Source organism: Phaeacidiphilus oryzae TH49 (assembly GCF_000744815.1).
GTDB classification, from domain to species: Bacteria; Actinomycetota; Actinomycetes; order Streptomycetales; family Streptomycetaceae; genus Phaeacidiphilus; species Phaeacidiphilus oryzae.
Window position 1 is genome coordinate 5,710,525 of sequence record NZ_JQMQ01000005.1, and the last position, 57,140, is coordinate 5,767,664.

Here is a 57,140-nt window from a genome sequence, read left to right on the forward strand (position 1 = left end):
CCCGGTGTCCGCCGTGGCCGAGGCGGCCACCAGGCGCAGCTCGGGCAGCAGCGCACCGCGCACGTCCAGCAGGAAGGCCAGCGCGGTGTCCGCGTCCAGATGGCGCTCATGGCACTCGTCGAGGACCACCGTGTCCGCCCCGGGATCGGGGTCGCGCTGCAGCCGCTGGAGGAGGACGCCGGTGGTCACCACCTCGACCAGGGTGCGGTCGGAGACCCGGCGCTCGCCGCGCACGGTGTAGCCGACCCGGTCGCCGGCCTTCTCGCCGAGGATCCAGGCCATCCGCCGGGCCGCCGCCCGTGCGGCCAGCCGGCGCGGCTCGGCGACGAGGACGCGCCGGGCGGGCACGGTGCCCGTGGTGCCCGCGGCGCCTGTGATGCCCGCGGTGTCGACGAGGCCGGCCAGGGCCAGCGGGATCCAGGTCGTCTTGCCGGTGCCCGGCGGGGCGGAGAGGACCGCGCAGCCGTGGACGTCCAGCGCCTCCCGCAGGGCGGGGACGGCCTCGGCGGCCGGGAGCCGGCCCGCGCGCTCCCCGGGCTCCCCGCGCTCCCCGGGCTCCCCGGGCTCCCCGAGCTCCCCGCGCTCCCCGGGAGCGCCGTTGCCTCGGGATCGAGGGCTCACGGCAGTTCGGAGACGAAGATCGCGGTGCCCGGGATCAGCCGCCCGCGCAGCGGGGACCAGCCGCCCCACTCCTGCTCCAGGCCGTCCGGCCACTCCGGCTCGACCAGGTCGACCAGCCGGAAGCCGGCCGCGGCGAGCTCCCGGACCCGGTCGCCGAGGGTGCGATGGTGCTCGGCGTAGACGAGGGAGCCGTCGTCCGGGTCCTCCTCCACATAAGGGGTGCGGTCGAAGTAGGAGGAGAGCGCGGTGAGCCCCTCGGGTCCCGGCTCGTCAGGGAAGGACCAGCGGATCGGGTGGGTCACCGAGAACACCCACCGCCCGCCGGGCCGCAGCACCCGCGCCGCCTCGCGCATCACCGCCGCCGAGTCCGCGACGAACGGGATCGCCCCGTACGCCGAGCAGACCAGGTCGAAGGAGTCGGCGGCGAAGGGGAGCGCGGTGGCGTCCGCCTGCACCAGGCGCACCCCCTGCCCGCCGGCGCGCTCGGCCTCCAGGCGTTGCGCGTGCTGGAGCTGGCGCCGGGAGAGGTCGAGCGCGACGGGGCGCGCGCCGCGCGCCGCGAGCCAGCGCGAGCACTGGGCCGCGCCCGCCCCGATCTCCAGTACGTCCCGGCCGGCCAGGTCCGCCGGGTCGCCGAGGAGGCGGGCCTCGGCCTCGTCCAGCCCCTCCGGGCCCCAGACGAAGCGTTCGTCGCCGAGGAACTCGCCGTGCTCCTGCTGGTACTCGTCGGCGTTGCGGTCCCACCAGCCGCGGTTGGCCCGGCTGCTCTCGGCGGCGCCGGCGGAGCGGCGCACCGCGACGGCGGTGTCGTCGGGGCCGTCCGGTCCGGCGGGGCCGGCGGTCGCGGAGGGGGACTCGGGGGGCGGTGGGTAACTCATCGCGAACGTAGCGTACCCTCGTGGTCGTAGCGTTCGAGGGCGGCCTCTCCCCTTATGGGGTGGTCCGTGCTGGTTCCTCCCAGGCTCTGCCTGGTCGTGGCATCCGGCGTTGACCGTGCCTGGCTGTCCCCGTATGCTACAAGTTGCGCTGCGGGCCTGCGCACCTCGGACGGAGCAGGTCGCGCTCGCATCTGTCGAAGACCCCACGGTTCCCCGCGCGGGGTACCGACTTCGGACCTTCGGGTCGGGAGCCTCGGTACACCGCCTCTTGGCTGTCCGGAATTCGGTGGAGCGATAACGGGCCCCCCGCGTGCAGTACCTACGACTTCATGTCCGTTTCGGAGCCCCTTTCCTAATGACGAGCAGCACCGAGGCCCCTCGCACCACCCCGCAGGTGGCGGTCAACGACATCGGTAACGAGGAAGCCTTCCTCGCCGCGATCGACGAGACGATCAAGTACTTCAACGACGGCGACATCGTCGACGGCGTCATCGTGAAGGTCGACCGGGACGAGGTCCTGCTCGACATCGGTTACAAGACCGAAGGCGTCATCCCCTCTCGCGAGCTGTCGATCAAGCACGACGTCGACCCGCACGAGGTCGTCGCCGTCGGCGACAACATCGAGGCCCTGGTCCTCCAGAAGGAGGACAAGGAAGGCCGTCTGATCCTGTCCAAGAAGCGCGCGCAGTACGAGCGCGCCTGGGGCACGATCGAGAAGATCAAGGAAGAGGACGGGATCGTCACCGGTACCGTCATCGAGGTCGTCAAGGGTGGTCTCATCCTCGACATCGGCCTCCGCGGCTTCCTGCCGGCCTCCCTGGTCGAGATGCGTCGCGTCCGCGACCTCCAGCCCTACGTGGGCAAGGAGCTCGAGGCCAAGATCATCGAGCTGGACAAGAACCGCAACAACGTGGTCCTGTCCCGCCGCGCCTGGCTGGAGCAGACCCAGTCCGAGGTCCGCCAGACCTTCCTCACCACCCTCCAGAAGGGTCAGGTGCGGTCCGGCGTCGTCTCCTCGATCGTCAACTTCGGTGCCTTCGTGGACCTGGGTGGCGTCGACGGTCTGGTCCACGTCTCCGAGCTGTCCTGGAAGCACATCGACCACCCCTCCGAGGTCGTCGAGGTCGGCCAGGAGGTCACGGTCGAGGTCCTGGACGTCGACATGGACCGCGAGCGCGTCTCCCTGTCGCTGAAGGCGACCCAGGAAGACCCGTGGCAGCAGTTCGCCCGCACCCACCAGATCGGCCAGGTCGTCCCCGGCAAGGTCACCAAGCTGGTGCCGTTCGGCGCGTTCGTCCGGGTGGACGAGGGCATCGAGGGTCTGGTCCACATCTCCGAGCTGGCCGAGCGCCACGTGGAGATCCCGGAGCAGGTCGTGCAGGTCGGCGACGAGATCTTCGTCAAGGTCATCGACATCGACCTGGAGCGTCGCCGGATCTCGCTCTCGCTGAAGCAGGCGAACGAGGCCTTCGGCGCCGACCCGTCCGCGGTCGAGTTCGACCCGACCCTGTACGGCATGGCCGCGTCCTACGACGACCAGGGCAACTACATCTACCCGGAGGGCTTCGACCCGGAGGCCAACGACTGGCTGCCCGGCTACGAGAAGCAGCGGGAAGAGTGGGAGGGTCAGTACGCCACGGCCCAGGCCCGGTTCGAGCAGCACCAGGCGCAGGTCATCAAGAGCCGCGAGGCCGACGCCGAGGCTGCGGCCCAGGCCGGCAACGAGGCTGCCGCTCCGGCCGCCTCCGCGGGCGGCGGCGGTGGGTCGTACTCCTCCAGCTCGGACGACAACTCCGGTGCGCTGGCCTCCGACGAGGCCCTGGCCGCGCTCCGCGAGAAGCTCGCCGGCAACCAGTGAGCGGATCCGCTTGATCCGCTGATCGGTACCGGTCAGTAGACGGTCGAAGGCCCCCGCCCGGGGAGATCCGGGCGGGGGCCTTCGTCGTTCCGGGAAACCCCGGCGTTACGTGCAAGCACCATCGAACGCAACAACCTCCTTGCAAGATCCTTCGGGTGACGGCGGATTGACGATCCGTCAGCAACCGTGAAGGAGTGCCGCATGGTGCAGGGACAGGCGGGGGCACAGACCGGGGGATGGACGCGGAGGGGTTTCCTCCGCGCTGTCGGGATCTCCGGCGGGGCGGGGACGATGTTCGCCGCGATGGGCGCGATGGGGCTGGCGCCGACCCAGCAGGCCGCGGCCGCGCCCGCCTTCCGCGCCCCGAGCGCGTCCGACTTCCACCTCACCGGGCGTACGGCCGGTTCGGTGAAGGTCGTGGTGCTGGGCGGCGGGGTGGCCGGCCTGGTGTCGGCGTACGAGCTGGGGAAGGCCGGGTACCACGTCACGGTGCTGGAGCCGCGGCCGCGGACCGGGGGGCGGAACTTCACCTCGCGGGCCGGCACCGTGGAGACCGACATGTTCGGCAACCGCCAGGTGAACACCTTCGCCGAGGGCCAGTACATGAACTGCGGGCCGGCCCGGCTGGCGCAGTGGATGGTTACCCTCGACTACTGCCGTGAGCTCGGCGTTCCGATCGAGGTGTTCACCAACGTCAACGCCGACGCGTACCTCTACAACGAGTCGGCGGGGATGACCGCGCCGCAGCGGTACCGCACTGCCAAGTCGGACGTGTACGGCTATGTCGCCGAACTGCTGGCCAAGGCGGGTTCGAGCGGGGCGCTGGACAGTGCGCTGTCGAGCGACGACAAGGACCGGCTGGTCGCCTTCCTGGAGAGCTGGGGCCAGGTGGCCAAGGGCTCCTCCGGGGCGTACGCCTACAGCGGGGGGAGCAACCGAGGGTACTCGGTGTACCCGGGGGCGGCGGGGACGCCGGGGACCGAGCTGGGGCCGGTGCCGGGGCTCTCCGAGGTGTTCGCCTCGGGGGTGGGCCTCTACTTCCCGTTCGAGTTCGAGTTCGACCAGGCGATGCTGATGTTCCAGCCGGTCGGCGGGATGGACCGGATACCGGCCGCGCTGACGGCGGCGATCGGGCCGGAGAAGATCAAGCTGGGGTGCCGGGCGAGCAAGGTGACCCAGGCGCCGGACGGGGTGACCGTCGAGTACACCGACGGGTCGGGGCGGACGAGGTCGATCGCCGCGGACTACTGCGTCGCCGCCATGCCGCCGCATCTGCTGGCGAAGCTGCCGCACAACCTCGGCAGTGACGTGCAGACGGCGCTGACCGCCATCACGCCGGCCTCGGCGAGCAAGATCGGGCTCGAGTACCGGTCGCGGTGGTGGGAGACCGACCACCGGATCTACGGCGGGATCACCGAGACGGACCTGGACCTGACGCACATCTGGCACCCCTCGTACGGGTACCACGGGGAGCGCGGGGTGATGATCGGCTACTACAACTACGACGCGGACGCCGACAGGTACGGGCGGATGACGCCGGCCCAGCGGGAGGCGCGGGCGGTCGCGCTGGGCGAGCGGATCTACGGGTCGAAGTACCGGACCGAGCTGGCCTCCTCCTTCTCTCAGTCCTGGCGCTTCATCCCGGATCTGCAGGGGGCGTGGCACAACCTGCCGGACAACTCGCCGGACGCGGCGGTGCTGAAGCCGCTGAACGCGCCGGCCGGGCGGGTGCTGTACGCCGGGGACTGGCTGTCGTACATGGACGCCTGGCAGCACGGGGCGATCCTCTCCGCGCGGAAGGCGGTGACGGCACTGCACACGGCTGCGCTGAGCGGGTGAGCCTCCCCGCGGCCCCTCGCCCGCCGGAACTCAGCGCAGTGCCAGTGCCGCGCCCAGCAGCATCAGGCCGCAGGAGGTGCGGGGGTCCGCGCCGGTGAGGGCGGCGATCCGGTCCAGGCGGTTGTCCACGGTGTTGGGGTGGACGAAGAGGCGCTGGGCGGCCCGGCGGCGGCTGAAGTCCTCGGCGAAGTAGGCGTTGAGGGTGGTCAGCAGCTCGGGGTGGTCGGCGAGGCGGTCGACCAGGGCGGTCAGCGCCGGGCGGGCCTCGGTGTCCTGGTCGAGGTGGTATTCGAGGAGCAGTTCCCGCATCACCGCGACCTGGCCGGGGGCCGCCGAGGGCAGCCGCAGCAGCCGGCGGGCCTGGGTGGCCGCCGCCGGGACGCCCTCGGGGGACGTGGCATGCGCGTACCCGGCCCGGACCGGGACCTCGGCCGCCGCCTCCAGCGCGGCCAGCGCCGAGCGGGCGGCGGCCAGTTCGCGGTCGGCCCCGCCCGGATCGGAGGGCAGCAGCACCAGCCCCCCGGCCGGGTCCAGAGCGGCCAGCGCCTCCTCGCCGAAGGCGCGGTGGAGCTCCTCGTTCAGCCGCAGGACCTTGCGACGCCCGGCGACCCGGCGACCGACCGCGTCCGGGACCCGCTCGCTCGGATGCTCGCCGGGCTGGAGGGCCAGCACCCCGTAGGCGGACGCGGGTTGGCGTCCTGCCCGGTGCGCCTCCTCCTCCGCGGGGCCGCCCGCGACCAGCGCCTCGACCAGGGCCCGGACGGCCTCCCGCTCCTCGGTGTGGGCGGCCTGGTACTCCCGGCGGTGGGCCTGGACCGCGGAGTGGGCGGCCAGTCGCTGGCAGCGGAGGAGGAGGTCGACCGCCTCCGGGGGTGCGGCGGTGCCCGACTCCTCGGCGACGGCGGCGATGTCCTGCCACAGCACGAGGGTCATGGTGAGGTAGCCGTCCAGCAGGTCCTCCACCGGCAGACCCTCCACCGCGCGGCTCTGCGCCCGGGTGCGGAACGGGCGGGTGGCCTCCTCGCCGCCGGCCTCCGGGTCCCGGCCGCTGCGGGCCGCGTCCAGGAAGAGCCGGGTGAAGGCCCGCACATTGGGGCCCATGTGCCGGTAGAGGTGCTCCGGCGGTTCGCCCTGGTAGCGCGGCGAGCGGCCGACGTACGCGCGGATGGCGCGGTCTCCGATGCCGGCGAGCCGGCGCTCCAACCGGTCCCAGAACTCGGCGGACGCTTGCTGATGTGACATGTCACAGCAGGTTAGTCCGGATCCTGGGCGTTGAGCAGTGGTCTTCCACCAGGGCCGGAGCCAGAGTTGGCATCCGGCACAGCGTGCGGCACCACGCGCGGCACGAGGTGCGAGCGGCATGACGTGGAGGTTGCCTGTGGCGGACGTACTGGACGCGCTCTTCGCGCCGCGCTCGGTCGCGGTGGTCGGGGTCTCGGCCTCGGAGGGGCCCTCGTGGGGGCGGATCACCCTGCGGAGGCTGCTCGACTGCGGCTTCCCCGGCGAGGTGGCCGCGGTGGCCAGGAAGGATCCCGGCATACCGGGGGTGCGCTGCGCCCGTTCGCTGACCGAGCTGGCCGGGCGGGGGTTCCGGCCGGATCTGGTGGTGCTGGCCACCCCGGCCGCCGCCGTACCGGAGCTGGTGCGGGAGGCGCGCGAGACCGGGGCGGGGGCTGCGCTGGTCTTCGCCTCCGGGTTCGCCGAGGACGGCGGGGCCGGACTGCAGCAGGAACTGCTGGCGGCGGCCGGGGAGATGCCGGTACTCGGGCCGAACTGCCTCGGGGTGGTGAACCGTTCGGCCGGTCTTGAGGTCTCCACCACGGCCTTTCTGGACCGGGAGCGGCCGCTCGGGCCCGGGCCGGTGGCGATCGCCGCGCAGAGCGGGGCGCTGGGCTTCGTGCTGGCCGACCTGCTGGAGCGGGCCGGGGTGGGATGGAGCCATTGCGTCAGCACCGGCAACGAGGCCAGGGTCGGGGTGGTGGAGGCCGGGCGCTGGCTGATCGAGCGGCCGGACACGGGGGTGCTGGTCCTGTATCTGGAAGGGGTCCGGGACGCCGCGGGGCTGCGGGCGCTCGGGCGCCGGGCGGCCGAACTCGGCAAGCCGGTGGTTGCGCTGGCCACCGGGCGGAGCGCGGCCGGGCGGCGGGCCGCCCTCTCGCACACCGCGGCCGTCGCCGGGGACCCGCTGCTGCTGGCCGCGCTCTGCCGGCAGGAGGGCATCCGGCTGGTGGACGACGACGAGCAGGTGGTGGACGCGGTGCTGGCGGCGACCAGGCGGGCCGACCAGGGGTCCTCCGGCGGCGCGGCTCCGGCGGGGCTGCCGCGGGCGGCGCGGATGGCCGTGCTCACCATGTCCGGCGGGGCCGGGGCGGTGCTCGCGGACCGGCTGAGCGCGCGCGGGCTGCGGGTGCCGCCGCTGTCGGCGGCCACCCGGGGAAGGCTGGCCGAGATCGGCGGGATCGAGGCCTCCGACGGCAACCCGATCGACCTCGGCGGCAACTTCTTCCGCTCGCTCGACCGGGTCTCGCGACTCCTGCGGACCCTGGACGAGGACCCTGGCATCGACGGGATCGTCCTCTACCTGACCTTCGGCGACCGCTTCCCGGCCCAGTACCGGGAGATCGCCGGGCGGTCGGCCGCGCTGGCCACCCCCGCCTGGTTCGTCTGGGCCTGCGCGCCGCCCGGGGAGCGGGAGCGGCTGGGCCTGCCGGCGACGGTGGTCGGCAGCATGGGCGAACTGGTGCGGCGGGTCGGCGTCCTGGTGCCGGAGGCGGAGGGGGCCGCCCGGCGGCCGGAGGCCGACCACCGGGACGGCGGGGAGCGGCGGGCCGCGCCGGGGGCCCGGGTGCTCACCGAGCGGTTCGCCGGACCGCTCCTCTCCGGGGCCGGGATCGCCCATGCGGGGATCGTGGCCGCGGCGGACCCAGCCGAGCTGGCGGCGGCGGTACGGGCGGCCGGCTGGCCCGGGCCGTACGCGGTCAAGGGTGATGCGGCGGACGTGCCACACCGGGCCTCGGCCGGGCTGGTGGAGCTCGGCGTGCCGGGGGACCGGCTGGCGGCGGTGGCGAAGGAGCTGGCGGAGCGGCTGGCCGAGCGGTCGGCCGATCCGGAGGCCAGGATCACGGCGCAGCCGATGCTGCCGCACGGGGTCGAGCTCGCGCTCGGCGCCGTGCGGGACGAGCGGTACGGGGTCGCGGTGCTGCTCGGCGCGGGCGGAGCGGCGGCCGAGGACCCCGGGGCGCCCCGGCGGGCGCTGCTGCTGCCCGCAGGGGAGCGGCAGATCGCCGAACTCGGGGAGTGGGCCGAGGAGTCGCTCGGCGCCCCCGCGGACGGGGTGGCCCGGGCGGTGGGCGCGCTGGTGCGGCTGCTGGACGGGAGACCGGAGATCACCGAGGTGGACGTCAACCCGCTGTGCGTGGCCGCCGACGGCCGGCTGGTGGCGGTGGACGCGCTGATCACCGCGGCGGAAGAGGAACGGACGCAGGAGGAGGAGCGGGATGAGTGAGCTGCTGGAGTACGCGGACCGGGTCTGGCGGGGGGAGGCCTCCCCCAGCCTCTACCACACCGGTGAGCTGCGCAGGAACGGCCTGCACGAGATCGCCGAGGGGGTGTGGACCTGGCCCGCCTTCGGCAACGTCCACCTCTTCCCCACCGGGGACGGGCTGTTCTGCTACGACACCGGCGACCGGCGGACCGCAGGCGATCTCTTCGCGGCGGTCCGGGCCCGGACGGACGTACCGCTGCACACCGCGGTCTACTCGCACGGGCATGTCGACCACGTCTTCGGCGTCGGCCCGTTCGACGCCGAGGCGGCCGAGAGGGGACTGCCCAGGCCGAGGGTGACGGCGCATCAGGACGTGCTGCCGCGGTTCCGCCGCTACCAGCAGAGCCTCGGCTACAACAGCGTGATCAACCAGCGCCAGTTCCAGGCGCCCGGCTTCCGCTGGCCCGACGACTACCGCTACCCGGACGTCACGTACGCGGACACCGCGCGGCTGCGGATCGGCGGACTGGAGGTCGAACTGTGGCACGGGCGCGGGGAGACCGACGACGCGACCGTGGCCTGGCTGCCCGAGAAGGGCGTGCTGTGCTGCGGGGACTTCTTCATCTGGTCCGCGCCCAACGCCGGCAACCCGCAGAAGGTGCAGCGGTACGCCCTGGACTGGGTGCGGACGCTGCGCTGGATGGCCGGGCTGGGCGCGGAGACGCTGCTGCCGGGGCACGGGCTGCCGATCGTCGGCGCCGCCCGGATCCGCACCGCCCTCGGCGACGCCGCCGACCTGCTGGAGTCGCTGCACGACCAGACGCTGGCCGCGATGAACTCCGGGGCCACCCTGGACGAGGTGCTGCGCACCGTCACCGCTCCCGCCGACCTGCTGAAGAAGCCGTACCTCCGGCCGTCCTACGACGAGCCGGAGTTCGTGGTGCGGAACGTCTGGCGGCTCTACGGCGGCTGGTGGGACGGCGACCCGGCCGGCCTCAAGCCCGCCGGGAAGGCCGAACTCGCCCGTGAACTGGCGCAGTTGACGGGCGGGGCGGAGCGGCTGGCCGAGCGGGCCCGTGAGCTGCTGGCCCGCGGCGACCACCGGCTGGCCGGGCACTTCGCCCAGCTGGCGGTGGACGCGGACCCGGAGAGCCAGGACGCTCACCGGGCGCGCGCGGAGGTCTACCGGGAGCTGGAGAAGGCGGCGACCTCGACCATGGCCAAGGGCGTCTACGCCTGGACGGTGGCCGAGTCGCAGGCGGCGCTGGACGGCGAGGAGCGGGACGAGCATCTGCGGGAGAACTCCACCGGGCGGGTGCGCTGGTCGATCTGACCGCGGGCGGAGCAGGGGAGAGGGGCGGCCCGCCGGGGCCGCCCCTCCTCGCTGTTCGCTGACGGTTCGTCAGCGCCGGGCGTCGCGTTCCGGGTTGACGGTGAGGATCGCGATCACGCCGCCGACCAGCATCAGCAGTCCGCAGACCAGGAAGGAGTGCTGGAATCCGGCCTGCTGGTCGGCCGAGGCGTCGATGATCCGGCCGGTGACCGCGGGGGCGACCACGCCGACCGCCGTGACCAGCGCGGTCCCCGTGCAGAGCACCGCGCTGCGCCGGCCCACCGGCGAGATCTGCGCGCCCAGCAGGTACTGGAGCGGGTAGATGCAGTTGGGCAGCCCGAAGGCGAGCATGCTGAGCGCCACCGCCGGGGCGCCGGAGAGGTACCCCATCACGATGGTGCACAGGCCGGCGAACGCGATGATCGCGCCGCCGAGTACGCCCCGGGACAGCCGTCCGCTGACCCCGCGGGCGAACCAGCGGCCGGAGAGCCACGAGCTGACCAGCATCAGCACGGCGCCGGCCAGGGAGGGCACGGTGACCAGGGTGCCGGCCCGGTCGGCCGAGTAGCCGAGCCCGGACTGGAGGTAGGTGTTGAACCAGGCGACGTTCATGGAGAGCGCCCAGTACGCACCCATGGCGGCGAGCAGCCCGCCGAGCCAGGTGCCGTTGAGGAAGAGCTTGCGGTAGGGAACCGGTGGGGTCTCCTGGGGGCCGGCGGGCTCGTCGGTGGCCGCCGGCGCCGGGGCGGGGCCGGCGTTCGGGAGGGGGGTGTCGCGGACCGGGCCGTCCTGGACCGGACTGTCCTGGACCGGGCCGTCGCGGCCGATGAAGAGCCACAGCACCGTCCACACCAGTCCGGCGACGGCGAGCGCCGCGAAGGCGGAGCGCCAGCCGTGACGGGTGATCAGGAAGGTCAGTGTGGGCGCCGCGACGATCAGTCCGAGGGCGCCGCCCATCTGGGTCAGCGCGGTGGGGATCGCCCGGGAGCGCTCGGGGAACCACTTCTGCACGGCGTGCGCGGTCAGCGGCGAGGTGGGGCCCTCGGCCGCGCCCAGTCCGATCCGGCTGGCCAGCAGCGCGGGGACGCCGGCCACCAGCAGCACCGGCAGCATGAACGCCGACCAGAGCAGCGCGATCACGGCCAGCACCACACTGGTCCTGATCCGGTTGGCGAGGAATCCGACCGCGATCGCGGAGAGGCTGAAGAGGAGGTAGAAGCTGCTGGCCACCGAGCCGTAGGCGGAGGCGGAGAGGTGGAACTCGCGGCGGATCGGCTCGGCGGCGAGGCCGAGCACCTGCTTGTCCGCGAAGTTGACCAGCATCAGCGCGGTGACCATCGCGGTCACCGCCCAGGCGCGGGCCCGGGAGACCCGGGGGCCGGCGGTGGCGTCGGCTCTGGCGGTACCGGCCGCCTCCGGCGCGGCGGTCACCGCTCCTCCCGGGCGGCGAGGTAGACGCTGCGGGAGATGTAGCTGCTGGCCCGCTCGGCGAGGAGGGCGCAGAGCTCGGCCTTCAGCCGCCTGGCCGCGGCGAGTTCGGACTTTCCGCCGCCGCCGCTGCCGCTGCCACCGCTGCCGCCGCTGCTGCTGCCGCCGCTGCCGCTGCCATCGCCTTCGCCGCCGCCGTCCTCGCCGTCTCCCGCGGGCGCGAGCGCGAGGAGGTCGACCGCGTGCAGGGCCTCCTGCAGCCGCCCCGCGTCGCGGAGTTCGCGGACCCGCGCCAGCACGCCCGCCTTGTCGGTGATCGCGCTCGCCACCGCGGTCGCGGCCACCGCCGGGGCGGCCGGATGCAGGGAGGTCGGGTTCCGGTCCTCCCACCAGCCGTTCTCGCTGCGGTAGATGTCCCGGACGATGAACTCCGGGTGGCCGTACACCGGCTTCATCCACCAGGTGCCGAACAGCTCCGCCGGGTAGTCCAGGTCGTTGACGATCTCGGCCGCGGTCATCCCGCGGTTCATCCGTGCCACGGTCTCCCGGCGGAGCCAGCGCAGCGCGGCCGCGCTGCCGGTGAGCATCCGGCGGATCTCCCCGGGGTCCTCCAGCACCCTGCCGAACTCCGGTACCAGCACCGCCGGCCGCAGGTCGGCCAGCCGGTCGAGGGTGTCCGCCCAGCGGACCGGGTCGCGCTGGGTACGCAGCGGCGTGCCGACGTTGGGGACGCTGTGGATCACCGCGGCGCTGCCGTAGAGGAGGCGCTCCTCGGGCAGCCACACGGCCGTGACGTCGTCGGTCTCGGAGGGCGCCGACAGCAGGCGCACCGTGCGGCCGCCCTCGGCGTGGAGGGTGAGCGAGCCCTCGTACTCCTGGTCGGGGAAGGTCAGCGGCAGCCGGTCCGGGGTGCGCAGGGTGCCGCGGAACTGCAGCCGGTTGAGGGTGTTCTGGAGGCCGGTGGTCTCGTGGTAGCGGCGGTAGCGGGCGGCCACGTTGCGGTGGGCGACGACGGTCGGACGCGGTTCGCCGCGGCCTTCGGCGGCGGCCAGCCAGGCCGGGACGCCGTAGTTGTAGCCGAGGTGGCCGTGGCTGTAGACGATCCACCGGACCGGCGCCTCGGTGACCGTGCGCAGCCGCTCGTGCAGCGACTCGGCCATCCTCCGGCTCGACCCCGTGTCGACCAGCACCACCCCGGCGGAGGTCTCGACGGCGAGCGAATGGCCCTGGCCGCCGAGGAGGTGGACGCCGGGGGCGAGGGTGCGGAGGGTGGGGCCCTGGGCGGTGAGCGGGGACTCGGCATCCGGCGGCATGGGCGGCTCCTTCGTGCGTCGGGTGGCTCTGGATCACCCTCGGCGGCGGGCGGAGCTGCGACAAGAGCGGGGATGTACGACCGCGTTGTGCGATGTCACAGCTGCGTGGGAGAGGCATTTGCCTAAAGGGGTTAGGTAGATGCAGAATGGGTTTCGGAAGAGCCGGGGAGTCCGGAGCGGACGGGGACGGAAGGCGGTGCCGCGCGATGGCGAGGGCCGGGCTGACCGCCGAGCGGCTGACGCGGGCGGGTGCCGAACTGGCCGACGAGGTCGGCTTCGAGCAGGTGACGCTGTCGGCGCTGGCCAAGCGGTTCGACGTCAAGGTCGCCAGCCTCTACTCCCATCTGCGCAACTCCCGTGACCTGCGGGTGCGGATCGCGCTGCTCGCGCTGGAGGAGCTCGCCGACCGCGCGGCGGAGGCGCTGGCCGGAAGGTCCGGCCGGGACGCCCTCCGCGCGCTCGGCGACGTCTACCGCGACTACGCCCGCGAGCACCCCGGCCGCTATGCGGCGGCCCGGCTGCCGCTCGACCCGGAGACCGCCGCGGCCAGCGCGGGCGTCCGCCAGGCCCAGATGATGCGCGCGGTGCTGCGCGGCTACCACCTCTCCTCCGAGACCGAGCAGACCCACGCGGTGCGGCTGCTCGGCAGTGTCTTCCACGGATTCGTGAGCCTGGAGCTGGCGGGGGGCTTCAGCCACAGTGCGCCGGACTCGGAGGAGAGCTGGTCGCGGGCGCTGGACGGCCTGGACGCACTGCTACGGGCCTGGCCCTGGCCGGAGCAGCGGCCCGACCGAACCCCTACCGACTGAGACGGGAACGAGAGAGATGGCGACGGAGACCGAGACCCTGCGCGACACCCCCATCAGTGCCGAACTGGTCCGGGGCGCGGCCGAGTTGGAGCGGACCGCGCGCGGCGGCCTGCTGCCGCACCGGCTGCCCGGCTGGGCGCGGGCGCAGTGCGCCGACGGGCAGCTGGCGATGGCCGAGTCGCAGCCCTCGGGCGTACGGCTGGCCTTCCGTACCGCCGCCACCGCGATAGAGCTGGACACCGTGCCGGTGAAGCGGGTCTATGCGGGCGCGCCGCAGCGGCCGGATGGGGTGTACGACCTGGTGGTGGACGGCCGGCTGGCCGGGCAGGGAAGCGTCGCGGGCGGCGACACCGTACTGGTCGACCTGGCGGACGGCAGTGTCGAGCACAAGGCCGGTACGGCCGGCACGCTGCGCTTCGAGGGGCTGCCGTCCGGGGCCAAGGACGTCGAGCTCTGGCTGCCGCACAACGAGACCACCGAACTGGTCGCCCTCCGTACGGACGCGCCGGTCGAGCCGCTGCCCCCGGCGGGTGCGCTGGGCCGCAGGGTGTGGCTGCACCACGGGAGTTCGATCAGCCACGGCTCGGACGCGGCCAGCCCGACCGGCATCTGGCCGGCGCTGGCGGCCGCCCGGGGTGGGGTGGAGCTGGTCAACCTCGGGCTGGGCGGCAGTGCCCTCCTCGACCCGTTCACCGCCCGGACCATCCGGGACGCGGAGGCGGACCTGATCAGCCTGAAGCTGGGGATCAACCTGGTCAACGCCGATCTGATGCGGCGCCGGGCGCTCGGCCCGGCCGTCCACGGATTCCTGGACACCGTCCGGGAGGGGCATCCGGACGTGCCGCTGCTGGTGGTCTCCGCGCTGTACTGCCCGATCCACGAGGACACCCCCGGGCCGGCGGCCTTCGACATGACGGCCTTGGCCGAGGGGCGGGTGAACTTCCGGGCGACGGGCGATCCGGCCGAGGTCCCGGCCGGCCGGCTGACCCTGAACGTGATCCGCGAGGAACTGGCCGCGGTGGTCGCTCAGCGCGCGGACACCGACCCCCACCTCCACTACCTGGACGGGCGGGAGCTCTACGGCGAGGCCGACTTCGCCGAGCTGCCGCTGCCGGACGGGCTGCACCCGGACGCGGCGGCCCACCGGCGGATCGGCGAGCGGTTCGCCGAGGCGGCCTTCGGCGCGGGCGGGGCGTTCGCGGGCTGACGCGGGCTGACGCGGGCTGCCCGGGGGTGGGGCACGGGTTAGGGTGCGGGCATGCTGAGAGTGGGACTCACAGGTGGAATCGGGGCCGGAAAGAGCGAGGTCTCCCGGCTGCTGGCCGGGCACGGGGCGGTGATCGTCGACGCGGACCTGATCGCGCGCGAGGTGGTCGAGCCCGGGACGCCCGGACTCGCCGCCGTGGTCGCCGAGTTCGGCGAGGGGGTGCTGCGCGCGGACGGCACCCTGGACCGGCCGAAGCTGGGCGCGGTCGTCTTCGCCGACAAGGAGAGGCTGGCCGCGCTGAACGCGATCGTCCACCCGCTGGTGCGGGACCGCTCGGCCGAGTTGGAGGCCGCCGCCGGTCCGGACGACGTGCTGGTCAACGACGTCCCGCTGCTCGCGGAGAACGGGCTGCGGGACCTGTACGACCTGGTGGTCGTGGTGGACGCGGCCGACGGCACCCGGCTGCGGCGGCTGGTCGAGCTGCGCGGGATGGCGGAGTCCGAGGCGCGGGCCCGGATGGCCGCCCAGGCGAGCCGCGAGCAGCGGCTGGCCATCGCGGACATCGTGATCGACAACGACGGCCCGCTGGCGCGGCTGGCGCCGCGGGTCGCCGAGGTGTGGGACGAGCTGAAGAGCCGGGCGGCGAAGCGCGGGTGACGGGTCGGCCGGTCGGCCGGTCGGGTCGGCCGGCCGCCGGGTCGGGTCGGCCGGTCAACCGGCCGCCGGGGGACGCCAGTTCACCGTGGACGCGGCGGCCCTCGCCGCCACCGACATCGGGGTGGCGGCGATCGACAGATCCCGGAGGGCGGCGGTGAGGCGCCCGGACACCGCGACCATCCTGGCCACCCGCGCCGAGTTGCGGACGACGGCCGTGGTGCGGGGCAGCCGAGCCGCGGAGTACTCGGCGAGGGTGGACGACCGCGCCAGCACCACCGCGTCCTCGACGGCCTGGCAGGCGCCCTGGCCCTGGAACGGGGTCATGGCGTGGGCGGCGTCGCCGAGCAGGGCGGTGCGCCCGGAGTGGAAGGCCGGCAGCGGGTCGATCAGATGGTGGACGTCGCTGCGGGTGATCGCGGATTCCTCGGCGGCGTCCAGGAGTTGGGGGATCGGGTCGCACCAGTCGCCGAACCGGCGCAGGAGTTCGGCCCGCTCGCCGTCGGGCGCGGCGCCGCCGGCGGGTGCCAGGGCGGCGGCGTAGAGGTAGAACCGGCCGTCGGCGAGGGCGATCACGCCGGTGAGGGCCCCCCGGCCCCAGGTCTCGCCGAAGGGGACATCGGCGGGGGCGGCGGCGCGGGGGAGGACGGTCCGCCAGGTGGTGAAGCCGGAGTAGCGGGGACCCGGGTGGTCGGGGAAGAGAGCGCGGCGGGCCGCGGAGTGGATGCCGTCGGCGGCGACGACCAGGTCCGGGCCTCCGTCCTCGGCGGCCTCCTCGGGGGTGGGGGCGCTGCCCAGCCGGAGGACGCCGCCGGGGAGGCGGTCGGCGAGGAGGTCGAGCAGCTCCGCGCGGTGCAGCACCACGATCGGCTCGCCCAGTGCGGCGGCGAGCCTGCGGCCGTCCATCCGGGCCAGCCAGCGGCCGTCCGGCCGCCGGAGGCCGCCGTCGCCCTGCGGGACCGCGCGGGCGCGGACGTCCTTGCCGAGGGAGGGGTCGATCGCGTCCAGGGCCCGCAGGGCGTTGGGGGCGAGGCTGATGCCCGAGCCGACGGGGCGGAGGGACTCGGCCCGCTCGTGGACGGCGAGGACCCGGGTGCCGCGGGCGGCCAGCGCGAGGGCGGCGGTGAGGCCGCCGATTCCGCCGCCGACGACGGTGGCGGTGCGGGCGGCGGTGCGGGGGACCATGAGGACCCTTTCGACTACAGGTGTAGTGCTTCCGCTCCCGACGTTACTACGCCTGTAGTGTGAACGCCATGAGCGGGAGTGAGAGGGCCGCGCTGATCGCGGACGCGGCGATCGCGCTGCTCGCCGAGCGGGGGCTGCGCGGGCTGACCCACCGCGCGGTGGACGAGGCGGCCGGACTGCCGCCCGGATCCACCTCCAACCACGCCCGGACGCGGGCCGCGCTGCTGGCGGCCGCGCTGGACCGGATCGCCGAGCTGGAGGCGGGGGAGTACGCGCCGCAGCCGGACGGCGGGTCGGCGGACCCGCGGGGGTTCCTGGTCGCGGTCGTGGCGGGCGGTCTGTGCGAGGCGCTGGGGCCGCGCGGCCGGGCGCTGACGCTGGCCCGGCTGGAACTGGCGCTGGAGGCCGGGCGGCGGCCGGAGCTACGGGCCCGGTACGACGCGTTGGGGGCCGGGTTCCGGGGGATGGCGGAGCGGTTGCTGTGCGCGGCGGGGGCGGCGGAGCCGGGGTGGGCGGCGGAGCGGTTGGTCGCCTGGTGCGACGGCGTGCTGTTCCACGCGGTGGCGGGAGCGGGCGCGGAGCGGGGGCGAAGCGAGGCATCCCTGCGGCAGGAGGTCGAGACGATGCTGACCGCGCTACTGGGCGCGTGACCGCCGCCGAGCCCCGCCCCGGAAGGGGCCCCGCGGGGCCGTTTTCGGGTGCTAGGTGGTGTGGATGATCGCCGCGGAGAGTGGCGGCAGGTGGAGGGTCTGACCGCTCGGGGATGGGGACGGGGGCGGGTCGGCGGGGTAGTGGGCCAGGATCTCGGCCGTGCGGACCCTCTCTCCCAGGGGGACGGTTCGCGGTTCTTCGGAGAGGTTCACCGCTGTGCGGTAGGGGCCGCGGTGGAGGACCAGCCAGCGGCCGGCCTCGTCGTAGGCGACGGCCTCGGGCGGGAGGGGGGAGGCCAGCGGCGGGTGGGTGCGGCGGAGGGCGATCAGGGTGCGGTGCCAGGCGAGGAGGCTCGCATGCGGCTCCCGGTCGCGTTCGGCGCGGTCGAGGGTGGAGGCGGCGACGGTCTCCGGCGACTGCGGGTCGGGGATCTCCTCCGCCGCCCAGCCGTGTTCGGCGAACTCGCGGCGGCGCCCGGTGCGTACCGCCTCGGCGAGCTCGGGGTCGGTGTGGTCGGTGAAGTACTGCCAGGGCGTGCCCGCGCCCCACTCCTCGCCCATGAAGAGCATGGGGGTGAAGGGCGAGGTGAGGAGGAGGGCGGCGCCCGCGGCGACCGCGCCCGGCGGCGCGAGCGCCGAGATCCGTTCGCCGAGGGCCCGGTTGCCGATCTGGTCGTGGGTCTGGAGGTAGCCGAGGAGGCGGTGGCGGGGCGTCAGCTCGCCCGGGGGCCGGCCGTGCCGGCGGCCGCGGAAGGTGGACCAGCAGCCGTCGTGGAGCCAGCCGCGGACCAGGACCCGGGCGACGGACTCCAGCGGGCCGCGGGGGAGTTCGGCCACCTCGGGGGAGGGCCCCGAGGGCCGGCCCGCGAAGTCGGCATAGTAGCCGCTCGACTCGCCGGTGAGGGCGGCGTGGAGGGCGTGGTGGTAGTCGTCGCTCCACTGCGCGGCCAGGCCGTAGCCGCCGGACTCGCGCGGGGTGATCAGCCGGGGGTCGTTGAGGTCGGACTCGGGGATCAGGAAGAGTGGGCGCTTGGTCGCCGTGGCGAGGGCGTCCACGGCGGCGGAGAGGTCCTCCAGGAAGTGGACGGCGCGGTCGTCGGCCAGGGCGTGGACGGCGTCCAGGCGGAGGCCGTCGATCCGGTAGTCCCGGAGCCAGGCCAGGGCGGAGCCGATGAGGTAGCCGCGGACCTCGTCGGAGCCGGGCGCGTCCAGGTTCACCGCCGAGCCCCAGGGCGTCTGGTGACGGTCGGTCAGGTACGGGCCGAAGACCGGGAGGTGGTTGCCGGAGGGGCCGAAGTGGTTGTGGACCACGTCCAGCACCACGCCCAGGCCGAGCCGGTGGGCCGCGTCCACGAAGCGCTTCAGCCCGTCGGGGCCGCCGTACGGCTCGTGCACCGCCCAGGGGGCGACCCCGTCGTAGCCCCAGCCGTGCCGGCCGGGGAACGGGCAGATCGGCATCAACTCGACCAGGTCGATGCCGAGTTCGACCAGCTCAGGCAGATGGGCGGCGGCCGCGTCGAAGGTGCCCTCGGGGGTGAAGGTGCCGATGTGGAGCTCGTAGAGGACGCTGCCGGGGAGCGGGCGTGCCGTGGCCCGGGCGTCGGGGGCGGTCCAGCGGAAGGCGGAGTGGTCGACCAGCCGGGAGGGGCCGTCCGGGCCGTACGGCTGCCGGCGGCTGCGGGGGTCCGGGTGCGGCTCGCCGCCGTCCAGCCGGAAGGCGTAGTCGGAGCGGCCGGCCACGGCCGGGACCACCGCCTGCCACCAGCCGTCCCGGCCGGGGACGCGGGACATCGGGTGGCGGGTGCCGTCCACCTCCACCTCGACCCGCTCCTTGGCCAGCGGCGCCCAGACCTCGAACGGGTGGGGGGAGGCGGGGTGGTGGCGGTCAGTCATCGCTGGGGCCCTCCTCCGCGGGGACCGGGGCGAGGAGGGCGACGGGACGGTCGGCGAGGAGATCGGCCAGCGGCGTCTCGCCGGTGTGGAGGGAGGGGCCGGTGGACAGCAGGTCGGTCCAGCGACCGGGCGGGAGGGGCAGGCTGGTCGGCCCCCAGCCGCCGGAGCGGAGGAGGCGGTAGGGGAGCCGGGTGGCGACGGTGATCGTGCGCAGCGCGGGCGGCCGCGGCGCGGGCTCCTCCGGGCTCTCCGCCGCCGGCTCGCGGAGGAATGCGAGGGCGTGCTCGGCCGCCGGCCCCCGGGCGGCCAGCGGGGTGTACGGGCCGGCGAAGACCTCGGGGTGGGCCCGGCGGAGCCGCAGCACCACCGCGGTGAGGTGGAGCTTCTCGGCGGCGAGCGGGTCGGTGCCGGGGCGGCGGCGGCCTCTGCGCCGGCCGCTGCGCCGGCGTCCGCCGCGCGGTCCGCGGCGAGACCTGCGGTGCGTTCGGCGGCGCGGACGGGCCCGTCCCGGTCCACCGCGGCCAGCCGCTCGGCGGCGGCCGCGAGGTCCACCGGTCGGCGGTTGTCCGGGTCGACCAGCGTCCGCAGCGGCTCCTCCGAGCCCTGGTAGAGGTCGGGCACGCCCGGCATGGTCAGGTGGAGGAGGGCCGCCGCCAGGGTGTTGGAGCGGGCGTACGGCTCCAGCGTGCGGACGAAGGCGGCCACCCGTTCGCTCCGCTCCGGGTCGGCCAGGGCGGCCCTGGCGTACGCCTCGACGGCGGCCTCGTACTCCTCGTCCGGCTCGGTCCAGGAGGTGCGGGTCTTGGCCTCGCGGGCGGCCTTGAGCACCGCCGCGACCAGCCGGTCGGCGTCGATCGGCCAGGCGGCGACGGCGGTCTGCCAGAGCTGCTCGGCCAGCTGCGGGTCCGGGGTGTCCTTGGACCACTGGGTGAGCGCCGCGTCCCAGGCGTCCGGCAGCTCGGCGAGGACCGCGAGCCGGGCCCGGGCGTCCGCGCTGCGCTTGGTGTCGTGGGTGGACAGGGCCGTCATGCCGAACGGGTGCTCGTTCTGGGCGCGGGCGCAGAAGGCGTGGAAGCCCGCCGGGGCGAGCGCGGGGCGGGCCGGGTCACCGCCGACCTCGTTGGCGGAGAGCAGCGGGGTCCAGCGGTAGAAGGCGGTGTCCTCGATGCCCTTGGCGGCGACCGCGGCGGAGGTCTGGCCGAAGCGGGCGCAGAAGTCGTCCCTGGCCGGGCCGCGGCCGAGGGCCCCCAGCACCAGGGCGTGGAGGAAGTCCGCGGTCGGCTCGGCGTACGGGGCCGTGGCGGGGTCCTCGCGCAGCGCCTCCCGGGCCGCGTCCACGGCGGTGCGGACCCGCTCGGCGTCGGCGGGCGAGGGCTTCTCGCCCGGGACGACGTACGCCCGGTAGGCCGGGAAGCCGGCCAGGGCGGCGGCGACGGCCTCCCGCACCGCCCAGGGGGCGAGGTCGCGGGCCGCCGGGGACTCCGCGCCGACCTCCTCCGCGGCGCGCAGCGCGACCCGGGTCAGCCGGTCCACCTCGGCGGCGAGTTCACCGTGCGGGGTGAGGAGTTCGCGCTGTGATCCGCTCGCCGTGGCCCGGAAGTCGAGGTCCTCGCCGGCCCAGTCGCTCTCGCCGCCGCGGGCGGCGCTCAGCTCGGCGAGCCGGGCGGCGCCGGCCGGGTCGGTGAGCACCCCGCCGACGGCGCGCAGGGCGTCGTAGCCCGTGGTGCCGGCGCAGGGCCAGTCGGCGGGCAGCGTCTCGTCGCCGGTGAGGATCTTCTCGACGACCACGTAGGCCCCGCCGGTCCGCTCGGCCAGCCGGCGGAGGTAGCCGCGCGGGTCGGCCAGGCCGTCCGGATGGTCGATCCGGAACCCGTCCAGCACCCCCTCCCGGTGCAGCCGCAGCAGGACCTCGTGGGTCGCCGCGAACACCTCCTCCACCTCGACCCGGAGCGCGATCAGGTCGCTGACGGTGAAGAACCGGCGGTAGTTGAGCTCGCTGCGGCCGAGCCGCCACCAGGCCGGGCGGTACCACTGGCGGTCGATCAGCTCGGTGGCCGGGGCGCCCTCCCGCCAGGTGCCGGCGGCCAGCGGGAAGGTGTGGCCGTGCCAGTGGAGCTCGCCGGAGTCCGCGGAGTCGGCGGAGTCCGCCGGCGGAATCGTCCGGAAGGCCGCGTCCACCGCGGGGTCGCCCAGCCGGCCGCCGAGCACCGGCAGCAGGATCCGGCCGCCCTGGGCCTCCCAGTCCACGTCGAACCACTGCGCGAAGGGGGAGGCGGGGCCGTCCCGGAGGACCATCCAGAGCGGATGGTTCAGCCGCTGCGGCACCGGGACCGCCATATGGTTCGGCACGGTGTCCGCGATGATCCCGAGGCCCCGCTCGTGGGCGGCCTCGGCCAGCTCGCGCAGGGCTTCCTCGCCGCCGAGCTGCTCGCTGATCCGGGTGTGGTCGACGGTGTCGTAGCCGTGGGTGGAGCCGGGGCGGCCTCCAGCAGCGGCGAGAGGTGGAGGTGCGAGACGCCGAGCCGGTCCAGGTACGGCAGGGCGGCGGCGGCGTCCCGCAGGGTGAAGTCGGGCTGGAGCTGCAATCGGTAGCTGGCGGTCGGCTGCGAACGGCCGGCGGGGCGGTGGTCGGGGCGGCGGGCGGCACGGCGGGCAGGAGAGCTCACGCTCCCACGTCTACCCGCATCCGGTCGGCCGTACGAGCCGGAGGCGCCCGTACCGGCTAAGCCGGGCGCCCCGGGGGTCACGCGGCTCGCTGAAGGACCATCAGGGAGCGGTCCACCAGCCGCAGCCGGTCGCCCGCCCGCACCTTGGCCCCGGTGCCCGGGCGGATCACCCAGGGCAGCGCGGTGTCCACCACCACCTGCCACTCCTTGCCCTGGTCGACCGGGACGGCGAAGTCCAGCGGCTCGTGGTGGGCGTTGAACATCAGCAGGAAGGAGTCGTCGACGATCCGGCCGCCGCGCCGGTCCGGCTCGCTGATCGCGTAGCCGTTGAGGAAGACGGTGAGCGACTTGGCGTAGGCGGCCCGCCAGTCCTCGTCGGTCATCTCCTCCCCGCCGGGGGTGAACCAGGCGATGTCGGAGAGCTCGTCGTGGGTGCCGGAGACCGGGCGGCCGTGGAAGAAGCGGCGGCGGCGGAAGACCGGGTGGTCCCGGCGGAGCCAGACCATGTGCCGGGTGAACTCCAGCAGCTGGGCGGCCTCGGAGTCCTCGGCCCCGGCGTCGCCCCCGCCTCGCGGGCCGCGGCCGCCTCGGCGGCCAGCGCCTCGGGCTTGGGCCAGCGCACCCAGGAGAGCTCGTTGTCCTGGCAGTAGGCGTTGTTGTTGCCCTGCTGGGTGCGGCCGAACTCGTCGCCGTGGGAGAGCATCGGGGTGCCCTGGCTGAGCATCAGGGTGGCCAGGAAGTTGCGCTGCTGGCGGGCCCGCAGGGCGAGCACCCCCGCGTCCTCGGTCTCGCCCTCGGCGCCGCAGTTCCAGGAGCGGTTGAAGGACTCGCCGTCCCGGTTGCCCTCGCCGTTGGCCTCGTTGTGCTTGTCGTTGTACGAGACCAGGTCGCGCAGGGTGAAGCCGTCGTGGCAGGTGACGAAGTTGATGCTGGCCAGCGGGCGGCGGCCGTCGTCCTGGTAGAGGTCGGACGAGCCGGTGAGCCGGGAGCCGAACTCGGCCAGCGTGGCGTTCTCGCCGCGCCACAGGTCGCGGACGGTGTCCCGGTACTTGCCGTTCCACTCCGTCCACAGCGGGGGGAAGTTGCCCACCTGGTAGCCGCCCTCGCCCAGGTCCCAGGGCTCGGCGATCAGCTTGACCTGGGAGACCACCGGGTCCTGCTGGACCAGGTCGAAGAACGAGGACAGCCGGTCCACCTCGTGGAACTGCCGGGCCAGGGTCGCCGCGAGGTCGAAGCGGAAGCCGTCGACGTGCATCTCGGTGACCCAGTAGCGCAGCGAGTCCATGATCATCTGGAGTACGTGGGGACTGCGCATCAGCAGCGAGTTGCCGGTGCCGGTGGTGTCCTCGTAGTACCGCAGGTCGTTCTGGACCAGGCGGTAGTAGGAGGCGTTGTCGATGCCCCGGAAGGAGAGGGTCGGCCCGAGGTGGTTGCCCTCCGCCGTGTGGTTGTAGACGACGTCCAGGATCACCTCGATCCCGGCCGCGTGCAGCGCCTTCACCATCGACTTGAACTCGGTCACCTGCTGGCCGCGGTCGCCCAGCGAGGAGTAGGCGGCGTGCGGGGCGAAGAAGCCGATGGTGTTGTAGCCCCAGTAGTTGCTCAGCCCCAGTTCCTCCAGGCGGTGGTCCTGGACGAACTGGTGGACCGGCATCAGCTCGATGGCGGTGACGCCGAGTTCGGTGAGGTGCTCGATCAGCGCCGGGTGGGCGATCCCCGCGTAGGTGCCGCGGAGCTCCTCCGGGATCCCCGGGTGCTGCCGGGTCAGGCCCTTCACATGGGCCTCGTAGAGGACGGTGCGGTGGTAGTCGGTGCGCGGGGCGCGGTCGTTCCCCCAGTCGAAGTAGGGGTTCACCACCACCGAGGCCATCGTGTGCGGCGCCGAGTCCAGGTCGTTCCGCCGGTCGGGGGAGCCGAAGTGGTACCCGTAGACCGACTCGTCCCAGTCGATGCGCCCGCTGATCGCCTTGGCGTACGGGTCGAGCAGCAGCTTGGCGCTGTTGCAGCGGTGGCCCGCCCGGGGATCGTACGGGCCGTGGACGCGGAAGCCGTAGCGGCGGCCCGGCTGGACGCCGGGGAGGTAGGCGTGCCGGACGAAGGCGTCGGTCTCCCGCAGCTCGACGCTGGTCTCCGAGCCGTCGTCCTCGAGCAGGCAGAGTTCGATCCGGTCGGCCGCCTCCGAGAAGACGGCGAAATTGGTGCCGGCCCCGTCATAGGTGGCACCGAGGGGATAGGGCTCTCCGGGCCAGACCTGCATGGTCGTCTGCGTTCCCTTCCCTGCGCGGGTCCTCGCGGTCCCTCACGGCTCCTGGCGTTCCCTTGTGTTCCCTCGTGTGCCCTGCGGTTCCGCCGCCACCCCCATCCGGTCCTCCGCGGGGTCTCGCTCGGGCATCCTCGGGTTCGTCGAACGAAAGTCGGTACGGGCGGATCCTCCGGCATACTCGCGCAGTGGAGCGCCGATCTGACGGCCTTTCGCGACATCTTCGCCCGAACGGGTGTGCCGGAGGCGTGGCGGAGGGGCGCGAGGGGCCTACGATCGGCTGCGTCGCTTCGAGGGGGGAAGTAGGCTTGATCACCCGTCGTGGATGGTGATCATCTGACTTACCGTCGGATGCTCTCGTGGTTCGACGCTGCGTCAGGACCTCTGCCGCGCCGTCCGGTTGGCCCAGGGTGGTCGCGCGGTCACCGGACGGGCGGTGCGGGGGCCGGCGCGACGCACAAGTGGACATGGACAGCGGCAGTCGACGTGGAGCATGGGTGGTGAGTTCCGGGATGGTGGTCCCCGCGGACGGGGGTGCCGGCGGCGGCACAGCGCGGGGAGCGGACTCCACCGCCGTCACCAGGGCGGGCGGCAGGGGCCTTCCGCAGCAACCGGGACCGGTCGAGCCCTCGCTCGCCTGGCCGCCGGACGCGTGGGAGGAGGCCCGCCGGCGGGTGCAGCGGGCCGCCCGCGGCTACGTCTGGCTGAATCTGGTCGAACAGCGGCTCCGCTCGGTGGTCGCCGAGGTGCTCCGGCCGGTCTACGAGCCGGTGCACGGCGAGGACTGGGTGATAGCGGCCGCCGGCCCCTCCGGGGAGGAGTGGGTGCAGCGGGCGGGGGCGGTGCGCGAGGTGAGCCGGCGGAAGGGCTACCTCCTCGACCCCGCCGACGACGACCTGGTGGTCTTCCTGACCCTGCCGCAGCTGCGCGAGCTGATGGTGCAGCACTGGCCGTGCTTCGAGCCGTTCCTCGCCGACCGGCGCGAACTGGAGCTCGCGCTGGACGAGTTGGAGGTCGCCCGGCACGTCGTCTCGCGCAACCGGGCGCTCACCGACAACGTCCTGGAGCAGGCCGAGCGGGCGGCGGGACGGCTGCTGGCGCTGCTCGACGGGGGCGGCGGCGCCGGCTCGCCGGGGCTGCGCGCCCCGGCCGACGTGGTCGAGGAGCTGGTCGGCGACCGGTACGGGGACGTCATCGGGGTGCATCCGGACCGGGTCCGGCTGCAACGCCAACTCCCGGTCGAGGACCTGCTGAACGGGGCCCGGCGGCTGGACGCGATCGGCATCGGCCTCAACCTCCTCTGCCAGAACTTCACCGGCCGGCGGCTGGTCCAGCTGGCCGCCTCCGGCTGCCGCACCCGGCTGCTCTTCCTCAACCCGGCCAGCTCGGCGGTGCGCCGCCGGGAGCGCGAACTCGGCCTTGGCCGGGGGGAGTTGGCCCGCGGCGTGGAGAACAACATCATGCACGTCCGGCGGGTCAGGTCGCGGCTGCGGGACACCGGCGGCTTCGAGATCCGGGTCTTCGACGAGGTCCCGCGGTTCACCGCCTACCTGGTGGACGGGGACGGGCCGGACGGGATCGCCGTGGTCCAGCCGTATCTGCGGCGGGCGCGCGGGAGCGAGTCGCCCGCGCTGGTGGTGCGCGCCGGCGGCGTCGGCGGGGCGCGCGGCGTACGCGCCGGGCGCGCGGGGGCCGCGATCGACCCGGAGCGGCTGCGGAGCCAGGAACTCGGCCTCTTCCAGGTCTACCAGGAGGAGTTCGAGGGGATCTGGGGCGACTCCCGCCCGGTCTCCTGAGCCGGCGGCCACCCGGCCGGAAGGACTTCACGGCGTTCTCATGAGCGGCTCATGGAGGACCGATAGCGTGTCAGATGCCGGCCGGGCGCGTCCTCCTGGCGTTCACCGCCATGGGCGTGAACCGGCCGGTCCAGACTTCTCTCGCGCCCGCGAGCCCGCCCCCGACCCCCCGGCGATGTTGTCAGTGGGGGGCGGGATGATGGGGGCGACCGGACAGCGGGCGAGAGGACGGGCTGTCGGATGACTTGGGCTGATGGCGTACTGGTCGGCTTCGACCTGGAGACGACGGGCACGGATCCGGCGACCTCACGGATCGTCACCGCCGCGCTGGTGAAGACCAAGGGCGGCGAACCGGTCGGCACGCCGGGGGCGTGGGTGGTCGATCCCGGGATACCGGTCCCGGCCGAGGCCGCGGCGATCCACGGGTACACCACCGAGCGGGTCCGCGCGGAGGGCCGCCCGCCCGCCGAGGCGGTGGACGAGATCGCCGCCGCCCTCTGCGGCCATCTCGCGGACGGGGTGCCGGTGGTGGTCTTCAACGCCCCCTTCGACCTCTCCCTGCTGGAGGCCGAGCTGGCCCGGTACGGGCTCGCCTCGCTCGCCGAGCGGCTCTCCGCCCGGCGGGGCGCGCTCCCCGGGGGCGCGCCCGCGCTGATCGGCCCGGTGATCGACCCGCTGGTGCTCGACCGCAGGCTGGACAGGTACCGCCGCGGCTCGCGGACGCTGGGCAGCGTCTGCGCCGCCTACGGGGTGGTCTTCGCGGCGGCCGACGCCCACCAGGCGGGCGGGGACGCGCTGGCCGCCGTGCGGGTCGCGGTGGCGCTGGCCCGCCGGCACGCCGGCCAGCTGGACGGCGTCGACGCCGAGCTGCTCCACCGGCACCAGGTGGGCTGGCACGCCGAGTGGGCGGCGGACTTCGAGGGCTGGCTCCGCCGCGGCCGCGAGCCCGGCGCGACGATTCCGCGGGACTGGCCGCTGCGGGCGGGGTAGCCCGCAGGCGGCGGACTCAGGGTGCCGCTCCGCCCTGAGGCGGAGAGGAGTCCACCCGAGGCTCAACCCGTGGGACGAGTCCTCGGCGCCGACGCCGGGAGAGGATATAGCCCGGGGGTACCGCCGGGCCCGGTGAGCGGTGGCGACCTAGGATGGTCATCGCCTGCCACTTACCTGCCGACCGGCTAGTAAGTCATCCCCGAAGCGTCGAGATCTCTGGCCGGCCTGCCTTGGAGGCATCCCAGCAATGTTCCGCCGGATAGGGCGAGTAGTCGTCCGCCATCCCATCTGGACGATCGTGGCGTGGTTGATCGCCGCGGTCGCCATCGTCGCGTCGGCACCCAGCCTGCCGTCGAACAGCGACGAGAGCAGCTTCCTGCCGAAGAGCTATGAGTCCATTCAGGCCATGGACCTCCAGCAGAAGGCCTTTCCGCAGGCCTTCACGCCGTCCGCGATCGTGCTGTTCGACCGTACCGACGGCGGGCGGCTGACCGCGGCGGACAAGGCCGAGGTCGCCAAGGTCACCCAGGAGCTCGGCGCCAAGAAGATCGACCAGGTGCAGCGGGTCGTCCCGGGCATCCCGTCCAAGGACGGCAAGTACGACATGGCGCTGGTCCAGATGGACAAGGCCAACGCCGGCACCCCGAAGCAGGCAGACGCGGCCAAGACGCTCCGGGCCGACGCCAAGGACCTGGTCCGCGGCTCCCCGCTGGAGGCCAAGCTCGGCGGCTCCGCCGCGCAGGCCCTCGACCAGCAGGACGCCTCCAGCAGTGGTCAGGCGATCATCGCCTACGGCGTCTTCCTCATCATCCTCGTCACCCTTCTGATCATCTTCCGGGCGCCGATCATCGCGATCCTGCCGCTGGTGATGATCGGCGTGGTGGCCTCGGTCGCCAACGGGCTGATCGCCGACGCCACCAAGCTCTTCGGCCTGCAGGCGAACAGTTCGGTCTCGTCGATCCTGGTCGTGGTGCTGTTCGGGGTCGGCACCGACTACTTCCTCTTCCTGATGTTCCGGTACCGGGAGCAGCTGCGGGCCGGCGAGGAGCGCCGGGAGGCCATGATCAACGCGGTCGGCCGGGTCGGTGAGGCGATCGCCTCCGCCGCCGGCGCGGTGATCATCGCCTTCCTCGCGCTGACCCTCTCCAGCCTGGGCTTCCTCAAGCAGATGGGCCCGGCGCTGGCGATCGCCGTCGCGGTCACCCTGCTGGCCGGACTCACCCTGATCCCCGCAGTCTGCTCGCTGATCCGCCCGCGGGCGCTGTTCTGGCCGTCCAAGGCCTGGCAGCGGGAGCCCTCCAACGCGCGGTTCGCGGCGCTCGGCCGGACGGTGCAGAAGCGGCCTGCGATCGTGGCCCTGGTCTCCGGCCTGGTGATGGTGGCGCTGGCGTTCGGCGCGACCGGCTTCAAGGCCACCTTCGACCTGGCGTCCGGCTCGATGCCGAAGACCGCCGAGTCGATGGTCGTGCAGAACCAGATGCAGGCCGCCTACTCGGCCGGCGCGGCCGACCCGACGCAGGTCTACCTGACCAGCACCCAGGGGCAGCCCATCGACAAGGCCGCGCTGCCGGCCTTCGAGCAGAAGCTCAAGGGCGTCGGTGGCGTCGCCGCCGTGCAGCCGACCGGCCTGAGCAAGGACGGCGAGACGGCGAGCATCTCCGTCACCCTCAAGTACAAGCCGGAGAGCGACCAGGCGCTGAGCGCGGTGGACCAGGTGCGCTCCGTCGCCCACGCCGACGCGCCGCCCGGGACCAAGGCGCTGGTCGGCGGAACCTCCGCGATCTACAAGGACATCGACAAGGCGGTCAACCACGACTACCGGACGGTGTTCCCGGTCGCGGCCATCCTGATCATGGTGATCCTGGGGCTGCTGCTGCGGTCGCTGGTCGCGCCGTGGTACCTGATGGCCTCGGTGGCGCTGGGCTTCGGCGCGACGCTGGGCGCGACGGTGCTGATCTTCCAGAACATCGGCGGGCAGGACGGCCTGATGTTCATGCTGCCGGTGATCATGTACTTGTTCGTGGTCGCCATCGGCACGGACTACAACATCCTGATGATCGCGCGGCTGAGAGAAGAGGCGCGGGAGGGGCGCTCGCCCCGGGAGGCGGCGGCGCAGGCGCTGCGGCACGCCGGGCCGACGGTGGCGGCGGCCGGGTTCATCCTGGCGGCGACCTTCGCCAGCATGATGCTGGCCGGGCAGTCCTTCCTCACCGAGATGGGCTTCACGGTGGCCTTCGGGATCGTGGTCGCGGCGTTCGTGATGGCGATGTTCTTCACGCCCAGCCTGACCGCTCTGATCGGGCACGCTGCCTGGTGGCCGGGGCACGCGGATCGCAAGGGCGGGTCCGGATCGCTGCCGGAGGGCTCGTCGCCCGAGGACGAGTCCGACGAGGCGCGCCGGGTGGTCGCGGTGCAGCGCCCGCGACGGTAACCGCTTCTGCGGGGTGGGCCCCCGTGCGGCCCGGGTTCCGACCCGGGCGGCGCGGGGGCCCGTTCGCTCTGCCTCTGCCCCTCGCCCCGGAAATCGCGGGCGCGGAGAGCTACAGGCCCGCCGCGTACTCCAGCGCCCCGCGCGGAAGCTCGGCGCAGCCGGTGTAGCGGGTCAGCAGGAGGCGGGCGAGTTCCGGGGCGGGGCCCAGGGGCGCGGCCAGGGTGGCGGCGCCGGGCGCGTCGGTCGTCGCGGCGGCGATGCGGTCCGGGAGGAGGCCGGGGGCCAGGAGGTACGGGGCCACGGCGATGCGGGTCGCGCCCGCCGCACGCAGCGCGGCTATCGCGTCGGGGACCCGCGGCCCGGAGGCCGAGGCGTAGGCCACCTCGACGGCCGCCCAGCCCCGCGTCGCGCGGTACGCGGCCGCCACCCCCCGGGTCGCCGCGTTCGCGGCCGGGTCCGAGGAGCCCGCCGCGGCGAGGACGATCCCGGTGCCCGGGGAGGGGTGGACGCCGGCCTCCGCGAGCCGGCGGTCGAGGGCCGCGAGGAGGAGCGGATGCGGGCCGAGGACGTCGGCGAGCCGGACGTCCAGCCCGGGAAGCCGGGACGTCGCCTCGGCCAGCACCCCGGGGATGTCGTGCTTGGCGTGGAAGGCCCGGTTGAGGAGCAGCGGGACCGCGATCACCGGCCGCTCCGGGTCGTCCGACCAGAGGCGTTCCAGGACCTGGGGGAGCCGGGGCGCGCAGTGGTCGAGGTACCCCGCGGTGACCGCGAGGTCCGGCCGCAGCCCGCGCAGCGCCGTCGTCAGCCCGCTGACGACCGCGGCGTGCCGGGGGTCCCGGCTGCCGTGGGCGACGAGCAGCAGTACCGGCTGACGTGGTGGCGTCATGCGCATCTCCGTGATCACCTCTTGGCGGCGAGCAGTCCGCGGGAACGTAGCACCCGCCGTTCCATCGGGGAGAAGACGACCAGTTCGATCCCGATCCCGACGAGCAGGATCAGGATGATGGTCGCGAGTACCGTCGGCATGTCCTGGATGTCACGGGCGTTTTCCAAAGCCTGACCGAGGCCGATGCCCAGGGCGGGAGAACTCGCGATCAGCTCGGCCGCCATCAGGGACCGCCAGGCGAACGCCCAGCCCTGCTTGAGGCCGGCCATGTAGCCCGGCATCGCGGCCGGCAGCAGGATGTGCCAGATGCCGCGGAGTCCGGTCGCGCCGAGCGTCCGGCCGGCCCGCAGGTAGAGCGGCTGGACCTGGTCGACCCCGGCGACCAGGCCGTTGGCGATGGACGGCACGGCGCCGAGGAGGATGACGCAGTAGATGGTGGCGTCGGAGAGGCCGAACCAGATGATGGACGCCGGCACCCAGGCCACCGAGGGGATGGACTGCAGCCCGGTGAGGATCGGCCCGATGGCCGCCCGCACCACCTTCACCCTGGCCACCACCAGGCCGAGCGGGGTGCCGATCACCGTCGCGACCAGGAAGCCGAGGACCCCGCGGGAGAGCGAGGTCCAGATCGGCTGGAGGAGGGTGCCCTTCAGCCACTCCTGGTGGAGGCTGTTCCAGACGTCGGCGGGACCGGGGAGGAGGTCCGGGCGCTTGATGCCGGACCAGTAGATCAGCTGCCAGATGACGAGGACGAGGACGACCGCGACCACCGGCGGCAGGACCTTGCGGAGGAGCACCGCCCGGAGCGGTTCGCGGGCCGGCTCGCTGCTCTCCAGGGCGTCCAGGCCCGCTTCCAGCCCGGAGAGGCCGGTCGCGGTGGTGTCCGCCGACTCGGTTCGGGTCTCAGTGCTGGCCATGGCGGCGGATCTCCCCACGGAGCTGTTCGGTGATCTCGACGGAGAGTTCGGCCACGCCCGCCGACTCGATGCGGCGGGGCTGCGGCAGGTCGATCGTCCACTCGCGGGCGATCCGGCCGGGGCGGGAGGAGAGGAGCACCACCCGCTGGGCGAGGCGGACCGCCTCCCGGACGTTGTGGGTGACGAAGAGGACGGAGAGGCCGAGCCCGGAGTCGCCGGAGGTGTTGGCGGCCCCCCAGATCCGGGTGAGCTCCTCGTGGAGGACGTCCCGGGTGATGGCGTCCAGGGCGGCGAAGGGCTCGTCCATCAGCAGCACAGGGGACTGCTGGGCGAGGGCGCGGGCCATCGCCACCCGCTGGCGCATCCCGCCGGAGAGCTCGTGCACCCGCTTGCGGTAGGAGCCCTTCAGCCGGACGAGTTCGAGCAGCCGCTCGGCCTCGTCCCTGCGGTCGGCCCGGGGCACCCCGCGCAGCCGCAGGGCGAGTTCGATGTTGCGGCCGGCGGTGAGCCACGGGAAGAGCGCGTGCTCCTGGAACATCAGGGCGGCCCGGCCGCCCTCGACCTCGATCGCCCCCTGGCTCGGCGACTCCAGGCCGGCCACCAGGTTGAGCAGGGTGGACTTGCCGCAGCCCGAGGCGCCGAGGAGGCAGACGAACTCGCCGGGGGCGACGTCCAGGCTGATGTCGTCCAGTACCGGCGCCGATCCTGGGCGGCCGAAGGTCTTGGAGACGTGGTCGATGCGGACGGCCGGGGCCGTGCCGGAGCCGGGCTCCGACGGCGCGGCCGACCGGGGGGGCTGGGTGAGCGCCGGGGCCATGCCGGTCACCTCCTGTGCTTTCTGAGCCGGTGCCCGCCCCGCGTCCCCGTCGGCGTGATCGACGGGCATCGACGGGATCGCCGCAGGGGGCGCGAGGGCGGGCACCGGAGTCGGGGAGGGGTACAGGGGTACGGGACGCGGATCAGTAGGCGACGCTCACTGCGTGCCGAGGCCCGCCGCGCTGACGGCGGGCTTTCCGGCGGCCTTGAGCACCTTGTTCAGCGGGGTCAGGTCGTAGATCCCGCTGAGGTCGGGGGCGGAGAGGAGGCCCGCGGTGACCGCGTGCTGCGCCTCCGTCTTGAGGGTGGAGGCCAGCGGGTCGTCGGTGACCTCGATGTTCTTCCAGGCGTCGTCGAGGACGACGGTCGGCAGGGGCTTGCCGGTGAGCTTGGCGAGCGCCTGGTTGGCGGTCTTCTTCGCCTCGGCCGGGTTGGCGGCGATCCAGTCGTTGGTGTCGACGGAGGCCTTGAGGACGGCCTCGACCACGTCCGGGTGCGCCTTGAGGAACTTCTGCGAGACGATCACGTTGGTGGTGACGAACCTGCCGCCGGGCCACAGGCTCTTCTCGTCGACGAGGGTCTTCCCGCCCGCCGCGACCAGCTTGGAGGCGGTCGGCTCGGGCACCCAGGCACCGTCGATCTGATCGGACTTGAACTCGGTGGGGGTGAGGGAGTTGTCCGTGCGGACCACCGAGACGTCGCCCTTGCCGGACTGCGCGTCCTCCTTGAACCCGTGCTGGGAGAGGAAGTTGAGGAGGGCGACGTCCTGGGTGTTGCCGAGCTGCGGGCTGGCGATCCTCTTGCCCTTGAGGTCCGCGATGGACTTGATCTTCGACGGGTTCACCACCAGCGAGGCGCCGCCGGAGACCGAACCCGAGATGATCCGCAGGCTGGTGCCCTTGGACTTGCTGTAGCCGGAGATCGCCGGGGAGGGGCCGATCCAGCCGATGTCGATCGAGCCGGCGTTGAGCGCCTCGATCTCGGACGGGCCGGCGTTGAAGATCTGGGTCTGCAGCTTGGTGCCGCCCAGGTCCTTCTGGAACCGGCCGTTCTCCACCCCCACCAGCGGGGTGGTGTGGGTGATGTTGCCGAAGTACCCGATCCGCACGGTGGACGCGGAGAGCGCCTTGCCGGACGCCTGGACGGTGGACCCGGTGGTCGCCGCCTGGGAGCCGTACCCGCAGGCGGACAGCAGCGCGGCGAGGGCGAGGACGGAGCCCGAGAGGAGCGCGGGCTTTCTCCAACGCTGGCGCGGGGTGGACAGGACGGGGCGGACGGACATGATGGCGGACCTCGACTCGACAGGAGGAAGGAGCGGGGGAGGGGGCAGGCGCCGGGCGGACGGAATCCGCCCGGGCCGCCGGGCTGCTGCGCGCGGTCAGCGCGGACAGTCCCCGACCCCGCCCTGCCCGGCGCCGAGCGCGCCGCTCCCCACGCGGCCGCCCTCCTTCGCCATCAGCGAGAAGGCCTCACCGGTGGCGGTGCCGGCGGTGCCGGACCCGCGAACCGGAGAGGTCGCCTCAACCCCCGTGCCGTCGGCCATGGTTCAGAACGCCTCTCCGGCCATGCCGGCGGTCAGCGTGGAGCCGTCCGCCTGGTCGACGAGGATGAAGGAGCCGGTGCGGCGGTTGACCGCGTAGGGGTCCAGGGCCAGCGGCTCGGCGGTGCGCAGCACCACGTGACCCAGGTCGTTGAGGCCCAACTCGTCCGGGCGCTCGGCCCGTTCCAGGGTCTCCACGTCCAGGCGGTAGGGGATGTCCTTGACGACGGCCCGCACGGTGCGGGTGGTGTGCCGCAACAGGACCTTGTCGCCGATGCGCAGCGGGCGCTCGTGGAGGTGGCAGACGGTGGCCTCGATGTCCTTGACCGGTTCGGGCGCGGGCGCCCCGGCGATCAGGTCGCCGCGGGAGACGTCCAGGTCGTCGGCCAGACGCACGGTCACCGACTGCGGGGCCCAGGCCAGTTCGGCCTCCCCGCCGTCCATGGTGTCGATCCCGGCGACGGTGCTGGTCTGCCCGGAGGGCAGCACGGTCACCTCGTCCCCGACCCGCAGCACCCCGGAGGCCAGCTGCCCGGCGTAGCCGCGGTAGTCGGCGTGCTCGGCGCTCTGCGGGCGGATGACGTACTGCACGGGGAAGCGCACCGGGTCGCCCGCCGGGTCGGCGGCGACCTGGACCGACTCCAGGTGCTCCAGCAGCGTCGGCCCGCCGTACCAGTCCATCTCGGCGCTGGGCTCGACCACGTTGTCCCCGGCCAGGGCCGAGATCGGGACCGCGGTCACCTCCGGCACGCCCAGCCGCCGCGCGGTGGCGGTGAACTCCTGCGCGATGGCGGCGAAGACCGGCTCGGCGTAGCCGGCCAGGTCCATCTTGTTGACGGCCAGCACCACGTGGGGGACCCGCAGCAGGGCGGCCACCGCCAGGTGCCGGCGGGTCTGCTCGACCACGCCGTTGCGGGCGTCCACCAGCACCACGGCCAGCTCGGCCGTGGAGGCGCCGGTCACCATGTTCCGGGTGTACTGCACGTGCCCGGGGGTGTCGGCCAGGATGAACCGCCGCTTGGCGGTGGCGAAGTAGCGGTAGGCCACGTCGATGGTGATGCCCTGCTCGCGCTCGGCCCGCAGGCCGTCGGTGAGCAGCGCCAGGTCGGGGGCCTGCTGGCCGCGCCGGCGGGAGGCCGACTCGACCGCCTCCAACTGGTCGGCCAGCACCGACTTGGAGTCGTGGAGGAGCCTGCCGACCAGGGTGGACTTGCCGTCGTCCACGGAGCCGGCGGTGGCGAAGCGCAGCAGCGAGGTCTCCTCGGCGACCAGCCGGGCGGCCGCCGACTGCACTGCGGTGTCGGTGAGTTCGGACATCTTTAGAAGTACCCCTCGCGCTTGCGGTCTTCCATGGCGGCCTCGGACAGCTTGTCGTCGGCGCGGGTGGCCCCGCGCTCGGTCAGCCGGGAGGCCGCCACCTCGGCGATCACGGCCTGGACGTCGGCGGCCTCGGAGTCGACGGCCCCGGTGCAGGACATGTCGCCCACCGTGCGGTAGCGCACCCGCCGCTTCTCCACGGTCTCGCCGTCCTTCGGGCCGCCCCACTCGCCCGCGGTCAGCCACATCCCGTTGCGCGCGAACACCTCGCGCTCATGGGCGTAGTAGATCTGCGGCAGCTCGATCCCCTCCCGGGCGATGTACTGCCACACGTCCAGCTCGGTCCAGTTGGAGATCGGGAAGACCCGCACATGCTCGCCCGGCAGGTGCCGGCCGTTGTACAGCTGCCACAGCTCCGGGCGCTGCCGGCGCGGGTCCCAGGCGCCGAACTCGTCGCGGAGGCTGAAGACCCGCTCCTTGGCCCGGGCCTTCTCCTCATCCCGTCGGCCGCCGCCGAAGACCGCGTCGAACCGGCCCCGCTCGATGGCCTCCAGCAGCGGCACGGTCTGCAGCGGGTTGCGGGTGCCGTCCGGCCGCTCCCGCAGCCGCCCGTTGTCGATGAACTCCTGGACGGAGGCCACGTGGAGGCGCAGCCCGTGCTTCTCGACGGTGCGGTCCCGGAACTCGATGACCTCCGGGAAGTTGTGCCCGGTGTCCACATGCAGCAGCCCGAAGGGCACCGGCGCCGGCCGGAACGCCTTCAGTGCCAGATGCAGCATGACGATCGAGTCCTTGCCGCCGGAGAAGAGGATCACCGGACGCTCGAACTCCCCCGCCACCTCGCGGAAGATGTGCACCGCCTCCGCCTCCAACGCGTCCAGATGGGAGAGCGCGTACGGGCGGTTCCCAGCGGTGGTGGCGGCGCTGGAGCCGGGCTTGGTTGCGTCGGTCTCGGTGGCGACGGTCACGCCAGTCCCCTCTCGTTGAGCAGTGCCTCAAGCGCGGCGGCCGACTCCTCGACCGTCTGGTCCTGGGTCTCGATGCGCAGATCCGGCGAGGCCGGCGGCTCGTACGGGTCGTCCACCCCGGTCAGCCCGCTCAGCTCACCCGCCGCCTGCTTGGCGTACAGCCCCTTGACGTCCCGGTCGGAGCAGACCTCCACCGGCGTGGCCACATGCACCTCCAGGTACGCGGTGCCCCGGTCGGCGTGCCGCTTGGCGACGGCCTCCCGGGACTCGGCATAGGGGGCGATCACCGGTGCGAGGACCACCACCCCGTGCGAGGCGAGGAGTTCGGCGACGAAGCCGATCCGGGTGACGTTGGTGTGCCGGTCCTCGCGGGTGAAGCCGAGCCCGCGGGACAGGTACTCGCGGATCTCGTCGCCGTCCAGCACCTCGACCCGCCGTCCACCGGCACGCAGGCGGTCGGCGAGGGCGCGGGCGATCGTCGTCTTGCCGGCGCTGGGCAGGCCGGTCAGCCATACGGTCGCGCCGCTTGCGGTGCCTCCCGCTGAGGCGGGGGCGTCGGGCGGGGCGGTGCTCATCGGACGGGGCTCCAAGGTCTCGACGGTAAGAAACAGGCGTGGACGGAAGGGAACGGTAAGAGGGCCGGGGGTACTCTCTCAGGCCTTGCTGAGAGGTTCATGAAGGCCGCACTCGGTCTTGGAGAGCCCAGCCCAGCGCCCGTCCCGGGCGCTCTCGCCGGGCAGCAGCCGCCGCGTGCAGGGCGCGCAGCCGATGGACCCGTAGCCGTCCATCAGCAGCGGGTTGGTAAGAACGCCGTGAGAGGCAACGTAGGCGTCCACGTCCTCCTGGGTCCAGCGGGCGATGGGGGAGACCTTGACCCGGCCGTTCTTCTCGTCCCAGCCCACGACGGGCGTGTCGGCCCGGGACGGGGACTCGTCCCGGCGCAGGCCGGTGGCCCAGGCCTGATAGCCCGCCAGACCGCGACGGAGCGGCTCCACCTTCCGCAGGGCGCAGCACAGGTCGGGATCCCGGTCGTGCAGCCGCGGTCCGTACTCGGCGTCCTGCTCGGCCACGCTCTGACGGGGGGTCAGTGTGATCAGGTTCACGTCGTAGACGGCCTCGACGGCGTCTCTGGTGCCGATGGTCTCGGCGAAGTGGTAACCGGTGTCGAGGAACACCACGTCGACGCCGGGCTTCACAGTGGAGGCCAGATGGGCCACCACCGCGTCCTCCATCGAGGAGGTCACGCAGAAGCGGTCGCCGAAGGTCTCCACCGCCCAGCGCAGGATGTCCTGCGCGGACGCGTTCTCCAGCTCGTGGCCGGCCGTGGTCGCCAGTGCCCTGAGCTCGTCCGCCGAGCGGTCGGCTGCGGTCATCGGTCCATTCCCTCTGCTGGGTACGGGGAGTCGTGGGGGTCGTCAGTGTGGGCGTGGGCGTGGGCGTGGGTGTCGGCGGATCGCGGGGCGAGGAGGCCGAGGAAGCCCAGCCGGAACGCGCGCCGGCAGGACACGCAGTCCCAGGCGCCGTGTCCGGCCTCGCTCGGCCGGAGGTCCTCGTCCCCGCAGTAGGGGCAGTAGAAGGGGGCGGCCCGCTCGCTCACGGCGTCCTCCTACTTCAGGTCCGACTCGGGGGCGCGGGCCGCCCACTGGGCGAACCGCTCGCCGTCCTGACGGTCCGCCAGGTACCGCCGGAGCACCCGCTCGATGTAGTCCGGCAGCCCGGCCGAGGTCACCTTCAGGCCGCGGACCTTGCGGCCGAAGCCGGGGTCCAGGCCGAGCCCGCCGCCCAGGTGCACCTGGTAGCCCTCGACCTGCTCGCCGTTCTCGTCCAGGATCAGCTGCCCCTTGAGACCGATGTCCGCGGTCTGGATCCGGGCGCAGGCGTTCGGGCAGCCGTTCAGGTTGATGGAGATCGGCTCGTCGAACTCCGGGAGCCGGCGCTCGAGTTCGGCGATCAGGTCGGCCCCGCGGCTCTTGGTCTCGACGATGGCCAGCTTGCAGAACTCGATGCCGGTGCAGGCCATCGTGCCGCGGCGGAAGGCGGACGGCTCGACCTGGAGGTCCAGCGCGGCCAGCCCGGCCTTCAGCGACTCGACCCGGTCCTCGGGCACGTCCAGCACCACCATCTTCTGGTGGGCGGTGGTGCTGAGGCGGCCGGAGCCGTGCTCCTCGGCCAGGTCGGCGACCTTGGCCAGCAGCCCGCCGTCCACCCGGCCGACCCGCGGCGCGAAGCCGATGAAGTAGCGGCCGTCCTTCTGCCGGTGGACGCCGATGTGGTCGCGCCAGCGGTCCACCGGCTCGGCCGGGGCGGGCCCGTCGACCAGCTTGCGGTGGAGGTACTCGTCCTCCAGCACCTGCCGGAACCTCTCCACCCCCCAGTCCGCCAGCAGGTACTTGAGCCGGGCGCGGTTGCGCAGCCGGCGGTAGCCGTAGTCGCGGAAGATGCCGGTGACCCCCGCCCAGACCTCGGGGACCTCGTCCAGCGGCACCCAGGCGCCGAGCCGCTCGGCGAGCCGCGGGTTGGTGGAGAGGCCGCCGCCGACCCAGAGGTCGAAGCCGGGGCCGTGCTCGGGGTGCTCGACGCCGACGAAGGAGATGTCGTTGATCTCGTGCACCACGTCCAGGGTCGGCGAGCCGGAGATCGCCGTCTTGAACTTCCGCGGCAGGTTGGAGAACTCGGGGCTGCCGATGTACTTCTCGCTGATCTCCTCGATGGCCCGGGTGCCGTCCAGGATCTCGTCGGCGGCGATCCCGGCGACCGGCGAGCCGAGGATGACGCGGGGGACGTCGCCGCAGGCCTCGGTGGTGGAGAGGCCGACGGCCTCCAGCCGCTGCCAGATGTCCGGCACGTCCTCGATCCGGACCCAGTGCAGCTGGATGTTCTGGCGGTCCGTCAGGTCGGCGGTGCCGCGGGCGTACGCCTGGGAGACCTCGGCGATGGTGCGCAGCTGCTCGGTGGTGAGCCGGCCGCCGTCGATCCGGACCCGCAGCATGAAGTAGCGGTCGTCCAGCTCCTCCGGCTCCAGGATCGCCGTCTTGCCGCCGTCGATCCCGGGCGCCCGCTGGGTGTACAGCCCCCACCAGCGGAAGCGGCCGCGGAGGTCGCTGGGATCGATGGAGTCGAAGCCGGCCTTGGCGTAGATCGTCTCAATGCGTGTCCGCACATTGAGACCGTCGTCGTCCTTCTTCGTCTGCTCGTTGCCGTTGAGCGGGGTGAAGTGTCCGGCCGCCCACTGGCCCTCGCCGCGGTGGCGGCCCGCCTTGCGCGCGGCGGGGCGCGGGGCCCGGTCGGTGGAAGGGGAGGAAGCCATGTGGTGGGTCCTTCGGCAGGTTCGGCCTCGCGGGGGCCTTCGGCTTCCGGGACGCACCGGCTTTCCCGGCCGGTGGACCGGGGTGTTCCGTGTGCTGGCTGGTCGTGGGGGTCCCGACCTGTCCCGGGGCCGCCGGCTCCGCTACGGCAGGGGCAGCAGAGTTGGTGTGGCGGTTTCAGCGGGGTGGTGACGAACCGTCACCGGGCACAGGTCGCCGGACAGATGGCGCTGGACATGCGGCCGAGGTCGACGTGCAGTCGACCTACCAGATCCGTACCAGCGTGAGACATGGCTAGAGAGTCGCACGCAGATCTTCCGGACGTCCACTGCTGTCCGCACTGTGAACAAATGACTCTCGAATAATGAGATGAAATATCGGAGCGCCTTCTTGCCGCGCCGGAGCCCGATCCTCCGCTGACAGCCGGGGCCCATGTGCCACTCATGCTTCACTCATATACGGCCCTTACCTTGAGGGCCATGACTCTTATCGACCCCGCCCGCCTGGCCAAGTCGATCCCGCAGGTTCGGCGCTTGATCGACCAGCGGGACCGGCTCCTCCGGCAGCGCGACGACCTGCGGGAACAGGTGGAGGCCATCCGCCTTGAGCGCGACTACCTGCAGCAGCTCGGCGGGGCCGGGCCGTCCGACGGCGAAGCCGAGGCCTCTTACACATACGCCTTCATCCTCACCTACGGCCGGTCCGGGTCGACCCTGCTGCAGAACCTGTTGACCTCCGCGCCCGGGGTGCTGATCCGCGGCGAGAACCAGGGCGTGCCGTACCAGCTGTACCGCTACCACTCGCAGGTGCTCCACCACCGGGACCGGCTGGCCCGGCCCGAGCCGCTGCCGCCCACCCACCCCTGGTTCGGCATCGACGGCTACCCCGAGGCGCACGCGCTGCGCAGCATGCGGCGCCTGATCACGGAGACCCTGCTGCGTCCGCATCCGGACACCAGGGTGGTCGGCTTCAAGGAGATCAACTGGCCCTTCGGCGAGCTGGTCGCCTACGTGGACTTCCTGAGCGGGATCTTCCCCGGGGCCCGCTTCATCGTGAACACCCGGAACCTGGACGACGTGGCCAAGAGCAAGTGGTGGGGGCGCCGGGAGGACGCTCTGGACCACCTCGGCGAGCTGGAGGAGCGGATGCTGGCCGCCGCGGGCCATCTGGGCGACCGCGCCTTCCGCATCCACTACGACGACTACCTGGCCGACCCCGGCCGGCTGGAGCCGCTCTTCGAGTGGCTGGGCGCCGAGTACGACCGTGAGCGGATCGAGAAGGTGATGGGGATCCGCGCGTCGTACTGAGGGGGCCGCGTGGACTGAGGGGCCGTCAGGTCGACGGAGTGTCACGGGTGCTGACGCTCCGAGAAGGCCGCCGGTCCGCGCGCGGAACCGGGCTGACCGGCGGCTACCTTAGAAGCGTGCAGCATGCAGGCGGCGACCCCGGGAGGCAGGACCCGCGGGCGGAACACGGCGAACCCGGGGACACCGGCGGACGACCCGACCCTGCCGGGCCATCCGGGGTGCCCGGAGCGCCCGGAGTGCCCGGGGTGCCCGGGTATCGCGCCCCCTTCCCGGGGAGCACCGCCGCCCCGGCCTCCGTGAACCGGGAACGCGACCGGGAACGCGACCGCGCCCGGGCCCGTGCCCGGCACCGCGGGCGGGCCGGCCGGCGGCGGGCGATCCGCCGCTTCGGCGGCACGCCGTTCTGGTCGGTGCTGTGGGACCTGATCAAGGAGACCACCAACACCTGCATGGAGTACCGGGTCACCGGCCTCGCCGCCGAGGTGGCCTTCTTCACCCTGATGTCGGTGCCGCCGCTGCTGCTCTGCGTCGCCGGCACCCTGGGGTACCTGGACGACCTGCTGGGCGCCGGCACCATCGCCGACCTCCAGCGGGACATCCTCAACGCCTCCGGGACCGTCCTCTCCCAGTCCTCCATCGACCAGATCGTGAAGCCGCTGCTGCGGAGCGTCTTCGACGGCGGCCAGCCGGGGCTGATCTCGATCGGCTTCGCCTTCGCCCTGTGGTCGGGATCGCGGGCGCTCTACGTCTTCGTGGACACCGTGACGATCATGTACGGGCTGGACGGCAAGCGCGGGATCGTCCACACCCGGGTGCTCTCGCTGGGCCTCTATATAGCGGCGCTCATCGTGGGGTCCGTGGTGCTGCCGCTGATCGTCGCCGGACCGGGGATGGTGGTGGCGGTCTTCCCGGCCACCGCCGGGCTGGTCCACGCGCTGTACTGGCCGGCGGCGCTGCTGCTCTCGGTGGTCTTCCTGACCACCCTCTACCACGTGGCCGTCCCGGTGCGGACGCCGTGGCGGGAGGACATCCCCGGGGCGCTGGTCGCGCTGCTGGTGCTGGTGGTCGGCAGCATCATCCTGCGGGTCTACCTGGTCCACTCGGTCGAGGGGCCGACCGTCTACGGCTCGCTGGCCGCGCCGGTCGCGGTGCTGCTGTGGATCGGCGTGACGGCGATGTCCGTGCTGGTGGGTGCAGCGATGAACGCGGCCGTGGACCGCAAGTGGCCGAGCGCGCAGACGCTCAAGGCGCGGGCCGAGATCGCGCGGGCGCGGCGGCGCGCGGACGCGCCGGTCGACCCGGAGGGCAACGCGCCTGCGGAGTTCCCCGAGCGCTGGGCGAACTTCCTCCCCCCGACGGAGCTACGCGCCCGCCTACGCGCGAAGCCGACCCTCCCCGAGGACGAGGAACAGCCCCAGCAGCCCCCGGGCGACACCCCGCAATGACGCCCGTAGGGCGAAGTGGGGCCCGCCGCGACCGGCGGCGCGCTCGGCAAGGGGCACTGGGTTGCAACTGCTTCTCCGCGGCCGGATGCCGCCCGGTCGCGGCGGCCCGCGCAGTTCCCCGCGCCCCTGACTTGCGCCTGCGGCGCTGCGCGGGTCCCGCAGCGTCCGGGCGCCGCCCCGCAATGACGCCCGTAGGGCGAAGTCGGGGGCGCGGGGAACTGCGCGGCCCGCCGCGACGGGCGGCGCGTTCGGCGACGGGCGCTGGGTTGCAACTGCTTCTCCGCGGCCGGATGCGGCCCGGTCGCGGCGGCCCGCGCAGTTCCCCGCGCCCCTGACTTGCGCCTGCGGCGCTGCGTTCGGGGCCGGGGGTTTTCCTCGGGGCTCACGGAGTGTCAGCGGGTGTACCAGAGGTGGTGCATGGCGTAGGTGCGCCAGGGGCGCCAGTCCGTGGCGTTGGTGGGGGTGAGGCCGTGGGCCTTCAGGGCGGCTCGGAGGACCACGTCGCCCTCGAGGAGGACGTCCGGGTCGGAGAGGGTGCGCATCCGGATGTAGCCCGCCGTCCAGGGGCCGATGCCGCGCAGCGCGAGGAGGCGCTTCTCGGTGTCCTCGCGGTCGGCGCCCGGGTCGAGGACGACCTCGCCGCCCGCCAGCGCCGCGCACAGGCCACGGATCGTGGCCCGCCGGGACTCCGGCATGCCGAGTTCGCCGAGGCCCGCCTCGGCCAGCGTCTCCGCGGTGGGGAAGAGCAGCGTCAACCCGCCCGAAGGGGACGGCAGCCCGTCCAGCCCCTCGCCGTAGGCGGCGGCCAGCCGGCTGCCGAGCCCGCGGCCCGCGGCCACCGTCACCTGCTGGCCGAGCACCGCCCGCACGGCCAGCTCGTGCGGCTCCGCCGCGCCCGGCGAGCGGAGCCCCGGGCGCTTCCCGGCCAGCGGCCCGAGCACCGGGTCCGCGGCCAGCCGCTCGCCGACGGCGTACGGGTCGGCGTCCAGGTCGAAGAGCCGGCGCGTGCGCTGGCCGGCGGTGGTGAGGTCGCGGAGGTCGGCCAGGTGCAGCCGGCAGTCGAGCCAGCGGGCGTCCGGGCCCGGCTCGTCCACCTCGACCACTCCGGGCCCGTGCGGCAGCCGCAGCGTCCGGCGGTAGGTGCGGGTGCCCCGCACGCCGAGGATCTCCTCGACCCCGGTCAGCGCGCGCAGCTCCAGATAGTCGAAGATCTCGCCGCCGGCGTACGGGCCGCGGAAGGCGAGGCGCAGCGGAAGCCCGCCGCCGGACCCGCCGGACCCCCGGGCGCCCCCGCCCGGGCCCGCCGCGGCGAGGGCGCCGTGCGCAGCTGCGTCGGGGTCGCCGCGTACAGCTCCCGGATGGTGTCGTTGAACTGGCGGACGCTGGCGAAGCCGGCCGCGAAGGCCACCTCGGAGGCGGGCAGTTCGGTGCTCTGCAGCAGGATCCGCGCGGTGTGGGCGCGCTGCGCCCGGGCCAGCGCCACCGGTCCGGCGCCCAGCTCGGCGGTGAGCTGGCGCTGCATCTGCCGGGTGCTGTAGCCGAGCCGGTCGGCCAGCCCGGCCACCCCCTCCCGGTCCACCACGCCGTCCGCGATCAGCCGCATCGCCCGGCCGACCACGTCCGCCCGGATGTTCCACTCCGGCGAGCCGGGGACGGTGTCCGGCCGGCAGCGTCGGCAGGCGCGGTAGCCGGCCGCCAGGGCCGCGGCCGCGCTGCGGTAGAAGGTGACGTTCGCCCGCTTGGGGGTGGTCGCCGGGCAACTCGGCCGGCAGAAGATGCCGGTGGTCCGCACGGCGGTGAAGAACACGCCGTCGAACCGCGCGTCGCGGCTGCACACCGCCTGGTACCTGCTGTCGTCGTCCACCCCTCTACTGTGCGTCCTCGGCGACCCCTCCGCTGGCGGAAATCGGACGCGAAGACCGGGGCGCCCCGGCGGGCTCCTCGCGCAGCCCCGGGGCGAGCGCCAGGGTCACCGCCAGCGAGACCGCGCCGAGCACCGCCATCGCCGTACCGGCCGCCATCCGCTCGGCCAGCAGCCCGCCCGCGGTCGCCCCGACGGCCTGCATGGTGAGCATCCCTGAGCCGTGGAGGCCCAGCGCCTGCCCGTGCAGCCGGCGGGGGGTCAGGGCGATCAGCCGCTCCTGCAGCAGCAGGCTCGCCGCGTACCCGACCGAGGCCAGCGCCACCAGCGGCAGCGCGAACCCGAGCCCCGGGCGGAGCAGCAGAAGCGGGTACGGCGCCGCGAGGAGCAGCCGCAGCGGCGCCGCGAAGCGCCCGTGCAGCCGCTGCGGCAGGAACCTGCCGACCCAGACGTCTCCGGCCAGCATGCCGAGCGCCCCGGCCGCGAACAGCCACCCGGCCCGCGTCGGCGCGTACGGCACGAACAGCGCCTCACAGCCGACCACCAGGCCGTTCGGCACCCACAGCGCGCCGTACACCCAGCGCCGGGCGGGCCGCGACCACAGTTCGGCGTTGATCCGCCAGGTCGCCGCGATCGAGGGGCGGCCGCTCGCCCTGGCCGGCCTGGACCGCAACCCGAGGCGGGCGGCGAGGGCGGCTGCCGCGAAGCCGCCGGCGGCGGCGAGCAGCGTGCCCCGCGAGCCCAGCGCGGCGATCAGCGTGCCGCCGAGGGCGTAGCCGAGGATCTGGCAGAGCCCGACCGAGATGTTCAGCACCGACCGGCCCAGCACATAGCCGTCCTCCGGCAGCACCTCGCTGAGGAGGCCCACCCGGGCGCCGCCGCCGACCGCCCCGGCCAGCCCCTCGGCGAGGACGATCCCGGCGATCGCGAGCGCCGGCAGGCCGGGCAGCGCCAGCAGCGCCGTGGTCAGGGCGAAGAACGCGGGCAGTGCGGTGAGCAGCGCCCGCGGCGGCAGCCGGTCGGCGGCCGACATCAGCAGCGTCGCCCCGATCAGCTGGCCGAAGGAGGGGCCGAACATGCTGAGCGCGGAGAGCAGCGGGGAGTGGCTGGCCGCGTAGACGAGGGTGCCGAGGGCGATCCCGGACGCCGTGAGGGCGGCCGTCTGGAGGGAGGAGAGGGCGAAGAGCGGGGTGAACTCGCGGGACTCCGGCCCGCGGAACAGCTCGCGATACGTGTGCATGGCCGGGAGTCTCCGGTCCGGCCGCGGTCTGCGGCTAACCTTTCGCCGACCCGCGAAAGACGCGGATCCGGTGAGGGCGGTGCTCCGTGGGCGTGTGGCTGGTGGACGCCGAGACGATGGCGCGCGGGCGGTTCGCGTACTCGCCGCTCGCCGAGACCTGCGCGGCGCTGCTCACCCTCGCCGAGGGGACGCCCGGCCACCCCGGGGAGGCGCGCTGGCTGGCCTCCGTACTGCCCCGGTTCCGGGCCAGGCTGGGCGCCGATCCGGTGGACCGGCTGCTGCTGGGCCGGCTGGCCGGGGCCTCCTGGGTGGCCGACTTCTGGATCCCGTCTCATCTGGCGGACGGCGAGCGGACGTTCCGGGAGGAGCTGGCCGAGGTCGCCGCGGTGGCCCCGGAGCAGGTCCGGGAGGATCTGCGGCCCTGCCACCCCGGGGTGCCGCTGCCCGCCGAGCTCCTCGCCGACCCGGACCCGGCCGGGCGGACCGCGGCCCTGCTGGAGTGGGTGTGGCGGGAGGCGGTGGAGCCGGACTGGGAGCGGCGCCGCCGGCTGCTGGAGACCGATGTCCTCTTCCGCACCGTCCGGCTCGGCCGGGGCGGCTGGTCGGCCGCGCTGGAGGGGCTGCGGCCGGGCACCCGCTGGCTCGGCGCGGGCCGTCTGCAGATCAACCGGTACGACCTGCCGCCGCGCGTGGTGTCCGGGGCCGACCTGGTCTTCGTGCCGGTCACGCCCCGGCGGGGCTGGGTGAGCTGGGAGCGGACCGGCGGCAGCCCGGGGCCGGCCGGGCCGGCGGGGCCGGCGGGGTACGAGGTGCGGCCGGGCCGGTTCGGGGTGGTCTACCCGGCGCACGGGGTCGCCGCGGTGGAGCGACAGCCCGGCGGCGCCGGAGCGGACGGCGGCGGTGCCGCAGCGGACGGCGGGGGCGACGCGTTGCCGCGGGGCTCCGGCGGCAGGGCGGGCGGTACCCTCGCCCGGCTGCTCGGGGCCGGCCGGGCGGAGGTGCTGGCGCTGCTCGCGCCGGAGGCGCCGGTCTCCACCACCCAGCTGGTGGCGCTGACCGGGCTGCCGCTCGGTGCGGTGGGGCGGCATCTGCGGATCCTGCGGGAGGCCGGTCTGGCGGACCGGCGGCGGATCGGCCGCTCCGTGCTCTACGCGCGTACGCCCGCCGGCGATGTGGTGGTCCGGGCGGCGGGTTCGGGACGCCCTCCTCCTCAGTGACGGCGCCGGCGGAAGCGGGGCCCCTGGCCCTCGTGCCAGAAGGTGAAGGCCACGGCGGCCACCGCCAGCCCCACGATGACGATGCCGATGATCACGGTGCCGAGCATCTCGACCTCGCTCGGGTGGTCAGGCAAGTCCTCCGAGGACTCAACCAGCTGTTCCCAACGGTCAGTTGGTATCGACGTACTGCCCGGTCGGGAGGCTTCTCACACCAGGCCGTCCGGGGTCGGCCGCGGTCCGCCGCGGCGGGTGTAGCGACTGGTCATCAGGGTGTCCTTGGCCGGCCCGGTCACCGCCCAGACGAGGAGCCAGTGGTCGCGGTCCAGGATCCGGAAGCGGCCGGTGTAGTGGTCCTCGGCGCAGGGGTGCTCGGCCGTCCACTCCCCGGACCGGAGGTCCAGGATGTGGAAGGGGCGGCCGTCCTCGAAGGTGACCGCGGCCGTCCCCGGGGCGTCCCCCGGGTGGATGAGAAGGGTCCGGCTGGTCGGGTAGACGGAACCGTTCCACTTCATCTCGCCCTGCTCGGCGTGGACCAGCACGCCCTCGGCCGGGCCGGTCGGGCGATCGGCGTAGGAGAAGTCGGCCGTGCCGGTGTAGGTGCCGCGGACGCCGCCCAGGCGGTCCGCCAGCTCGCGTTCGCAGTCCCAGCTCCCGTGGAGGTACGCGAAGAGGTCGGGCACGGGGAGGATCGGAGCGATGCCGGTGCCGGCACCGGCGGATGTCGGGGTCTCGGTCACGGTCAGCTCTCCTCGCCGAGTGCGGCGGCCAGCAGCTCCAGGCCCGGAATCGCGCGGACGACCGCCTCCCGGTCGGCCGCCGCGAGGGTGTCCAGCGCTCCGGCCAGCCGCCGTTCGTGGGCCTGCTGCCAGTCGGCGAGCTGCCGCTCTCCGGCGGGGGTGAGGGCGATCCGCGCGGTACGGCGGTCGCCCGGGTCGTTCTGCCGGTCCACGAAGCCGGCCTCGAGCAGCTTGCCGATCAACCCGCTGACGGTGTTCGGCGCGAGCCGCTGGCGGGTCGCCAGCTCGCCCACCCGGAGCGGCCCGGCGGCCAGCGTCTGGAGCAGCTCGACCTGGGCCATGGGCAGCGATTCCCAGGGGTAGTCGGTGCGGATGCTGCTGCGCAGCGCGCGGCGGAGCCGGGTCACCACATCGGTGAGCCGGGCGGCCTGCGACTGCTCGGTCCGCGGTGGCTGCGGGGCGGGGGCGGGCTCGGGCGGCATGCGGATCAGCGTACCCGCGCGGGCGGAAGGCTCGGCCCGGGAACAGGTCGGTGGACGAATATGTCTGGGACCGATATAAACTGCTGCCATGGGGAGTGCACAGGGACTGGATCCGGCGTCCGGCGGGGCCGGACCGATCAGCAGCCATCCGGCGGTGGCCCGGCTCTTCGCCGAGCGCCCGCGGCCGCGCCGGATACGCGACTGGCGGCACGCCCACTGGCTGGCGGTCGCCTCGGTCTGCCTCGGCGCCTTCATGGGCCAGCTCGACGCGAGCATCACCACCCTCACCTTCCCCGCGCTGCAGCGCGGTTTCGGCGTGCCGCTGGCCGCGGTGGAGTGGGTCTCGCTCTCCTATCTGCTGGTGCTGGTCGCCCTGCTGACCCCGGTCGGCCGGCTCTCCGACCTCCTCGGACGCAAGGCCATGTACCTCTGGGGGTTCGTGGTCTTCACCGCCGCCTCGCTGCTCTGCGGCCTGGCCGGCCAGCTGTGGCTGCTGATCGCCTTCCGCGCGCTGCAGGCGGTGGGGGCGGCGCTGATGCAGGCCAACAGCGTGGCGCTGGTCTCCACAGCGATGCCGCGGGACCGGATCCGCTCCGGGCTCGGGGTGCAGGCGGCGGCGCAGGCGATCGGACTCGCGCTGGGCCCCACGCTGGGCGGGCTGCTGGTGGAGGGCGCCGGCTGGCGGTGGGTGTTCTGGGTGAACGTGCCGGTGGGGGCGGTCGCGCTGGTCGCCGGGTACTACCTCCTCCCGCGGACCCGGACCGCGGACGGCCGGATCGGCGGGGTACGGGCGCCGGCCGCCGGCGCCGGGCGGCGGTTCGACCTGGGCGGGCTGGCGCTGCTGGCCGCGGCGACCACCTCCGCGCTGCTCGCGCTCTCCGCCGCCTCCGGGCTCGATCTGCCCGGCTGGGCGGTCGCGCTGCTGCTGGTCCTGGCGGCCGGGTTCGGCGGGGTACTGGTCCGGCGGGAGCGGCGGGTGGAGTCGCCGCTGATCGACCCGCGGATGCTGACCGCGAAGGGGGTCCGGGGCGGGCTGCTGGCCGGGGTCTTCGGCTATCTGCTGCTCTTCTGCCCGCTGGTGCTGGTGCCGGAGCTGCTGGGGGCGAAGGGGGTCGGCGCGTCGGCGTCCGGGCTGCTGCTGACCGCGCTGCCGGCCGCGTTCGCGGTGAGCGCCACCGCCGGCGGCGCCCTGGTGCCGCGCGGCTGGGGGGACCGGGCGCGGGCCGCGGCCGGATCGCTGGTCTCCGCGTGCGGGCTGGGCGGGCTGATCGCGGCGACGGCGCTGGGGGCGCCGGACGCGGCGCTGGTGCCGGGGCTGGCGGCGGTCGGCTGGGGGCTGGGGCTGCTGCTGCCGGCCAACAACGCGCTGGTGATGCGGGCCATCCCGAGCGAGCAGGCCGGGGCGGCCGGCGGGCTGGTCAACATGACGCGGGGGCTGGGCACTTCGCTGGGCGTGGCGCTGCCCGCGCTGGGGGTGCATCTCGCCGGCGTGGCCGGAGGCTCGGTGTGGGTGCTGGGGGTGCTCGCCGCGGCGGCGGTGGGGGTGTGCGCGGGGACGGCCCGCGGGCCCCGTTGAGCAGCCCGAAGGGCTCCTGAGGGGCGCGGGGGACCGGCGCCGGCCACCTGCCGCACCGGGGCAGCGGGGGCCGGGTGGCGACCGGTCGGCCCTGCCGAGTCTTTTCTTTGCCGAGTGCCGGCGGGTGGCCCGCTGGGCGCGCGGTTCCCCGTGTCCCTTCTCGCCCACGGGCTCACCGGGGCTGCGGCGCTACCTTCGGGGGCCGCGGGAGACCCAGCCTCGTTCGTAGGCGTGCCAGCCGAGTTGCATCCGGGTGGTGACGCCTGCGAGGTCCATGAGGTTCTTGACGCGGCGTTGGACCGTGCGGAGGCCCAGGTCCAGCTGCTTGGCGACGCTGGCGTCGGTGAGGCCGAGCAGGAGGAGGGAGAGGATCCGCAGGTCGGTCTCGTCCGGCCGGTCGCCCTCCGGGGACTCCGCGCCCGCCTCGCCCACCCGTACCGGCAGGGCCGCCGCCCAGACCAGCTCGAAGAGCGCGACCAGCGCCTCGACCAGTCCGTCCGCGTAGACCACCAGGGCGGCCGGTTCGGCCTGCGCGGCCTTGCCGGACCAGTCGTGGAGGGGGATCAGCGCCGTCTGTCGGTCGGCGACCAGCAGCCTCGACGGCACCCGGTCGACCACCCGCACCTGCTCCTCGCGGTCCAGCGCGGCGGAGAGCTCGGTCAGCCCGAACGGGCCGTCCAGCACCGAGCGTTCCGCGACCACCCGGAACGAGACCCCGCGCGAGACGGCCAGCGGCTCGGCGTCGTTCTCCATCCCGCTGACCACCGCGGGCGAGGCCGTCACCAGCGCCAGCACCTCGCGCTCCGCGCCGAGTTGGAGCTGCTCGAAGCGGCGGCGGATCGGCTCGGCGCCGGCCACCGGCTCGACCAGCTCGTGCAGCGAGACGTCCGCCGAGCCGAGCCGGTACTCCTCGGCGAGCTGGGCGATGGCGAGTTCGGCCTGGTTGAGCTCGTGCCGGCGCTGGGTGAGCGCGGCGCCCAGCGCGAGGCCGGGCGGCGCGGCGGCGAAGTGTCCGGGGCGGCCGGGGGAGGGCATCGCCAGTCCGCGGCTCTCCAGGTCGGCGAGGAGGACGCGGGCGTCCGGGGCCGCGGGCAGCCTCAACCGGCGGGCGAGTTCGGGAACGGTCGCCGCGCCGAGGGCGACCAGGGCGCGGTAGGCGGCCTCCTGGTGGTCGTCCAGGCCGACGAGGCTGAGCGCTGTCTGCACCCGGTCACCCTCTCGTGTTCGGTGCGGTGATTCCCCCTCATCATCCACGGTCGCGGCGCGACCCCACCGGGCGGGTGGATCCTCCGGAACCGGATGACTCGGGGCACCGTGGTGTGGGGAGAATGCGAGTGATCGGGGCGTCGAGGGGTGGGAAGCGCGCATGGGCGGCCAGGGCGGCGAAGCGGAGTGGTGGAACGACCTCTACGGGGGGAGCCCGGACACGGCGGCGCCGTCGGAAGCGCCGGGATCGCTGGAGGAGTGGTTCAGTTCGGCGAGCGCGGTGGTCCGGGGCCGCGCCCGGCGCACCCCGACCCTCCCGGACCGCCCTTCGCCGGCCGGTGAGCCGCCCGGGTCCGGCCCCCCGGTCTCGGACAAGCAGACCGTCCCGCTGCCCCGCGTGAAGCCGTCCCGGCCCGCGGAGCCGCAGCCGGATCCGGAGTCCGAGTCGGGGTCCGAGCCGGAGCGGGTACGGGTGCCGGAGTCGGCCGAGGCGGAACGAGGGCCGGAGCCGGAGCCGGCCGGTCCGCAGGACGCGCCCCGGCGCGGGGGTCGTGAGCCGCGGGACGCGGGGCGCTCCGGCGTGGGGCCGGTGGCGGCCGGCCCGCGGAGCGGATCGCGGCCGGAGGCCGGCGAGCTGGCCGAGGTGGAGGCCGAGGAGCTGGCCGCGGTGGTGCCCGAGATCGCTCTGGAGGCGGCCGGGTACGGGGAGTTGACGTTCTGCGGGGCGTCGGTGCGCGGGGAGGCGGCCCGGCGGGACGGTCTGCCGCGGCGGGACCATCTGCTGCTGGCCCGGTTCGGGGAGGGGGCCGAGACGCTGCTGGTCGCGATCGTCGGCTCGGCGCCGGACCCGCTGGTGCCCGGCTCGGAGGCCCCGGCCGACGCCTGCCGCCGGCTCGGCGCCGCCATCGGCCACGGCCGCGCCGAACTCCTCGCGGACCTCCGCGAGGGCGCCCAGGAGCGGTTGCGCTTCGGCCTCCAGCGGCTGACCACCGCGGCGGCGAGGCATCTGCCGCCGCCCGCGGACGTGCCGCCCGGCACCGCGCCGGCCGTGCCCGCCGGGCTCCACGCCCTGCTGGTGCCCGGCGATCCGGAGATCCGGCCGCGGGTGGGCTTCGGCGTGGGCCCGGGCGGTTATCTGCTGCTGGACGGCGACGAGTGGTTCGACGCCTACGCGGGCGTGCGGCTCACGGACTCGGCCCGCGCGCCCGAGCCGTCCGGGTTCCGGTTCCGGGTGGCCGCGCCCGAGGCCGGGGACGTGCTGCTGCTCTGCTCGGGCGGATTCGCCGACCCGGTACGGGGGGAGCCGGCCGTGTCCGGCTACCTCGCCGAACGCTGGTCCGGCGCGGGCGGCCGGCGCGGGCGCGGGGTGCGGCCGCCCGGGGTCGAGGAGTTCCTCCGCCATGTGCGGGTGCCGGCCCGCGGCCACGACCGGGACCGGTCCGCGCTCGCGGTCTGGGAGGCCTGAGCCCGCGGGCGAGGCGATCTGCGCCCGCGGGCGAGGCGATCGGCTGAGCCGGCGTCACCCGGAGGAGGGGGAGAGGGTGTCGGCGACGTACGCCGCCGCATGCGCAAGCGCGGCCTTCCGGCTCGCCCCCGGCAGGGCCGTCACCACCCCAACGGCCAGCCCGTCCAGCAGCGCCGCGTACCGCGCCGACCAGCCGTCCGGCTCCGGCAGCGGGGTCGCGCGGAAGCCGCCCTCCGCCGCGCCCCGCCGGACCAGCGCGACCAGGTCGCGGTGCCAGGTGTCGGCGATCTCCTGGGCCCCGGCGCGCAGTTCGGTGCTCGCCGAGGAGCGGTTCCACACCTCCAGCCACAGCACCCATCGCGGGTCGCCCGGCCCGTCGGGCAGGTAGAGGGCGGCGTACTCGGCGAGCAGTGCGGCGGCGGGCGGGCCCGGCGGGCGGCCGACGATCGCGCGGCGGTCCTCGCCGAGCTGGCCCTCGCTCCACTGCAGGGTCTCCAGCAGCAGCCGGTCCTTGCTGCCGAAGTAGTAGAGGAGGTGGCCGCCGCTCATCCCGAGCCGGCGGCCCAGCGCGGCCATGGTCAGCCCGGAGAGGCCGTGCTCGGCGATGGCCGCCATCGACTCGGCGAGCACCTCCTCGCGGGGGCGCGCCGGCCGGCGGCGCGCCGAACCCCGCGCGGTCCCCGGGGACCCGCCTCCCGCCGCGCTCTCCGCCGCCATCCGACCGTCCTTCCCGACCGTGCCCGACCGCCTCCGACTGTGACCGCAGCGCAGTAAACCACGGCGGTGAATCCTGCCCCGGCCCTAGGAAGGTCCTGACAACAGGTGTATATGAGTATCCGGCGCGCTCCGCCATACTGGCGGACTGACCGACCCCGAACAGGAGCCCCCGACGTGACCTCGCTCGCCCAGCGCATCAGCATCGACCGGGCCAGTCCCGTCCCGCTGTACTTCCAGCTGGCGCAGCAGATCGAGGAGCTGATCTCGGGCGGGGAGCTGGCCCCGGGCGACCGGCTGGAGAACGAGGTCCAGCTGGCCGACCGGCTCGGCGTGTCCCGCCCGACGATGCGCCAGGCGATCCAGTACCTGGTCGACAAGGGCCTCCTGGTCCGCAAGCGCGGGGTCGGCACGCAGGTGGTGCACAGCAGGGTCCGCAGACAGGTGGAGCTCACCAGTCTCTACGACGACCTCGCGGACACCCGACGCGCCCCCCGCACCGAGGTGCTCTCCTTCGAGCGGGTCCCCGCGGACGAGGTCGTGGCCGGCGCGCTGCAGGTCGATCCGGGCAGCGAGGTGGTCTCCGTGCGGCGGCTGCGGTTCGCCGAGGACGAGCCGCTGGCCCTGCTCCACAACCACCTGCCGCCGGGCATCAAGGGCCTGACCTCGGACCGGCTCGCCGAGACCGGCCTCTACCGGCTGCTCCGCGAGTCCGGAGTGCAGCTGCGGGTCGCCGACCAGACCATCGGGGCCCGCGGCGCGTCCACCGCCGAGGCGCGGCTGCTGCACGAACGCCGGGGCGCCCCGCTGCTGACCATGACCCGGACGGCGTACGACCACGGCGGCCGGCCGGTCGAGTTCGGCGACCACGTCTACCGGGCGTCGATGTACTCCTTCGAGCTGACTTTGCTGGCCAGGTAGGCGGGACGGCGCGGAACGGACCGCGTCCGGCACCCCGAAGCACCCAACCACCACCCGATGGGACGGAACACGACACGATGACCCCCAACACGCCCAACCGAAGCGAGGGGAAGCCCCCGGGCGATCCCGGTAGAGGCGGCGGACCGGACCGCAGCCGTATGCCGGGCCGCACCCGGGGCACGGGCCTCGGCCGCCTGCTGCACCGGACGGGCCGGCGCACCCGGCGCCGGGCCGGACTGGCCGGGGTGGCCGCGGTCGCGGCCGGGCTGCTGCTCGCGGCCTGCACCGGACCGGAGCCGACCGGCGCGGCCGCCGGCACCGGGACGGGCTCCGGCGGCGGCGCCGTCAGCCAGCCGAGCCACGGCGGACGGCTGCACTTCGCGGTGATCACCCATGCCGCTCCCGGCGACTCCTTCTGGTCGGTCGTCAAGAACGGCGCCGTGGCGGCCGGCAAGCAGCTCGGCGTCGAGGTCGACTACCAGAACGACCCGGACCCGGGGAACCAGGCCCGGCTGATCGACAACGCGGTGGCGCAGCACGTCGACGGCCTGGTGGTGTCGATGGCCAACCCTGCCGCCCTCCACTCGGCGATCAGCGCGGCCGAGGCCCAGCACATCCCGGTGGTCACCATCAACTCGGGTGAGCAGCAGAGCAAGGCGTACGGGGCGATCGGGCACGTCGGGCAGGACGAGTACATCGCCGGCCAGGGCGCGGGCGCGCAGCTGAAGAAGCTCGGCGTGCAGCACGCCCTGTGCGTGATCCACGAGGCCGGCAACGTCGGGCTGAGCCAGCGCTGCCAGGGGGCGGCCAACGGCTTCGGCGGGAAGATGACGAACCTTCAGGTCGACATCAACAACCCGACCCAGATCGTCTCCCGGATCACCGCGGCCCTCCAGGCGGACTCCAGCATCGACGGGATCCTGACGCTGAACGCCCAGGTCGCGGCGAACGCCGTGCAGGGGGCGCAGGCCGCCGGGGCGCTCTCCCGGGTGAAGATCGGCACCTTCGACGTCAACCCGGACGTGCTGAACTCCATCAAGGCCGGCAAGGTCGACTTCGCCGTCGACCAGCAGCAGTACGAGCAGGGCTATCTGCCGATCGTCATGCTCAAGCTGTACATCGAGAACGGGAACACGGTGGGCGGCGGCCAGCCGGTCCTCACCGGCCCGGCCATCGTCGACCGGTCCAACGCGGACCAGGTCGCCAAGTACGCGGCGCGGGGGACACGATGAGCGATCCGAGCAAGCGTCAGGAAGGGCGGCCGGCAGCGGAGTCCGCGTCGGAGACGGCCACCGGGCCGGAGTCGGCCGCGGCATCGGCTGCGGCTCCGGTCGGGGCTCCGGTCGGGGCGACGACCGTGGAGGCCGGCCGTCCCGGATTCCTCCACCGGATGATTCTGCGGCCTGAACTCGGCGCGCTGCTCGGCGCGCTGGTGGTCTTCGTCTTCTTCTCGGCGATCACCGACGAGTTCCTCACCGCGGGCGGGGCGGCCACCTGGCTGGACGACTCGGCGACCCTGGGCATCGTCTCGATCGCCGTCGCCCTGCTGATGATCGGGGGCGAGTTCGACCTCTCCGCCGGTGTGATGACCGCGTCCACCTCGCTGGTCACCGCCCTCCTCGCGGTGAACGCCGGCTGGAACGTGTGGGCCGCCCTCGCCGTCTCGCTCCTCTTCGCGTGGGGGATCGGCGCCCTCAACGGCTGGCTGGTGGTGCGCACCGGGCTGCCCAGCTTCATCGTCACGCTGGGCACCTTCATGTCGCTCCAGGGCCTCAACCTGGGCGTCACCAAGCTGGTCACCGGCTCGGTGCAGGTCTCCGGGATCGGCGCCGCGCACGGCTACGCCTCCTCGGGCTTCGTCTTCGCCTCCACCTTCAAGCTGGGCGGCACCAGCTTCCCGATCTCGATCGTGTGGTGGCTGGGCTGGGCCGTGCTGGCCACGCTGATCCTGCTGCGGACGAAGATCGGCAACTGGATCTTCGCGGTCGGCGGCTCCGCGCCCAGCGCGCGGGCGGTCGGCGTGCCGGTGGCCCGGACGAAGATCCTCCTCTTCATGACCACCGCCACCGCGGCCTGGCTGGTCGGCGCGATCAACATCCTGCGGTTCACCACCGTGCAGGCCAACCAGGGTGTGGGCCTGGAGTTCCAGTACATCATCGCGGCCGTGATCGGCGGCTGCCTGATGACCGGCGGCTACGGCTCGGCGATCGGCGCCGCGATCGGCGCGCTGATCTTCGGCATGGCGCAGCAGGGCATCGTCTTCGCCCGCTGGAACAGCGACTGGTTCATGCTGTTCCTGGGCGTCATGCTGCTGGCCGCGGTGCTGGTCAACAACACGTTCCGGCGCCGGGCGGAGAGGATGAGGCGATGACGGAGAGTCGGAGTGCGCGGCCGGAGGCCGCGGCGGCACCGCTGCTGGAGACCCGCGGCATCGGCAAGTCCTACGGCAGCGTCGTCGCGCTGGAGGACGTCAGCGCGGTGGTCGAGGCCGGCAAGGTCACCTGCGTGCTGGGCGACAACGGCGCCGGCAAGTCCACCCTGATCAAGATCCTCGCCGGGGCGCACGAGCACACCGCGGGCGAGCTGTGGATGGACGGCGGCCAGGTGCGCTTCACCTCGCCGCGGGACGCGCTGGAGCGCGGGATCGCGACGGTCTACCAGGACCTGGCGGTCTGCCCGCTGATGAGCGTCTGGCGGAACTTCTTCCTCGGCTCCGAGCCGGTGCGGAAGTTCGGCCCGGTGCGCTGGCTGGACCGGAAGACCGGGCGGGAGACCGCGCAGCGCGCGCTGCGCGAGATGGGCATCGACCTGCCGGACATGGAGCGCCCGGTCGGCACCCTCTCCGGCGGCCAGCGGCAGTGCGTGGCGATCGCGCGCGCGGTGCACTTCGGGGCGCGGCTGCTGATCCTGGACGAGCCGACGGCGGCGCTGGGCGTCCGCCAGGCGGGCGTGGTGCTGAAGTACGTGGCGCAGGCGCGGGATCGCGGCCTCGGGGTCGTGCTGATCACCCACAACCCGCACCACGCGTATCCGGTCGGGGACAAGTTCCTGCTGCTGAAGCGGGGGCGGTCGCTGGGCTTCCACGAGAAGTCCGAGATCAGCCTGGAGGAGCTGACCCGCCAGATGTCCGGCGGAGCCGAGCTGGAGCAGCTGGAGCACGAGCTGCGCGCCGGCTGATCGCATGGGACGGCGCCGCAGCCGGCGACGGGCCCCGGGACGCCACCCGGGCCGCGTCGCCGGGTGCGGCGCCGTTTCGTGCGCCGTCTCGTGCCGGAGGCGGATGCGGACGCGCTAGCGGTCCTGGCTCCGGGGGGCGCAGTCCGGGCAGGGGACCAGGCTTTGTTCGCTGGTGCCGGGGAGGCCGCCGCCTCGGGCGGGCGGAGTGGCCGGAGGGGCGGCGGGAGCGGTCGGGGCCGCCGCCGCGGGGGTGTCGTACCAGACGAGTTCGGTGCCGCCGCACAGGCCGCCGCAGGCGTCGTCGCCCGCCGCGTGCGCCTGCGGCAGCGAGCGCAGCGGGGGCTCGACCCGCGCGGCCGAGCAGTCCGGGCAGAGCAGCAGGTAGGCCGGGCCGTCCGAGGTCGCGCGGCCGCAGCCGGGGCAGCGCACCGGGTGCCGCGGCCGGGACCCGCCGGCGGGCGCGCTCACCCCGCGGTCACCCCGCCGCAGTCCTGGCAGAGCCAGTTGCCGTTGTTCAGTCGACGGCCGTTGGTCGAGCCGCACATCCCGCACATGGCCGCGCCCCCTCTCCCGCTGCTCGCGGCGTCGCCGGCGGTGTCGGCGGTGTCGTCCCGGTGGCCCGCGGGCTCCCCCTCGTCCCGCGGCCCGGCCCCGTCGTCCTGCGCGGGCTCCGGGTTCGCCGTGTCGGCCGTGGTCTCCGCGTCCGTCGCGTCCGTCGTGCCTCCCGCACCCCGTCACCGAGTCTGAG

At 74.1% G+C, this 57,140-nt stretch carries 44 protein-coding genes and 3 pseudogenes (1 of these 47 running past the window's edge); 20 read left to right on the top strand and 27 right to left on the bottom strand.

Going from position 1 to position 57,140, the window contains the following annotated elements; translation table 11 throughout:
• Together BS73_RS29155 and BS73_RS29160 are read right to left on the bottom strand one after the other, a co-directional pair.
• Window positions 1-489, bottom strand: partial view of an ATP-dependent RNA helicase gene (locus BS73_RS29155; protein WP_051941589.1) — the 5' portion only. 2,163 nt of this gene lie to the left of the window's left edge; only the first 489 of its 2,652 coding nucleotides appear in the window; its start codon is at window positions 487-489; its stop codon lies off the left edge, out of view.
• A 128-nt stretch (window positions 490-617) separates the two neighbouring features.
• Window positions 618-1,499: a class I SAM-dependent methyltransferase gene (locus BS73_RS29160; RefSeq protein ID WP_051941059.1), complete on the bottom strand. Its 882-nt coding sequence runs from the start codon at window positions 1,497-1,499 to the stop codon at window positions 618-620.
• A gap of 355 nt (window positions 1,500-1,854) precedes the next feature.
• On the opposite strand from BS73_RS29160, the gene rpsA reads away from it, so the two are divergent.
• Window positions 1,855-3,357: a 30S ribosomal protein S1 gene (gene rpsA / locus BS73_RS29165; RefSeq protein ID WP_037577463.1), complete on the top strand. Its 1,503-nt coding sequence runs from the start codon at window positions 1,855-1,857 to the stop codon at window positions 3,355-3,357.
• Window positions 3,358-3,648: 291 nt separating this feature from the next.
• Window positions 3,649-5,196: a flavin monoamine oxidase family protein gene (locus BS73_RS29170; protein ID WP_152617917.1), complete on the top strand. Its 1,548-nt coding sequence runs from the start codon at window positions 3,649-3,651 to the stop codon at window positions 5,194-5,196.
• 30 nt (window positions 5,197-5,226) lie between these two features.
• On the opposite strand, the gene BS73_RS29175 is transcribed toward BS73_RS29170, so the two are convergent.
• The gene (locus tag BS73_RS29175; RefSeq protein ID WP_051941063.1) at window positions 5,227-6,438 is read right to left on the bottom strand and encodes a PucR family transcriptional regulator; all 1,212 of its coding nucleotides are present in this window, start codon (window positions 6,436-6,438) and stop codon (window positions 5,227-5,229) included.
• A gap of 118 nt (window positions 6,439-6,556) precedes the next feature.
• On the opposite strand from BS73_RS29175, the gene BS73_RS29180 reads away from it, so the two are divergent.
• A complete protein-coding gene (locus BS73_RS29180) occupies window positions 6,557-8,701 on the top strand; it encodes an acetate--CoA ligase family protein (protein WP_037577468.1) in 2,145 nt (714 codons plus the stop codon).
• Window positions 8,694-10,013, top strand: a complete 1,320-nt coding sequence (locus tag BS73_RS29185) for an alkyl sulfatase dimerization domain-containing protein (protein WP_037577471.1) — start codon at window positions 8,694-8,696, stop codon at window positions 10,011-10,013. The genes BS73_RS29180 and BS73_RS29185 overlap by 8 nt, the downstream gene beginning before the upstream one ends.
• A gap of 69 nt (window positions 10,014-10,082) precedes the next feature.
• Here BS73_RS29185 and BS73_RS29190 read toward each other — a convergent pair whose 3' ends face one another.
• The gene (locus BS73_RS29190; RefSeq protein WP_037581635.1) at window positions 10,083-11,444 is read right to left on the bottom strand and encodes an MFS transporter; all 1,362 of its coding nucleotides are present in this window, start codon (window positions 11,442-11,444) and stop codon (window positions 10,083-10,085) included.
• Window positions 11,441-12,754, bottom strand: a complete 1,314-nt coding sequence (locus BS73_RS29195; RefSeq protein ID WP_037577474.1) for an alkyl sulfatase dimerization domain-containing protein — start codon at window positions 12,752-12,754, stop codon at window positions 11,441-11,443. Before BS73_RS29195 ends, BS73_RS29190 begins: the two co-directional genes overlap by 4 nt.
• Before the next feature lie 206 nt (window positions 12,755-12,960).
• Between BS73_RS29195 and BS73_RS29200 the strand changes: the two genes are divergently transcribed.
• From BS73_RS29200 to coaE, 3 genes are read left to right on the top strand one after another with little or no spacing between them, the layout of a single operon-like run.
• Entirely contained in the window at window positions 12,961-13,563 is a 603-nt protein-coding gene (locus BS73_RS29200) for a TetR/AcrR family transcriptional regulator (RefSeq protein WP_037577476.1), read from the top strand.
• Window positions 13,564-13,579: 16 nt separating this feature from the next.
• A complete protein-coding gene (locus BS73_RS29205; RefSeq protein ID WP_037577480.1) occupies window positions 13,580-14,770 on the top strand; it encodes a GDSL-type esterase/lipase family protein in 1,191 nt (396 codons plus the stop codon).
• Between the two features lie 51 nt (window positions 14,771-14,821).
• Entirely contained in the window at window positions 14,822-15,427 is a 606-nt protein-coding gene (gene coaE, locus BS73_RS29210) for a dephospho-CoA kinase (RefSeq protein WP_037577482.1), read from the top strand.
• Window positions 15,428-15,481: 54 nt separating this feature from the next.
• On the opposite strand, the gene BS73_RS29215 is transcribed toward coaE, so the two are convergent.
• Window positions 15,482-16,609 carry an FAD-dependent monooxygenase gene (locus BS73_RS29215; RefSeq protein ID WP_037577485.1) on the bottom strand — a complete coding sequence of 376 codons (1,128 nt, stop codon included), beginning with the start codon at window positions 16,607-16,609 and terminating at the stop codon, window positions 15,482-15,484.
• A gap of 68 nt (window positions 16,610-16,677) precedes the next feature.
• Between BS73_RS29215 and BS73_RS29220 the strand changes: the two genes are divergently transcribed.
• Window positions 16,678-17,259, top strand: a complete 582-nt coding sequence (locus BS73_RS29220; protein ID WP_037577486.1) for a TetR/AcrR family transcriptional regulator — start codon at window positions 16,678-16,680, stop codon at window positions 17,257-17,259.
• A 51-nt stretch (window positions 17,260-17,310) separates the two neighbouring features.
• Here BS73_RS29220 and treZ read toward each other — a convergent pair whose 3' ends face one another.
• From treZ to glgX, 3 genes and pseudogenes are all read right to left on the bottom strand, one after another.
• A complete protein-coding gene (gene treZ, locus BS73_RS29225; RefSeq protein ID WP_051941590.1) occupies window positions 17,311-19,152 on the bottom strand; it encodes a malto-oligosyltrehalose trehalohydrolase in 1,842 nt (613 codons plus the stop codon).
• 561 nt (window positions 19,153-19,713) lie between these two features.
• Window positions 19,714-21,738 (bottom strand): annotated as a pseudogene (gene treY, locus BS73_RS36640) (malto-oligosyltrehalose synthase); the annotation flags it as partial.
• A 157-nt stretch (window positions 21,739-21,895) separates the two neighbouring features.
• Window positions 21,896-24,075: pseudogene (gene glgX / locus BS73_RS29235) on the bottom strand (glycogen debranching protein GlgX).
• Window positions 24,076-24,545: 470 nt separating this feature from the next.
• Between glgX and BS73_RS29240 the strand changes: the two are divergent.
• The 3 genes from BS73_RS29240 to BS73_RS29250 all read left to right on the top strand — a co-directional run bounded on the left by BS73_RS29240 (window position 24,546) and on the right by BS73_RS29250 (window position 29,295).
• Window positions 24,546-25,874, top strand: coding sequence for an SAV2148 family HEPN domain-containing protein (locus BS73_RS29240; protein ID WP_407675082.1), 1,329 nt, complete (start codon window positions 24,546-24,548; stop codon window positions 25,872-25,874).
• 240 nt (window positions 25,875-26,114) lie between these two features.
• Complete coding sequence (locus tag BS73_RS29245; RefSeq protein WP_037577491.1) at window positions 26,115-26,864, top strand: exonuclease domain-containing protein; 750 nt, start codon at window positions 26,115-26,117, stop codon at window positions 26,862-26,864.
• Between the two features lie 247 nt (window positions 26,865-27,111).
• Window positions 27,112-29,295: an MMPL family transporter gene (locus BS73_RS29250; protein ID WP_051941067.1), complete on the top strand. Its 2,184-nt coding sequence runs from the start codon at window positions 27,112-27,114 to the stop codon at window positions 29,293-29,295.
• A gap of 109 nt (window positions 29,296-29,404) precedes the next feature.
• On the opposite strand, the gene BS73_RS29255 is transcribed toward BS73_RS29250, so the two are convergent.
• The 11 genes from BS73_RS29255 to BS73_RS29305 form a co-directional block, all read right to left on the bottom strand.
• Complete coding sequence (locus tag BS73_RS29255; protein ID WP_037581643.1) at window positions 29,405-30,181, bottom strand: sirohydrochlorin chelatase; 777 nt, start codon at window positions 30,179-30,181, stop codon at window positions 29,405-29,407.
• Window positions 30,182-30,195: 14 nt separating this feature from the next.
• On the bottom strand, window positions 30,196-31,098 hold the full coding sequence (locus BS73_RS29260; RefSeq protein WP_037577493.1) for an ABC transporter permease: 903 nt from the start codon (window positions 31,096-31,098) through the stop codon (window positions 30,196-30,198).
• On the bottom strand, window positions 31,085-31,915 hold the full coding sequence (locus BS73_RS29265; protein ID WP_037577495.1) for an ABC transporter ATP-binding protein: 831 nt from the start codon (window positions 31,913-31,915) through the stop codon (window positions 31,085-31,087). Before BS73_RS29265 ends, BS73_RS29260 begins: the two co-directional genes overlap by 14 nt.
• Window positions 31,916-32,071: 156 nt before the next feature.
• Complete coding sequence (locus BS73_RS29270) at window positions 32,072-33,196, bottom strand: ABC transporter substrate-binding protein (protein WP_037577496.1); 1,125 nt, start codon at window positions 33,194-33,196, stop codon at window positions 32,072-32,074.
• Window positions 33,197-33,292: 96 nt separating this feature from the next.
• Complete coding sequence (locus BS73_RS38945; protein ID WP_200886855.1) at window positions 33,293-33,457, bottom strand: hypothetical protein; 165 nt, start codon at window positions 33,455-33,457, stop codon at window positions 33,293-33,295.
• Between the two features lie 3 nt (window positions 33,458-33,460).
• Window positions 33,461-34,771 carry a sulfate adenylyltransferase subunit 1 gene (locus tag BS73_RS29280; RefSeq protein WP_051941070.1) on the bottom strand — a complete coding sequence of 437 codons (1,311 nt, stop codon included), beginning with the start codon at window positions 34,769-34,771 and terminating at the stop codon, window positions 33,461-33,463.
• 2 nt (window positions 34,772-34,773) lie between these two features.
• Window positions 34,774-35,739, bottom strand: a complete 966-nt coding sequence (gene cysD / locus BS73_RS29285; protein ID WP_037577498.1) for a sulfate adenylyltransferase subunit CysD — start codon at window positions 35,737-35,739, stop codon at window positions 34,774-34,776.
• Complete coding sequence (gene cysC, locus BS73_RS29290) at window positions 35,736-36,314, bottom strand: adenylyl-sulfate kinase (protein ID WP_037577499.1); 579 nt, start codon at window positions 36,312-36,314, stop codon at window positions 35,736-35,738. The genes cysD and cysC overlap by 4 nt, the downstream gene beginning before the upstream one ends.
• 78 nt (window positions 36,315-36,392) lie before the next feature.
• Complete coding sequence (locus BS73_RS29295) at window positions 36,393-37,112, bottom strand: phosphoadenylyl-sulfate reductase (RefSeq protein WP_037577500.1); 720 nt, start codon at window positions 37,110-37,112, stop codon at window positions 36,393-36,395.
• Window positions 37,109-37,336: a hypothetical protein gene (locus BS73_RS38950; RefSeq protein ID WP_037577502.1), complete on the bottom strand. Its 228-nt coding sequence runs from the start codon at window positions 37,334-37,336 to the stop codon at window positions 37,109-37,111. Before BS73_RS38950 ends, BS73_RS29295 begins: the two co-directional genes overlap by 4 nt.
• A gap of 9 nt (window positions 37,337-37,345) precedes the next feature.
• Entirely contained in the window at window positions 37,346-39,046 is a 1,701-nt protein-coding gene (locus BS73_RS29305; RefSeq protein WP_037577503.1) for a nitrite/sulfite reductase, read from the bottom strand.
• A 477-nt stretch (window positions 39,047-39,523) separates the two neighbouring features.
• Between BS73_RS29305 and BS73_RS29310 the strand changes: the two genes are divergently transcribed.
• Together BS73_RS29310 and BS73_RS29315 are read left to right on the top strand one after the other, a co-directional pair.
• Window positions 39,524-40,351 (top strand): sulfotransferase family protein, encoded by an 828-nt coding sequence (locus BS73_RS29310; protein ID WP_037577504.1) that lies wholly within the window; start codon window positions 39,524-39,526, stop codon window positions 40,349-40,351.
• 245 nt (window positions 40,352-40,596) lie between these two features.
• Window positions 40,597-41,796 carry a YihY/virulence factor BrkB family protein gene (locus tag BS73_RS29315; RefSeq protein ID WP_407675084.1) on the top strand — a complete coding sequence of 400 codons (1,200 nt, stop codon included), beginning with the start codon at window positions 40,597-40,599 and terminating at the stop codon, window positions 41,794-41,796.
• 392 nt (window positions 41,797-42,188) lie between these two features.
• Here BS73_RS29315 and BS73_RS29320 read toward each other — a convergent pair.
• Both BS73_RS29320 and BS73_RS29325 read right to left on the bottom strand, forming a co-directional pair.
• Window positions 42,189-43,660: pseudogene (locus tag BS73_RS29320) on the bottom strand (AlkA N-terminal domain-containing protein).
• 4 nt (window positions 43,661-43,664) lie between these two features.
• Window positions 43,665-44,897 (bottom strand): MFS transporter, encoded by a 1,233-nt coding sequence (locus BS73_RS29325; RefSeq protein WP_037577506.1) that lies wholly within the window; start codon window positions 44,895-44,897, stop codon window positions 43,665-43,667.
• An 86-nt stretch (window positions 44,898-44,983) separates the two neighbouring features.
• On the opposite strand from BS73_RS29325, the gene BS73_RS29330 reads away from it, so the two are divergent.
• Window positions 44,984-46,114: a DUF5937 family protein gene (locus tag BS73_RS29330; protein ID WP_037577507.1), complete on the top strand. Its 1,131-nt coding sequence runs from the start codon at window positions 44,984-44,986 to the stop codon at window positions 46,112-46,114.
• Here the strand turns inward: BS73_RS29330 and BS73_RS38955 are convergent.
• The 3 genes from BS73_RS38955 to BS73_RS29340 form a co-directional block, all read right to left on the bottom strand.
• On the bottom strand, window positions 46,108-46,248 hold the full coding sequence (locus tag BS73_RS38955) for a hypothetical protein (RefSeq protein ID WP_200886739.1): 141 nt from the start codon (window positions 46,246-46,248) through the stop codon (window positions 46,108-46,110). The genes BS73_RS29330 and BS73_RS38955 overlap by 7 nt on opposite strands.
• 72 nt (window positions 46,249-46,320) lie before the next feature.
• Window positions 46,321-46,851, bottom strand: a complete 531-nt coding sequence (locus BS73_RS29335; protein WP_037577508.1) for a DUF6314 family protein — start codon at window positions 46,849-46,851, stop codon at window positions 46,321-46,323.
• Between the two features lie 2 nt (window positions 46,852-46,853).
• Window positions 46,854-47,333, bottom strand: a complete 480-nt coding sequence (locus BS73_RS29340; protein ID WP_051941071.1) for a MarR family winged helix-turn-helix transcriptional regulator — start codon at window positions 47,331-47,333, stop codon at window positions 46,854-46,856.
• An 88-nt stretch (window positions 47,334-47,421) separates the two neighbouring features.
• Here BS73_RS29340 and BS73_RS29345 point away from each other — a divergent pair, with 88 nt between their 5' ends.
• Window positions 47,422-48,909, top strand: coding sequence for an MFS transporter (locus BS73_RS29345; protein ID WP_084704432.1), 1,488 nt, complete (start codon window positions 47,422-47,424; stop codon window positions 48,907-48,909).
• Window positions 48,910-49,098: 189 nt separating this feature from the next.
• Here the strand turns inward: BS73_RS29345 and BS73_RS29350 are convergent, their stop codons facing one another.
• Window positions 49,099-50,115, bottom strand: coding sequence for a helix-turn-helix domain-containing protein (locus BS73_RS29350; protein WP_037577510.1), 1,017 nt, complete (start codon window positions 50,113-50,115; stop codon window positions 49,099-49,101).
• 160 nt (window positions 50,116-50,275) lie between these two features.
• On the opposite strand from BS73_RS29350, the gene BS73_RS35205 reads away from it, so the two are divergent.
• Window positions 50,276-51,580: a hypothetical protein gene (locus tag BS73_RS35205; RefSeq protein WP_051941073.1), complete on the top strand. Its 1,305-nt coding sequence runs from the start codon at window positions 50,276-50,278 to the stop codon at window positions 51,578-51,580.
• Between the two features lie 54 nt (window positions 51,581-51,634).
• On the opposite strand, the gene BS73_RS29360 is transcribed toward BS73_RS35205, so the two are convergent.
• Complete coding sequence (locus BS73_RS29360; protein WP_084704433.1) at window positions 51,635-52,297, bottom strand: TetR/AcrR family transcriptional regulator; 663 nt, start codon at window positions 52,295-52,297, stop codon at window positions 51,635-51,637.
• 174 nt (window positions 52,298-52,471) lie between these two features.
• Between BS73_RS29360 and BS73_RS29365 the strand changes: the two genes are divergently transcribed.
• From BS73_RS29365 to BS73_RS29380, 4 genes are all read left to right on the top strand, one after another.
• Window positions 52,472-53,215, top strand: a complete 744-nt coding sequence (locus BS73_RS29365) for a GntR family transcriptional regulator (RefSeq protein WP_037577512.1) — start codon at window positions 52,472-52,474, stop codon at window positions 53,213-53,215.
• Between the two features lie 158 nt (window positions 53,216-53,373).
• Entirely contained in the window at window positions 53,374-54,447 is a 1,074-nt protein-coding gene (locus BS73_RS29370) for a sugar ABC transporter substrate-binding protein (protein ID WP_152617767.1), read from the top strand.
• Window positions 54,444-55,586, top strand: coding sequence for an ABC transporter permease (locus tag BS73_RS29375; RefSeq protein ID WP_084704435.1), 1,143 nt, complete (start codon window positions 54,444-54,446; stop codon window positions 55,584-55,586). Before BS73_RS29370 ends, BS73_RS29375 begins: the two co-directional genes overlap by 4 nt.
• The gene (locus tag BS73_RS29380) at window positions 55,583-56,392 is read left to right on the top strand and encodes an ATP-binding cassette domain-containing protein (protein WP_051941078.1); all 810 of its coding nucleotides are present in this window, start codon (window positions 55,583-55,585) and stop codon (window positions 56,390-56,392) included. The genes BS73_RS29375 and BS73_RS29380 overlap by 4 nt, the downstream gene beginning before the upstream one ends.
• Window positions 56,393-57,140: the final 748 nt, after the last annotated feature.

Bases quoted from the DNA above. Each gene is read 5' to 3' on its own strand.
- BS73_RS29255 (WP_037581643.1), bottom strand. From the start codon at position 30,181: ATGACGCCACCACGTCAGCCGGTACTGCTGCTCGTCGCCCACGGCAGC.
- coaE (WP_037577482.1), top strand. From the start codon at position 14,822: ATGCTGAGAGTGGGACTCACAGGTGGAATCGGGGCCGGAAAGAGCGAG.
- rpsA (WP_037577463.1), top strand. From the start codon at position 1,855: ATGACGAGCAGCACCGAGGCCCCTCGCACCACCCCGCAGGTGGCGGTC.
- BS73_RS29185 (WP_037577471.1), top strand. From the start codon at position 8,694: ATGAGTGAGCTGCTGGAGTACGCGGACCGGGTCTGGCGGGGGGAGGCC.
- BS73_RS29305 (WP_037577503.1), bottom strand. From the start codon at position 39,046: ATGGCTTCCTCCCCTTCCACCGACCGGGCCCCGCGCCCCGCCGCGCGC.
- BS73_RS29220 (WP_037577486.1), top strand. From the start codon at position 16,678: ATGAGCGGGAGTGAGAGGGCCGCGCTGATCGCGGACGCGGCGATCGCG.
- BS73_RS29175 (WP_051941063.1), bottom strand. From the start codon at position 6,438: ATGTCACATCAGCAAGCGTCCGCCGAGTTCTGGGACCGGTTGGAGCGC.
- BS73_RS35205 (WP_051941073.1), top strand. From the start codon at position 50,276: ATGGGCGGCCAGGGCGGCGAAGCGGAGTGGTGGAACGACCTCTACGGG.
- BS73_RS29360 (WP_084704433.1), bottom strand. From the start codon at position 52,297: ATGGCGGCGGAGAGCGCGGCGGGAGGCGGGTCCCCGGGGACCGCGCGG.
- BS73_RS29310 (WP_037577504.1), top strand. From the start codon at position 39,524: ATGACTCTTATCGACCCCGCCCGCCTGGCCAAGTCGATCCCGCAGGTT.
- BS73_RS29265 (WP_037577495.1), bottom strand. From the start codon at position 31,915: ATGGCCCCGGCGCTCACCCAGCCCCCCCGGTCGGCCGCGCCGTCGGAG.
- BS73_RS29380 (WP_051941078.1), top strand. From the start codon at position 55,583: ATGACGGAGAGTCGGAGTGCGCGGCCGGAGGCCGCGGCGGCACCGCTG.
- BS73_RS29215 (WP_037577485.1), bottom strand. From the start codon at position 16,609: ATGGTCCCCCGCACCGCCGCCCGCACCGCCACCGTCGTCGGCGGCGGA.
- BS73_RS29295 (WP_037577500.1), bottom strand. From the start codon at position 37,112: ATGACCGCAGCCGACCGCTCGGCGGACGAGCTCAGGGCACTGGCGACC.
- BS73_RS29160 (WP_051941059.1), bottom strand. From the start codon at position 1,499: ATGAGTTACCCACCGCCCCCCGAGTCCCCCTCCGCGACCGCCGGCCCC.
- BS73_RS29370 (WP_152617767.1), top strand. From the start codon at position 53,374: ATGCCGGGCCGCACCCGGGGCACGGGCCTCGGCCGCCTGCTGCACCGG.
- treZ (WP_051941590.1), bottom strand. From the start codon at position 19,152: ATGACTGACCGCCACCACCCCGCCTCCCCCCACCCGTTCGAGGTCTGG.
- BS73_RS38945 (WP_200886855.1), bottom strand. From the start codon at position 33,457: ATGGCCGACGGCACGGGGGTTGAGGCGACCTCTCCGGTTCGCGGGTCC.
- BS73_RS29200 (WP_037577476.1), top strand. From the start codon at position 12,961: ATGGCGAGGGCCGGGCTGACCGCCGAGCGGCTGACGCGGGCGGGTGCC.
- BS73_RS29260 (WP_037577493.1), bottom strand. From the start codon at position 31,098: ATGGCCAGCACTGAGACCCGAACCGAGTCGGCGGACACCACCGCGACC.
- BS73_RS29245 (WP_037577491.1), top strand. From the start codon at position 26,115: ATGACTTGGGCTGATGGCGTACTGGTCGGCTTCGACCTGGAGACGACG.
- BS73_RS29250 (WP_051941067.1), top strand. From the start codon at position 27,112: ATGTTCCGCCGGATAGGGCGAGTAGTCGTCCGCCATCCCATCTGGACG.
- BS73_RS29205 (WP_037577480.1), top strand. From the start codon at position 13,580: ATGGCGACGGAGACCGAGACCCTGCGCGACACCCCCATCAGTGCCGAA.
- BS73_RS29340 (WP_051941071.1), bottom strand. From the start codon at position 47,333: ATGCCGCCCGAGCCCGCCCCCGCCCCGCAGCCACCGCGGACCGAGCAG.
- BS73_RS29240 (WP_407675082.1), top strand. From the start codon at position 24,546: ATGGACAGCGGCAGTCGACGTGGAGCATGGGTGGTGAGTTCCGGGATG.
- BS73_RS29325 (WP_037577506.1), bottom strand. From the start codon at position 44,897: ATGCACACGTATCGCGAGCTGTTCCGCGGGCCGGAGTCCCGCGAGTTC.
- BS73_RS29375 (WP_084704435.1), top strand. From the start codon at position 54,444: ATGAGCGATCCGAGCAAGCGTCAGGAAGGGCGGCCGGCAGCGGAGTCC.
- BS73_RS29180 (WP_037577468.1), top strand. From the start codon at position 6,557: ATGACGTGGAGGTTGCCTGTGGCGGACGTACTGGACGCGCTCTTCGCG.
- BS73_RS29280 (WP_051941070.1), bottom strand. From the start codon at position 34,771: ATGTCCGAACTCACCGACACCGCAGTGCAGTCGGCGGCCGCCCGGCTG.
- BS73_RS29345 (WP_084704432.1), top strand. From the start codon at position 47,422: ATGGGGAGTGCACAGGGACTGGATCCGGCGTCCGGCGGGGCCGGACCG.
- BS73_RS29195 (WP_037577474.1), bottom strand. From the start codon at position 12,754: ATGCCGCCGGATGCCGAGTCCCCGCTCACCGCCCAGGGCCCCACCCTC.
- cysC (WP_037577499.1), bottom strand. From the start codon at position 36,314: ATGAGCACCGCCCCGCCCGACGCCCCCGCCTCAGCGGGAGGCACCGCA.
- BS73_RS29170 (WP_152617917.1), top strand. From the start codon at position 3,649: ATGTTCGCCGCGATGGGCGCGATGGGGCTGGCGCCGACCCAGCAGGCC.
- BS73_RS29270 (WP_037577496.1), bottom strand. From the start codon at position 33,196: ATGTCCGTCCGCCCCGTCCTGTCCACCCCGCGCCAGCGTTGGAGAAAG.